This is a genomic window from Cryobacterium shii, assembly GCF_004402595.1.
GTDB lineage: Bacteria > Actinomycetota > Actinomycetes > Actinomycetales > Microbacteriaceae > Cryobacterium > Cryobacterium shii.
Map to the genome: position 1 here is coordinate 1 of NZ_SOFY01000049.1, position 56,859 is coordinate 56,859.

Below are 56,859 nucleotides of genomic sequence, written 5' to 3' on the forward strand. Positions count from 1 at the left end.
GTCGCGGGCGGTGGCCGCCCCGGCGGCCGCGCCGGTCGCCCCGGCGGCGGTCTGTGCCGCCCCGGCGGCGAGCGTCCGGCTCGAGGCCGGGAGCGGGTCGAGCTGGGTTTTCAGGCCGGTGGTGAGGGCGCGGCCGGTGGCGAGTCCGCCGTCGACCGGGTCGAGCTGGGCGAGCACGGCATCGATCTGCGCGGCGCTGAGGCCGTCATCCGTGAGTCGCGCTCGGATGGCGTCGCGGGCGTCGACCAGGGAGCCGGCCGCGCCGGCGAGCACCGAGTCCGCCTGGTCGGCGGCCGCGGCCAGCGCGGGGGAGCCGTCCGCCAGTTTCTCCGTGCCCGCGGCGACCGCGGTGCTGCCGTCGGCGACCTGGCCGGTTCCGGTGGCCAGCGAGTCGAGCCCGCTGGCGAGCCCGGCGGCTCCGTCGGAGACCTGGCCGGCGCCGGCGGCCACCTGACCCGTGCCGGTCGCGAGGCTGCCGATCCCGGTCGCGAGTGCGCTCGCCCCGTCGAAGACCTGGCCGGTGGCGGTGGCGAGCCGGCCCGTGCCCGTGGCGAGCGTGCCGGTTCCGGTGGCGAGCTGCGCGGCGCCATCGGCGAGGCTGGTGCTCCCGGTGCCGGCGGAGGCGATGCCATCCGTCACCCTGCCGGCCCCGTCAGCGGCCGTGCCCAGGCTCGAGCGCACGTCGGAGAGGCCGATCAGGAGCCGGTCGGCGGCCTCCTTGTTGACCTTGGCGACGATGGCCTCGCGGATGGTCTGCGCCGCCTGGCTGCCGATGGTGGAGGCGAGGTAACTGTTGGTGTCGTTCGTGGTCAGCCTGATGGTGGCCCGGGTGGGGGTCTCGCCGGCCGACGAGGCGATCGACTCGGAAAAGTTCCGGGGGATGGTGACGCTGAAGTCGTAGGTCGCGTCGGCGACGCCCGCTTTGCCGGCGGCGGCGGAGACCTGGTGCCACCCGAAGGTGCCGTCGTCGATCAGCTGGGTGGCCACCTCGTGGCCGTAATTGTGCTCCGCGCCGTCGACCTGGGCGCCCGTGTCGGAGACGATCAGGGCGACCGGCACGCGGTCGAGGCCGGCGTACGGGTCCTGGTTGGCCCACAGGTAGAGGCCGCCGTAGAGCACGGGCACGAGCAGGAGGGCGAGCAGGGCGATGCGCGACATCACGGTGGCGGTCAGCCGGGCGAGTTCGGCCCTGACCATGGCGAGGATCTTCATCGGGCGTCGGCTCCGGCGTGGGCGTGGGTGAGTGCGGGGTTCGCGGCGGGAGTGCCGGGCCCGCTCGGAACGATGGAGACGGCCTCGCCGGAGGTCGTCACGACCAGGTCGGGGTCGAGGGCCGCGATCGCGTGCGCGGACGCGTCCCCGGCGATGACGAGAACGGCATACCCGCGGGCGCTGAGCCCGTTCGTGACCGTCCACCAGCCCAGCGGGTCGCCGCCGTGCCGGTCGGGAGAGCAGATCACGAGGCCCTCGACCCCGTCGCGCAGCACGGCGAGTTCGGTCAGCAGACGGATGCGCGCATCCGGTTCCAGATCGGCCATGCTCGAGCGGGCCTCGTCGGCCAGACCGAACGCGGCCAGCATCCGGGCCACGGCACGGCGGTGGCCGATCCGCCCGGCGAACATGAGCTCCTCGGCCACGACCTCGGCCACCGTGATGTCCGCGGCCGGCTCGCAGACGCCGGGGGCGTCGACGAGGGCGACCAGGCTGCGGATCGCGCCGTAATCGGTGCGGTCGTCGACGGTGACCGTGCCGGAGTCCGGGCGCATCCGGCCGGAGGCGATCAGGCCCAGCACGGTCGGGCGGCGTTCCGTCTCGGCCCGGGCCAGTGTGACCGTTCCGGTGTGGAACTCGAGGGAGGTGAGGGGGAGGGCGGCCCGGTTCGGACCCTTCGAGACCTCGCTGAGGGTGACGCGCATGCTGGAGCCTTCGTGTTCGGGGGCAGGTTCCTCAGGCTAACTGACTAGTCAGTACAAAAGCAACCCGGGGGGAGAGGATCACCCCGTCGTCACAGGCTGTGACCGGTCTGCGCGAGCCGAGCACCGGAGCCATCGACTCTAGACTGTGGGTCTCGGGTGCCGTTCTCGCGCTCCTGCTGGTCGGCTCGATCGCGAAAGGAACTCCCATGGCACGTGCCACCGGAACGAAGCGCGCCATCCTGGACGCCACGCTGGAACTGGCCGCGACCAAGGGCATCAGCGGCACCACGATGGACGAGGTCGCCGAGCGGGCGGGGGTGGCCAAGGGCAGCCTGTACTACAACTTCAGCTCGAAGGACCGACTGTTCGAGGAACTGCTGCTGGAGGGGGTCGGTGCGCTCGCCGAGATCCTCCGGGCGGCCCGCGGTGACCTGCGGGGGCGGGCGGCCATCGAGGCGCTCGTCGGGGCCCTGCTCGACCGGATCGCATCCAACCCTGCGCTGGCGAAGCTGATGGCCTCGGAGATCTTCCGCACCGACCGCACCTGGCAGAAGTCGCTGTTCGCGCTGCGGCACGAGGCCCTCACGGTCTTCGCCGAGGCGATCGCCGAGGCGAAACCGGAGTCGAGAGACCACGGCACGTGCGGCCTGATGGCGTCGAGTGTGTTCGGCGCGGTGCTGATGGCCGGCCTCGAGTGGCTGGTCTTCGAGCCCGAACGCCCCCGCGACGAGGTGGCCGCCGCGATCCTCGACTCCCTCTCCGGTGGGCTCCTCGGCGGGGATCGGCCCGCACCGCGTTAGGATCGAGTGTGACCGGCGACAACTTGATTGAGCAGCCCGAGACCCTTCTTCCCGCGGAACCGGAGGTGATCGAGGCTCTGCGGCGAACCACCGGCGAGGAGCTGGCAAGCGTCGTGGCGCAGCATCCGAAGTCCTCCCTGGCCTGGGCCGTGCTCGCGGACGCCACCCACCTGGAAGGTCGCACGCTGGAGGCGTACGCCTACGCCCGCGTCGGCTACCACCGCGGCCTCGACGCGCTGCGCAAGGCCGGCTGGCACGGGCACGGCCCGGTGCGCTGGACGCACGAACCCAACCGCGGTGTGCTGCGCGCGCTCTACGCGCTGCGCCGCGCCGCCGGCGAAATCGGTGAGCAGGACGAGTTCGACCGCCTGACTATTTTCCTGAACGACTCCGATCCGACCGCGATCAGCCGCATCGACCAGCAGACCATCACGCCGGACGGCTACCGAGCCACCGACCCGGCCCCGCCCACCGAGGCGTTCTTTATCCGAGGAGAAAACTAAATGCCAGCGATCGTTCTGATCGGCGCCCAGTGGGGCGACGAGGGCAAGGGCAAGGCAACCGACCTCCTCGGCAGCCGCGTCGACTACGTGGTGAAGTTCAACGGCGGTAACAATGCCGGCCACACCGTCGTCATCGGCACCGAGAAGTACGCGCTGCACCTGCTGCCCTCCGGCATCCTGACCGCCGGTGTCACCCCGATCATCGCCAACGGCGTGGTCGTCGACATCGAGGTGCTCTTCGAGGAGCTCGACGCGCTGATCTCCCGCGGCGTCGACGTGTCCCGGCTCAAGGTGAGCGCCAACGCGCACATTATCACCCAGTACCACCGCACGGTCGACAAGGTCACCGAACGTTTCCTCGGCAAGCGCCAGATCGGCACCACCGGCCGCGGAATCGGTCCCACCTATGCCGACAAGATCAACCGCGTCGGCATCCGCGTGCAGGACCTGTTCGACGAGAACATCCTGCGCCAGAAGGTCGAGGGCGCCCTCGCCCAGAAGAACCACCTGCTGGTCAAGGTCTACAACCGCCGCGCGATCTCGGTCGACGAGATCGTGGAAGACCTGCTCAGCTACGCCGAGCGGCTGCGCCCGATGGTCGCCGACACAGCGCTGCTGCTGCACGAGGCCCTCACCGAGGGCAAGACCGTGCTGTTCGAGGGCGGCCAGGCCACGATGCTGGATGTCGACCACGGCACCTACCCGTTCGTCACCTCCTCGAACGCGACCTCCGGCGGCGCGGTCACCGGATCGGGCATCGGCCCGAACCGGATCGACCGGATCATCGCCGTCGTCAAGGCCTACACGACCCGCGTCGGCGCCGGCCCGTTCCCGACCGAGCTGTTCGACGAGTCCGGCGAGTTCCTGCGCGCCAACGGCTTCGAGTTCGGCACCACCACCGGTCGCCCGCGCCGCTGCGGCTGGTACGACGCCCCCGTCGCCCGCTACACCGCCCGCATCAACGGGGTGACCGACTTCGTCCTGACCAAGCTGGACGTGCTCACCGGTCTCGACGTCATCCCGGTCTGCGTCGCCTACAGCGTCGACGGCGTGCGTTTCGACGAGGTGCCCGTGTCGCAGTCGGACTTCCACCACGCGAAGCCCATCTTCGAGAACTTCCCCGGCTGGACCGAGGACATCACCGGCGCGCGCACCTTCGAAGACCTGCCGCGGAACGCGCAGGCCTACGTGCTCGCCCTCGAAGGGATGAGCGGCGCGCGCATCTCGGCGATCGGCGTCGGACCGGGTCGAGACGCGATCATCTCGCGGCACGATCTCGTCGACTGATGTAGTTCGTACTTGTCCCGAGCGCTTCCCGTTCCCTTCTGTGCTTTTCCGTTCGCTTCTGTGGCCGTTCCGGTCGAGAGTGCCCGCTCCGGCGGTCACTCTCGACCGGAACGGCCACTGTCGTTGCCAGGGGTGCTCTCCGCGGCCGGTGCGGCCAGTGCGGTTTCGGCCGCGCGGCGGGCCTGCGGTTTCGGGCGCGCGGCGGGCGGGTCGAGTGCCCGGGAAAGCCGCACCGACCGCAGCCCGGCCCCTGACGAATTCGACGGAGATTTTGCTGCCCGGAGCCGGGAAACGGCCCGAGGCATCCGTTTTCGTGAAAATCTCCGTCGAATTCGTTCGCGACGATCTGACTGCTGCCGTTCATTCGGCGGCAACCTGGCGCTGCCACAGTGTCGGAATGACTGCCGAACGACCTCAGAGCATCGCCATCGTGGGCCACTTCGTGCGGCTCGAACCCCTCACCCGAGCGCTGCTGCCGGAGCTGCGTGACGCGATCGCGCATCCGCTCGTCTTTGAGGGCGGATTCGGCGGCGGACCGGGTGGATTGCGGGCCGGCCTCGGCGAGTTCGCCGGCTGGGCGGATGCCTACGTGCAGTGGGCAGGGCTGCCCTACGCGGTGCGCCTGCTGGGTGGTGCGCACGACGGTGACCTCGTGGGCATGTCCACGCTCGGCGACCTGCACCTGGCGAACGAGTCGGCCCACCTGGGATGGACCGCCTATAATCCCCGGGTCTGGGGCACCGCCGTCAACGCGGAAACGAAGCTGCTGCTGCTCGGGCTGGCCTTCGACCACGGTTTCGGGCGGGTGAAGATCCAGGCTGATGTGATGAACGTGCGGTCCTGCGCGGCCGTCGCGGGCGTCGGCGCCACGTATGAGGGGATCGTTCGCCGTGAGCGGCGCCGGGCGGACGGCAGCTGGCGGGACACCGTGGTGTTCTCGATCCTCGACAGCGAGTGGCCCCGGGTGCGAGCCGGGCTGCGGGCGAGGCTCGACGGGTACGGTGCACAGCCGGTCGAGTATCGGCAGCGGCCATTCGAAACGAGCGACGCGGCCTGACGGCGCGGTGCCGGTGCGGGCCGCGAGCCCCGCGCCTGCGTGGGGGCGGGCTCCGGGCTCCGGGCTGCGTGCCCTGACGAATTCGACGGAGATTGTGCTGCCCGGAGCCGGAAACCGGCCGGCAGCATCCGTTTTCGTGAAAATCTCCGTCGAATTCGTTCGGTGCGGCAGAGGGATGGCGGGCGCGATCGGGTCGCTCCTGCCATTCCCCGGCGGGTTTCGGACGACGCGTTCCGCACCGGCACCCCGCGCCGGCCGGGCGCGATACAGTCGGCTGGTGAGAGACGCCCCCGCCGCCGCGAAGACCCTAGTCACCCTCCAGTTCCTGGGCATGGGTGTGGTCTGGGGATCCAGCTTCCTGTTCATGAAGATCGCCCTGGACGGCGTCACGTTCGGCCAGGTCGCCTGGTCCCGGCTGGTGCTGGGCGGGCTCACCCTCGGCCTGATCGTGCTGATCAGCCGGCCGCGGGTGGCCACCGGGCCGGTGCTGCCGCGCGAGAAGATCGTCTGGCTGCATTTTTTGGTGATCGCGATCACCGGATGCGTCGTGCCGCACCTTCTGTTCGCGTGGGCCGAGCAGTACGTGTCCTCGAGCCTGGCCAGCATCTACAACGCCGTCACCCCGATCATGACCGCGGTGATGGCGACGCTCGCGTTCCGGGTGGAGCGGCTCGCGCGAGCCCAGGTGGCGGGCATCCTCGTGGGGATCGCGGGGGTGGTCGTGATCATCGGGCCTTGGCGCTACGCGGCCCTGACCGGCGACCTCTGGGGCCAGCTGGCCTGCCTGGGCGCAGCGGTCTGCTACGGCTTCACCTTCGGGTACACCCGCCGGTTCCTCAGCGGGCGGCCGATCGCGGGCGCGACCTTCGCGTTCCTCAACATCGGGCTCGCCGGGGCGATCATGCTCGTGGCCACGCCGCTGGTGGCGTGGCATCCGGTGGCGCTGACCCTGCCGATCGTCGCCGGCCTGGTCGCCCTCGGGGCGCTCGGGACCGGAGTCGCCTACATCTGGAACATCAACGTGCTGCGCGCCTGGGGACCCACGAACGCGTCCACCGTGACCTACGTCACCCCGGTGGTCGGCGTGGTGCTCGGAGTGCTGGTACTCCGCGAGACGTTCTCCTGGCATGAACCGGTCGGCGCGGGGCTGGTGCTGCTCGGGATCCTGCTGACACAGCGGCGGCTGCGCCTGCCCCGGGCGCTGCCCCTGGCGCTGCGGGGGCGGCGGATGCGCGCCGAGGTCGACACTTCCGGTCCAGATCGACTGGCGCGCGAGGCTAATTCGACCTGAACTGTCGAACTCGGCGCGGACTGCGGGGGCGCGAGACGGCGCCGAACTCGACACTTCCGGTCGAGATCGTCCGGTGTACCGGACGACCGGAACGGGCGACCTCGGCGGGGGAGGCGAGCAGCGCACGAAACGGTATCGTCGAACCATGGCTGCACACGAGGAATTGCCCGCCGGCGCGGGTCAGGAAGCGATCGACGAGCTCGGCAGCATCCGTCAGAGCATCGACAACATTGACGCCGCGCTGATTCACCTGCTCGCGGAGCGCTTCAAGTTCACCCAGCAGGTGGGCCGGCTCAAGGCCACGCACGGCCTGCCGCCCGCCGACCCGGAGCGGGAGCTGTTGCAGATCCAACGGCTGCGAGGCCTGGCCGAGGAGGCCCGCCTCGACCCGGGGTTCGCCGAGAAGTTCCTGAACTTCATCATCGCCGAGGTCATCCACCACCACGAGAAGATCGCCGGCACCGAGTCGGCGAGCACCGGTGCGCCGCGCGCGGCCGGGTCCCCGGCGCAGGCGGGCACCCCCGCGACCCCGTCCGCCTCCGCATGAGCGCGCGGACGGAACGACTCCCCGGCCAGTCCGGCAAGACCTTCGTCATCACCGGCGCCAACGCGGGCTTGGGATACTTCGCCAGCGAGCAGCTCGCCGCGGCGGGCGCCCACGTCGTGCTCGCCTGCCGCAATCCGGCCAAAACGGATGCCGCCCTCGCGGCCATCCGCGGCCGGGTGCCGGGCGCATCCGTGTCGGCCGTGCCGCTCGATACCGCCGATCTCGCCTCGGTGCGCATCGCGTCGGCCGCGCTGCTCGAGTTGCCCCGCATCGACGGTCTCATCCTCAACGCCGGGATCGTGCACCCGCCGCGCACCCGCGAGGTGAGCCCCGACGGCCACGAACTCGTGTTCGCAACCAACTACCTGGGCCATGTCGCGCTCACGATGCAGGTGACGCCCGTGCTGCGGCGCACCCCGGGCAGCCGGGTCGTGGCGCTGGGATCGATGATCTCACGTCTGCTGGACTCCTCGCTCGACGACCTGGAACTGGAGCACGGCTATAACCGGTGGCGTGCCTACGCCCAGTCGAAGATCGCGATGCAGGTGTTCGGGTTCGAGCTGGACCGGCGGCTGCGCGCGGCCGGGGCGGGCGGCGCTGACGGGGTGCAGAGCCTCGTCGCGCACCCCGGTTACTCGATCTCGGGGCTGACGCCGGGCATCCGTGGGGTGAACGAACCCTCGCGGGTCAGCCGTTTCGCCGACATCCTGCAGGGCGTCGCCGCACAGGGCAAGGACGTCGGCGCGTGGCCGATCGTGCGTGCCGCCGTCGACCCGGCCGCCCGCGGCGGCGACTACTACGGCCCGCGCTATCTCACCCGGGGCGTCCCGAGCCTGCAGTCGCCGACGCGCACCTCGGTCAATCTCGCGGTCGCCGAGCGGCTCTGGTCGCGAACCGAGGCGATCCTCGGCGCCCCCTTCGCTCTCTAGCGGCCCCGCCTCCGGCCCCGCGTGCGCTCAAAACGCCGCCAAGCCAGGTGGGATAGCGGCGTTTTGAGCGCACGCACCGCCATAGGGGGCGTCAGGGGCGCCAACCGCGATCGAGAAGTGCGGTTCGGATCCGGGCGAGGATCGCTTGCGGGCGGTGGGATTTGTTGACACGGATGACCCGCCATCCTTCTTCCATGGGCTCGTCCAGGCGGTCGATGTCGCGGTGAAACTGTTTTTCGTCTTCGCGGTGCTGCCCTCCGTCGTACTCGATCAGGATCTTGTAGCGAACGTACGCAAGATCGCCCAGGGCCATGAAGGCGCCGTAGCGATTGAGGAGTGTCAGATTCACTTCCGGCTCCGGCAGGCCGGCCCGGACGATGAGGAGACGGAGCACTGTTTCCTTGGGAGAATCTGTGCGCGCACGCACCTGAGCCAGAGCCTCACGCAGGCGACGTGCACCGGGCAAGCCGGCCTGCCGTGCCACAGCCGACTGCAGCTCTGCCATCGTCGCCGGAGGCCGCTGGCGGCGCACGAGGGAGTCGCCCAGGATGATCAGTTCATCGAGGGTGAGAACGGTCGACAGTTGGACCCACGCGTCGACCTCTGACGCGACGGAGACATGTCCCACCGAGACGATGCGCACCCGGTCCAGGGGAATCAAATGCCCGCGCACACCCTTGCCGGTGCGGCGACTGGTCCGTACGCTCGTGCCGACGTCCACGAGTGACCTTTCGAGCAGCCGTGCGGGGAGCGGCAGCCCGTGGAGAAGCGCGGCCGTCGCGTGGCTGAAGAACTGATCTGCGGGCATCCGTACCGCGTAGTTGACGGCCTGGGTGCACACTGCGGCACGGATCCGGGCCCACCGGTCCGCGTCGCTGGTAGGAGCCGGAGCCTGGCTGGGGCCCGCGGGCGCGCGCACGCCGTGGAAGGGCCGCGCGAGGTCGCTGCGCCGCAGCCGCCCGGAATTGACCCCCAGCCGACGAGCGTCGGCTACGGAAAAAGGCCCGTCACCAAGCTCGGACGGCAACTCCGAAGGCGGTCTCATCGCACGATGATGCCACCCCGCCGTCGCCCGTCCTGCACTCTCTCCACAGGCATCCGTGGGTGCGCTGACCGGCAGCGCTTGCGTGCGCGCAAAGCGCCGCTTCCGCCCCGGCGATGGCGGTCAGTTGGCCGCACGCGGGGGACGGAGGAGAAGCGGAGGAGCGGAGGAGCGGAGGAGCGGAGGAGCGGAACCCTTACTGCGCGAAGCGGGAGGGGAGGGTGCTGCGGTGACGAGACTGCAGATCGGCCAGCGACACCGTGAACTGGCCCTGGATCTCCAGAGTCGACGAGGTCGAGTCGGTCACGCCGATGCGCAGCACGGGGTAGTTACGGCCCTCGCACAGGCCGAGGAACTTCACGTCGTCCTCGCGCGGAACCGACACGATCACGCGGCCGGCCGACTCCGAGAACAGGGCGACGGATGCGTCGATCCCGTCGCGCTCGCAGATGTCGCCGAGCCACACGCGGGCTCCGACCCCGAACCGGAGCACGGCTTCGGCCAGGGTCTGCGCGAGCCCGCCCGAGCTGAGGTCGTGCGCGCTGTCGATCAGGGCCTCGATCGAGGCCGCGTGCAGCAGCCCGGCGAGGGCGGCTTCGCCGGCCAGGTCGACCACGGGCGGGAGGCCGCCGAGGTGGTCGTGGATGACGCCGGCCCAGGCCGAGCCGTCGAGCTCCTCGCGGGTGACGCCGAGCAGGTAGATGTTGTGGCCGTCGTCCTGCCAGCCGCTGGGCACGCGGCGGGCGACGTCGTCGATCACGCCGAGCACGGCGACGACGGGGGTCGGGAAGATCGGCTGGTCGCCGGTCTGATTGTAGAAGGAGACGTTGCCGCCGGTGACCGGGATCTCGAGCGCCAGGCATCCGTCGGCCAGGCCGTCGACCGTCTTCGAGAACTGCCACATGACCTCGGGGTTCTCCGGCGAACCGAAGTTGAGGCAGTCGCTGATGCCGACCGGCACCGCGCCGGTGACGGCCACGTTGCGGTAGGCCTCGGCGAGGGCGAGCTGCGCGCCGCGGTACGGGTCGAGCTGGCAGTAGCGGCCGTTCGCGTCCGTGGCGATGACGAAGCCGAGGCCCGACTCCTCGTCGATGCGGATCATTCCCGCGTCGTCGGGGAACGAGAGGGCCGTGTTGCCCATCACGTAGCGGTCGTACTGGTCGGTGATCCAGCTCGGGTCGGCCAGGTTCGGCGAGCCGAGCAGGGCCAGGAACTGCTCGCGCAGCACCGCGGCATCCGTCGAACGGGGCAGCGCGCAGGCGGTGTCGGCCTGCAGCGCGTCGAGCCAGGTCGGGTAGGCGACCGGACGGTCGTAGACCGGGCCGTCGACGGCGACGGTGCGCGGATCGACGTTGACGATCTCTTCGCCGTGCCAGTCGATGATGAGGCGGCCGGAGTCGGTGACCTCGCCCAGCACGCTGGTCTCGACGTCCCATTTGGCGGTCACCGCGAGGAAGCCGGCGAGCTTCTCCGGGGTGACGACGGCCATCATCCGTTCCTGGCTCTCGCTCATCAGGATCTCTTCGGCCGTCAGGGTCGGGTCGCGCAGCAGCACCTTGTCGAGCTCGATGAACATGCCGCCGTCGCCGTTGGAGGCGAGCTCGCTGGTGGCGCAGGAGATGCCCGCGGCGCCCAGGTCCTGGATGCCCTCGACGAGCTTGTCGCGGTAGAGCTCGAGGCAGCACTCGATCAGCACCTTCTCCGCGAACGGGTCGCCGACCTGCACGGCGGGCCGCTTGGTGGGGCCGCCTTCGGAGAAGGTGTCCGAGGCGAGAATGGATGCCCCGCCGATGCCGTCGCCGCCGGTGCGGGCTCCGAAGAGCACCACCTGGTTGCCCGCGCCGGTGGCGTTGGCGAGGTGCAGGTCCTCGTGGCGCAGCACGCCCACGGAGAGCGCGTTGACGAGCGGGTTGCCCTGGTAGACCTTGTCGAACCAGGTCTCGCCGCCGATGTTGGGCAGGCCGAGGCAGTTGCCGTAGAAGGAGATGCCGGACACGACGCCGTGCACGACGCGGGCGGTGTCGGGGTCGTCGATGTCGCCGAAGCGGAGCGCGTCCATCACGGCGACCGGGCGCGCGCCCATCGAGATGATGTCGCGCACGATGCCGCCGACGCCGGTCGCGGCACCCTGGAACGGCTCGATGTAGGAGGGGTGGTTGTGCGATTCGATCTTGAACGTGACCGCCCAGCCCTCGCCGACATCCAGCACACCGGCGTTCTCGCCCATGCCGACCATGAGGTTCTTCTTCATGGCGGGGGAGACCTTCTCGCCGAACGAGCGCAGGTACTTCTTCGAGCTCTTGTAGGAGCAGTGCTCGCTCCACATCACCGAATACATGGCGAGCTCGCCGCTCGTGGGGCGGCGGCCGAGGATCTGGCGGATCTCCGCGTACTCGCCCGGGGTCAGCCCCAGCGCGTCGAACGGCTGCTCTTTCTCGGGCGTCGCAATCGCGTTCGCAACGGTGTCGGCAATGCCGCGGGAGGGTGTGGTGGTAACAGCGGTCACGAGGCGTTCTCCCAGGGATAGCGGATGCTTGACCCGTCGAGTCTACCCGCGCTCCGCGGCGCCGTGGCTGCGGTGTCCGCCGGGCGCCGGCTGCGCCCGGGCTGCGCCCTAGCTGCGGTCGGGCTGCGCGCCGGCTGCGCCCGGGGTGTGCCCTAGCTGCGCCCGGGGTGTGCCCTAGCTGCGCCCGGGGTGTGCCCTAGCTGCGGCCGCCGGGAGGGCCCAGCGTCAGCAGCACGGCCATGATCGCGGCAACAGCCACGACGAAACTGCTGATCAGCACGGCCGGACGGTTCAGCAGCCAGCGCAGCAGGGCACCCACCCAGGTGTGATCGCGCGGATCGTCCGTGGCGACGCGGCGCCAGTCGCCGTCGAGCCGGCCGGTGCGGTCCAGACGGATGTCGAACGGCACCGTCGCGTAGGGAACGATCGCCGTGATCACGGCGAGCACCATCAGCCGGATCGGCCAGCGCTGGTTCAGGCCCACCAGGACGGCGGTCAGGGCGTAGGTGATGAAGACGAAACCGTGCAGGGAGCCGAAGATCAGGAGCGGGGTGCCGCCGGCATCCGTCAGGTATTTGAGCACCATGCCGGTGATCAGGAGGGTCCAGGTCACGGCCTCGGCGATGGCGACGGTGCGGTAGAACAGGCGGGGAGACACGGGGAACACTCCTGGGGGGTGGGGAACGGGGTCGCCTCGATCTTCGCAGGATCGCGGGGCCCGGCGCATCCGCCGAAAGGATGACTCCGCAGATCGGCAAGCCAGGTCGTGTCGGCGTGGTCCGGCCCTATGCAGGCGAACGAACCCGGTGCACACTGCACCTTCATGAGCACATCGGGGAAGACACTGCAGATCGAGCTCGAAGACGTCGGGGGACGTCGTGGTGGGCAGGCGTGCTCACCATCCTGGCCTCACAGACGGGCAGCATGACCCTCCGCTCCGTCGGCCGGGTCGACGGCGAACGCCGGTACAAGAGCGACATGTTCTCGTCGACCCGCACGGTCGTGCCGACGCCGCCGGAAGAGGCCTTCGCACCCGGGACGACCAAAAGCCTGACGAAACTGCGGCGTGAGATCGAAGCGGATGGCTGGGTCGAGACCGGCCGCGGACCGCAGCCGTATGCGTTCACCTTCGTGCGGCCCGACGGCACGACAAGCGGACCGTGACCACGCGGGGCGCACGGGCCGGCCGCCCAGCCGGCTGTGCCAGTCTGGAGGAATGACGTACCTTCCCGCAGACACCCGTTACGACTCCATGCCCTACCGCCGCACGGGGCAGAGCGGCCTCAAACTGCCCGCGATCTCGCTCGGCCTCTGGCAGAACTTCGGCGGCACCGCGCCGCTGGAAACGCAGCGCGCCATCCTGCGCCGCGCCTTCGATCTGGGCGTCACCCACTTCGACCTGGCCAACAACTACGGCCCGCCCTACGGCAGCGCGGAGAGCAACTTCGGCGTGCACCTCGCGCGGGACTTCGCCCCGCACCGCGACGAACTCGTCATCTCCACCAAGGCCGGCTACGACATGTGGCCGGGGCCGTACGGCAACTTCGGCTCCCGCAAGTACCTGCTCTCAAGCCTCGACCAGTCCCTCGGCCGGATGGGCCTGGACCACGTCGACATCTTCTACTCCCACCGGGCCGACCCCGACACCCCGCTCGAGGAGACCATGGGCGCCTTGCACACGGCTGTCACGAGTGGCCGGGCCCTGTAAGCCGGCATCTCGTCGTACTCGCCCGAGCGCACCCGCCAGGCGGCCGCGATCCTCGCCGAGATGGGCACACCGCTGCTGATCCACCAGCCCTCCTACTCGATGTTCAACCGCTGGGTCGAAGACGGACTGCTCGATACCCTCGACGACCTCGGCGTCGGCTGCATCGCTTTCTCCCCGCTGGCGCAGGGGCTGCTCACCGACCGGTACCTGAACGGGGTGCCGGAGGGCTCCCGCGCCTCGCAGGCCGGTTCGACGAGCCGCGACATGGTGAACGATGCGACGGTGGGGCGCATCCGTGCCCTGACCGAGATCGCGGATGCCCGCGGCCAGTCGCTCGCCCAGCTCGCCCTGTCCTGGGTGCTGCGGCGCGAAACCGTCACCTCGGCGCTCGTCGGCGCCTCCTCGGTTGCGCAGCTGGAGACCAACATCGCCGCCATCGACAACCTCGCGTTCACCGCGGGAGAGGTCACCGCGATCGACGAACACGCCGTCGACATGGGCATCAACCTGTGGGAGCCGTCCAGCGCCGTCTGATCCCGGCGCGCGCCGTCTGATCTCGCGCCGAGTTCGACGGTTCCGGTCGAGTTAGCCGGGTCTGCCGGACGAACTCGACCGGAAGTGTCGAACTCGACGGATGCCGCGGGTGTAGAGGCGCCCGCGCGGACGCACAGGCGTGCGGACGCGCAGGACGCGACGGGCTCGCGGGGGCGGCAACCCCGCGGCGCAGCAGCGGGCAGCCGGGTAAGCCGCCGGGAGCCCCGGACGACTTGCGAGAGTTCCCGTTCCGGTCGAGAGTGACCCTCGGAACGGGCACTCTCGACCGGAACGGGAACTCTCGGGTTGACGGATGCAGCGGCCGCACGACGCGAGAGCCGGCGTCGAGTAACGGCGCCGAGCGGATGCTGCTAGGCGGTGACGAGCATCCGTTTGATCACGGAGCTGAAGAAGGTGAGCCCGTCCGTGCCGCTGCGCATGGCGTCATCGGTGTCGGGGCCGAAGCCGGGCTCGACGGCGTGCTCGGGGTGCGGCATCAGGCCGACGACGTTGCCGCGCTTGTTGCTGATGCCGGCGATGTCGTTGAGGGACCCGTTCGGGTTCATGCCGACGTAGCGCACGACGACGCGCTCTTCGCCCTCGAGGCGCTCCAGCGTGTCGGCTGAGGCGGTGAATCCGCCCTCGCCGTTCTTGAGCGGGATGGTGATCTCCTGGCCGGCCGCGAAGCCGCCGGTCCAGTCGGTGAAGGTGTTCTCGACCCGCAGCTGCTGGTCGCGGCAGATGAACAGGCCGTGGTCGTTGCGGATCAGCCCGCCCTCGAGCAGGTGCGCCTCGGCGAGCATCTGGAAGCCGTTGCAGATGCCGAGTACGGGCATCCCCTTGTTGGCGGCGTCGATGACCTCGGCCATGATCGGCGAGAGGCTGGCGATGGCGCCACAGCGCAGGTAGTCGCCGTAGCTGAAGCCGCCGGGCAGCACCAGCGCGTCGACGCCGTGCAGGTCGTGCTCGCCGTGCCAGAGGGCGACGGCCTCGGCGCCGGCGAGGCGGATCGCGCGCTGCGCGTCGCGGTCGTCGAGCGAGCCGGGGAAGGTGACGACGCCGATGCGCATCAGTGCGTCTCTCCGGCGGGCGCCTCCAGCACGTGGATGCCAACGACATCCTCGATCACGGAGTTGGAGAGCACTGTGTCGGCCAGTTCCCGCACCTCGGCGAGAACGGCGTCATCGACGTGACCCTCGACGGTGATCTCGAACCGCTTGCCCAGGCGGACACTGGTGAAGCGGGTCTTGCCGAGGCGACCGAGGGCGCCGGCGACGGCCTTCCCCTGCGGGTCGAGCAGCTCGGCCTTGGGCATGACTTCTACGACGATTGTTGGCATGGCTCACTCCGGAGACGTCGGGGGGGTGGATTCCACGATTCTACAGGCCGACCCCCGCGCCGCCGCGCGAGCCGCCGAGACCGCCGGCGACGCTGCCGCCGAACCCGTTCGCGGGTGTCGCGCCGAGCCCGCTCTGCCCCAGCAGCACGCCCCGCAGCACGTCGCGGATCGCCGCGATGCCCTCGAACGTCTCGACGAAGCTGGTGCTGAGGGGGGACAGCCCGATCCGGAGGCCGTCGGGGGAGCGGAAATCGGGGATCACGTCGTGCTCCCACAAGATGCGGGTGACCTGGCCCATGGCCGGGTGGGTCACCGTGACGTGGCCGCCGCGGTGGGTGTGCTCGCGGGGCGAGGCGAGGGTGACGCCCAGCGGGGCCAGCCAGGCGTCGACGAGGGTGACCGCGAACTCGGTCAGCGCCACTGACTTCGCCCGCACCTGCTCGATGCCGGCCTCCTCGATCATCGCGATCGTGTCCTGCATGGCCAGCATCCCGACGATGGGCGGGGTTCCGCTCATGAAACGACGGATGCCGGCGGCCGGCACATACCCGGGGCCCATCGTGAAGACATCCTTCGTTCCCATCCAGCCCTGGATCGGCTGCGTGAGCACGTCCTGCAGGTCTCGGCGAACATAGCCGAACGCCGGGGCGCCCGGGCCTCCGTTGAGGTACTTGTAGGAGCAGCCGACGGCCAGGTCGACGTCGCAGAGGTCGAGTTCGACCGCCACGGAGCCGACCGAGTGGCTGAGATCCCAGAGCACGAGCCCGCCCACGGCGTGCACCACCTCGGTGATCTGGCGCATGTCGGCGAGGAAACCCGAGCGGTAGGCGACATGGCTCAGCAGCACGAGGGCGGTCTGCGGGCCCACCGCCTGCCGCACCTGCTCGACCGTGACACCGCTGGCGGGATCGGAGTGGATCCAGTGCAGGGTGAGGCCGCGTTCGGCGGCGATGCCCTCGAGCAGGTAGCGGTCGGTCGGGAAGTTGTCGGTGTCGAGCACGATCTCGGTGCGCACCGGGTCGACGTCGATGCGGCGGTAGTCCACCGCGGCGCGAGCCAGCTTGTAGAGCAGCACGGTGGTGGAATCGCCCACGAAGACCTGGCCGGGGCCCGCGCCGAGCGCGGCGCGGCCGAGGTCGTCGCCGATCTTCAGGGGCAGGTCCATCCACTCCTCGTCCCAGCCGCGGATCAGTCGGGTGCCCCAGTCGTGGGTGAGGAAATCGGCGATGCGGGCCACGCTGGCCCGGGTCGGCCGGCCGAGGGAGTTGCCGTCGAGGTAGGCGAACGGGTTCGGGGACGCATCGGCCGTGGACCCTGTCTCGATCCCGACGAACTGCCGCCGGTAGTGGCCGAGGCCGTCGATGCGGTCCATCCGGCGGGCGAAGGCGAGGTGGGCGTCCTGGCCGCCGAGTCCGAGGGACGAGCTGTCGGTGCTGGGTGTCATCTGGATTCCTCGAGTTCGAGCGGATCGGTGCGCCGTGCTGGCAGTATCCCACCCGCGCGGGGTGGCCCGCCACGGGTGCCGCCCGGGTGGGCACTGAGCCTACAGGCCCGGGTGGGCTGCCCCGCCGACGGACCGTTCCGGTCGAGAGTGGCCGTTCCGCCGGTCACTCTCGACCGGAACGGGCTCGGTGACATCGGTGGCTTCGATGGGCTTCGGTGGCTTCGGCGGCTTCGGCGGCATCGGCGGCCCGCGCGGTGCACAGCCAGGCGCTGAAGGCGGCCGGGTCGTCGGGGCGCTCGCCGCGCAGCAGGGTGACGAGGCGGCCGGGGTCGGCCGGCGCCGGACCGTGTCGCTCGGGACCGGGCCGTCCCGGGGCGCGCAGCACGTTCCGAAAACGACCGAGGTGCTCGGCCGTCAGCGCGCGGATCACGTCGTCACCGGTCAGCCCCGCAGCCAGCAGCGCGTCGATCTCCCGGCGGTTGAGCCCCACCGGCAGCGGTCCGTTGCCGAGGTCCGTGCCGTAGAGCACCTGGCCGCCCGCCCGGTGGAACCGGCGCAGATTGTCGACGGCTCGGTCGAAGTCGTCGTCGGGTTCGCCGTACCCGTGGATGTCGAGGGTGCTGATCCACGTCATCCGGCCGGCCATGGCCGCGAGCAGGGCGTCGTCCAACCGCTCGGTGAACGGCGTGTGCGCCAGCGCGTCCACCCCGCCGCGGAAGGCCCGGAGGGCCTGCCCGGCCCCCTCGGCGTGGGCCGCGACCGGCATCTCGTGCTCGTGGGCGCGGGCGACGATGGCCGAGAGCAGACCGTCGGACAGCACCGGCCCGGCCGCCGAGTTGAGCGTGACCTTGATCACGGATGCCCCGAGCACGAGTTGGGCGTCGACGACGACCGCGGCATCCGTCGCCCGGGCCACCAAACGGATGCTGCCGGCTGGCGCCCAGGACCGCCCGCTCGGGTAGCCGCCCGGCGCGGCCAGAAACTGTCCCGCGAACACGGCCTCCGGCAGCCCCGCTCGCCCTTCCGCCGAGTTCGCCGCTTGCGGTCGAGTTCGACTGGCACGCGGGTCGAACTCGACCGGAACCGGCGAACTCGGCGAGCCCTGCGGCTCCTGCGGCTCCCCGGACTCGCGCGAACCCGGCGACTCCGGCCCGCTCGGGGTCCAGCCGCCCAAGTCGAGCACCCGCGCGATCCCGCCCGCGGTGAGCGGGGCCGGGTCGATCAGCGCCAGGTGCACGTGAGCGTCCAGGAAGCCGGGGAGCACGGTCGCGGCGGCCGGCCCGCGGGGCGCGGCCCGGGTCATCCGTGCCTCACGTTCCGAGCTCGGTGCGCACGGCGAAGAGCTCGGGGAAGAAGGTCAGCTCGAGCGCCTTCTGCAGGAAGGCGGCGCCGCTCGACCCGCCGGTGCCGGTTTTCATGCCGATGATGCGTTGCACGGTCTTGAGGTGGCGGAAGCGCCAGAGCTGGAAGTTGTCCTCGAGGTCGACGAGTTCTTCGCAGGCCTCGTAGGCGCCCCAGTGCTCGGTGGAGTTCTCGTAGATGCCGCGGAACGTCGTGACGAGTTCCGGATGCAGCACCCAGGCCTCGGTGACGTCCCGCTCCAGCACGGCGGCGGGGATGGAGAAGCCCTGGCGGTGCAGGTAGCGCAGGAACTCGTCGTAGATGCTCGGAGCCGCGAGCATCTCGGACAGGAGCGCGTGCGCATCCGGGTCGCTCTCGAACACGCTGAGCATGCGCCGGTTCTTGTTGCCGAGCGCGAACTCGACGGCCCGGTATTGGTAGGACTGGAAGCCGGAGGAGTTTCCCAGGAAGTGCCGGAACTCGGCGTACTCGCTCGGGGTGAGGGTGGCCAGCACCGACCACTGCTCGGTCAGGGTGCGCTGGATGTGCTTGACCCGGGCGATGCACTTGAGCGCCGGGGCGATCTGGTCCCGGCGCAGGAACGCGGTCGCGGCGCGCAGCTCGTGCAGCACCAGCTTGAGCCAGAGCTCGGTCGTCTGGTGCTGGATGATGAAGAGCAGCTCGTCGTGGTGCTCGGGGGTGCTGACCGGCTTCTGGGCGCCCAGCAGGGTGTCCAGGTCCAGATAGGAGCCGTAGCTCATCCGTTCCCGGAAATCGGTGACGATCTCGGGGTCGAACTCCCGGGTGTTCTTTTCGACCGGCATGGTGCTCCGTTCCGTTCGTGGGCTGACTGCATTCTGGGGGACTGCCCGGACAGGCGCAACATCTCGGCACCCGACCGAGGGTCGTGGAGGAATCCCTCCGCGACGCCAAGGTTCGGGTCCTAGAATCAACTCCATGACTTCGTCCGAATCGACCCCGCAGGACGGGGCCCAGCCGAGACGGCGAGATGCCCGACAGAACCGTGAACGTCTGATCGTCGAGGCTCGGGCGCTGATCGCCGTGAACGGCGTCGACGCGTCCCTGGAGGAAATCGCCCGCCGCGCCGACGTGGGCGTGGCCACGCTCTACCGCAACTTCCCGACCCGCGACGACCTGGTGCGGGCCCTGCACGATCTCGCTCTGGCCGAACTGGCCACCGTGCGTGACGAGATCGCCGCCGCCCCCACGGCCTGGGCCGGCATCGTCGTCTACACCGAGCGCGTCGCGGAATGGCTCGTCGCCGACCCGTCGCTCCCACCCATCCTCAGGCGGATGGAGACGATCGACCCGAGCGTCGGCAAGGGCACCGCGTTCCAGGGCGTCATCACCTCCCTGGTCGCGCAGGCGAAGAAGGACGGCGACCTTCGGCCGGACGTAGACGCCGTCGACCTGGCCGTGCTGGTCACAATGGTGGGCTCGCTGGGCCTGCTCGGCGGCGCCTACAGCGGCCAGTGGCGGCGGCAACTGTCCGTCGTCCTCGACGGACTGCGCTCGCCCGACCGCGACCGGCCCAGGCTGCCGGGGCGTCCGCTGCGGTCGCGCGAATTCCAGGCGGCCGTGCACGGCCTGTCCCGGCGGGCCACCCGCGCTGCGTCGCGCGGCAACGCGGCCGGACCGTCCGGACCGGCTGGATCCGCCGGACCGGCCGGGCCCGGGGCCTAGATGAAGGCCGCGACCGTCTACGACGTCGCCGCCCATGCGGGGGTGTCGATCGCGACGGTCTCACGGGTGCTCCGTCGTCCGGGTGATGTACGCGCATCCACCAGGGCCCGCGTGCTGGCATCGGTGCAGGAGCTGGGCTACGTGCCGAGTGCCAGCGCCCGCAGCCTGGCCGCGCGCCGCACCGGCGTGCTCGGACTGTTCTTCCCGAGCATCGACGACGAGGAGAACCAGGCCGAGGCCGTCTTCGAGCAGGACACCCAGGTGCAGCTGGTCGTGGACATCCCCGACACCGGAGAGGTGCGCCCGCCGAACCTCTACTTCGACGAGGTGCTGCGCGGGAGCGAACGTGAGGCCTGGCGGCACGGCTTCGCCCTGATGGTCGGCGTCGGCCGCGGTTCGAACCCGGCCGCAATGGTCAACGACATCGCCGGCCGGGTCGACGGGATGGCGGTGCTCGCGCGCAGCGTTCCGGACGAACTGCTCGACCACGTCTCCCGGCGCATCCCGGTGGTGCTGATCGCCGGGCCGCGTCGCGGCGACGATTACGACCACGTCAGCGTGAGCAACACCGAGGGCATGCGCGCCCTGACGGGGCACCTGCTCGATCGGCACGGGGTGAGGGACCCGGTGTACGTCGCAGGTCCGGCGGACTCGCCCGACGACGCCGAGCGGCACCTGGGCTTCCGGCAGGCCCTCGAGGCGGCCGGCATCGACCCGGCCGCGCTGCCGGTGCTGCGCGGCAACTTCTCCCGGGTGCAGGCGCGAGCCGTCGCCGAGGAACTCCTCGCGGCCGGGACGCTGCCGCGGGCCCTGGTCTGCGGCAACGACCAGATGGCCCTGGGCCTGCTGGACGTGTTCGGCCCGGCGGGCGTGCGAGTGCCCGTGGACGTGATCGTGACCGGGTTCGACGGGATCGACGCCGGCCGCCTCTCGACCCCGCGCCTGACCACGGTGCACCAGCCGATGGGGGACCTGGGCCGCGCCGCGGTGAGGGCCATGCTCAGCCGGCTCGAGCACCCGGACCAGCCGCCGATCACCTCCCGCCTCCCCGTCAAGGTGCTGCTGCGGGAAAGTTCAGAGGGCGCGTCCGCCTGAGCCGGGATCCCGGGTGAGCCCTGGCCCGCGCGCCTTCGCCCACCTCGCCCGCCCGCGTGCCCGAACCCCAGCCGCGGGCGTGAACCAATTCGACGGAGATTTTGCCGGAATCAGGCTGAAACAGCCCGATTCCGGGTTTTTGGAGCAGTATCTCCGTCGAATTGGTTAGGGGCCGGGGGAAGCGGGGCGGGGGCCGCCGGAGGGCGCGGGGATTCGGGCGTCCGGGCATCCGTTTGCGCGTCTCAACAGCACAATGGATATTTTTCTTGCGTCCAGCGAATGTAAGCGCATACAGTAGAGGCATCGCCTCAGGTATTCCCGTTCGGTAGCGATACCGGCCTCGCTGCCGTATAGGTCAACGACGACACAAAGGATTTCAAGAGCAATGAAGCAATTGAGAGGGCACATCCTACGAACGGCCTTCGCCGTGGTGGGCGTGACCGCACTGCTGGCTACCAGCGCGTGCAGCATGAACGTCAAAAATCAAGCGAGCGGCCCCAGCGACGGGTCCCTGCTCGTCGCGGCCGACAACGGCTCTCCCACGTTCGAGAAGAACTTCAACCCGTTCTCCACGAGCAAGCGCGTCGCCACCACCTATATGTACGAACCGCTGCGGGTCACCAACACGCTCGACGGCACCGCGACCCCGTTCCTCGCCACCGGCAACACCCTGCCGGACGCCAAGACCGTCGTCTACGACATCCGTACCGGTGTGAAGTGGTCCGACGGCACGGCCTTCACCCCGGCCGACGTGCTCTACACGTTCAACCTCGTCAAGGCGACTCCCGCCCTCGACACCTGGGGCGTCTGGCAGCACATCGAGAGCCTCGAGGTCGTCGGCGACACCGTCGTCTTCCACCTCAAGACGGAGGATGTTCCCGCCGCCTCCATCATCGACCAGCAGCTGATCGTTCCCGAGCACATCTGGAAAGACGTGAAGGACCCGGTCACCTGGAAGAACGAGAAGCCCGTCACCACCGGCCCGTTCGTGCTGGACACCTTCACCGCCAACCAGTACACGCTCAAGAAGAACGTGGACTACTGGCAGGCCGACAAGGTCGCCGTGGAGAAGCTCGTGCTCCCCGCCGCCAACAGCCAGCTCGACGTCGTCAAGAACGGCTACGACTGGGCCTACGCGTTCATCACGGATGTCGAGGGCACCTGGGTCAACGCCGACAAGCAGCACAACAAGTACTGGTTCCCCCCGGGCGGCACGATCACCCTGTCCCCGAACCTGACCAGGGCGCCGTACAACGACGTGAACTTCCGCCAGGGCCTGAGCCTGGCGCTCGACCGGGAGAAGATCGCCACGGATGCCGAACAGGGTTACGTGGATGCCGCCGGCCAGTCCGGACTCCTGCTCCCGAACCAGGAAGCGTGGCTGAACGCCGACCTTCCCAACGAAGGAGTCGTGGCGCAGGACAAGACGGCCGCACTGGCTGCCTTCGCGAAGGCCGGCTACACCCAGCAGGGCGACAAGATGGTCGACGCCAGCGGCACGCAGTTGAGCATCAACATCCTCACCGCCAACGGCTACACCGACTGGCTCCAGGGCCTGCAGACCGTGCAGTCCCAGCTCGGCGCGCTCGGCATCGACGTCAAGCTCAGCCAGCCGCAGCCGGCCGCCTACACCGAGGCGCTCAGCAAGGGTGACTTCGATATCGCCATGAACAGCTTCGGCGGCACCGGCAGCGTCTTCCAGGACATGAACACGCTCCTGAACAGCGAATTCGCCACCCCGATCGGCACCGGCACCACCGGCAACTACGGTCGCTTCAGCGACCCGAAGGTGGACGCCCTGCTGGCCCAGCTCAAGGCCTCGACCGACGAGACCGAACAGAAGGCCATCTCCGCCCAGCTGCAGACCGTGCTCTACGAGCAGCTGCCCGTGATCAGCATGTTCTACGGCGGCCTCTGGGGCCTCTCCAGCGACAAGAACTTCACCAACTGGCCCAGTGAGAAGAACGCCTACGCTCCGCCGAACACGTGGAACTCGACCCCGCTGCTCATCCTCACGAATCTGAAGAAGGCGAAGTAACCAACCATCGCCCCGCGAGCGCGGGTGGGTGCCCCTGGGGGGACTCGCCCGCGCTCCTCTCCCTGGTGCATTTCCCGGTTTGAAATGCCGACTCAGACTCGAAAGGAACGACCCGTGCGCTACACGCTGAGCAAGGTCGGCCTGCTGCTGCTCACCCTGTGGGCGGCCGTCACGCTGAACTTCCTCCTCCCGCGGCTCATGCCCGGCTCCCCGGCGGACGCCGCCATCGCCAAACTCGCCCAGAACGGCCCGGTCAGTCCCTCGACCCGCGCCGCCATCGAGGCCCAGCTGGGCGTGCCAACGGGCAGCGCCTGGGACCAGTACCTGCAATACCTGAACAATGTGGTGCACTTCGACTTCGGCGTCTCGTACACCTTCTTCCCGCAGAGCGTCGCGAGCCTCGTGGCAACCGCCTTGCCGTGGACGCTGGTGCTCGTCGGGTTCGTTACCATCGTCGCCTTCATCTTCGGCACCCTGCTCGGCGTCCTCGCCGCCTGGAAGCGTGGCAGCTGGCTCGACACCCTGCCCACCGTCGGCGGCACCTTCGCCAGCGCGTTCCCGTACTTCTGGACGGCCCTGCTGCTGCTCTTCTTCCTCGGCTATGTGGCGGGCTGGTTCCCGACCTCCGGGGCCTACAGCAGCTCGGCGACGCCCGACTTCTCGGTCGCGTTCCTGCTGGATGCGCTCTACCACTCGATCCTGCCGGCCACCACGATCCTGATCACCTCTCTCGGCGGCTGGATCCTGGGCATGCGCAGCACCATGATCAACACGCTCGGCGACGACTACGTCACCTTCGCGGAGGCGAACGGACTGCACCCGCGCACCGTCGCCATCCGTTATGCCGCCCGCAACGCCATCCTGCCCAACCTCACCTCGTTCGGGCTCGCGCTCGGCGGCGTCGTCGGCGGATCCCTGCTCGTGGAGCGCGTCTTCAACTATCCGGGGGTCGGCTACCTGCTCTACACGGCAGTGGTCAACCAGGACTTCCCCCTCATGCAGGCCCTGTTCCTGATCATCACGATCAGTGTGCTGCTGGCCAACTTCATAGTCGACATCCTGTACGGCATTCTCGACCCGAGGACGAGACGATGACCCCCACCAGAACGATCATCCCGCCCACGTCGATCGTGAAGACGATGTCGCCGGGCGACCACGCCGGCACGGCCAACCCGCTGCGCGTTCTCTGGCGGGCCTTCGCCACCATCTGGAGCGTGCCCAAGGCCCGGATCGGCGTGGCCATGCTCGGAGTCTTCGTGCTGGTCGCGATCTTCGCCCCGCTGCTGGCGCCCTACGCCGCGACCGACAACTCCTTCGGCCGCAGCGAGGACATGAGCGCCGCGCACTGGCTCGGCACCACCGCAGCCGGCCAGGATGTGCTGTCCCAGCTCATCTACGGTGCCCGCGTCTCCGTGTTCGTCGGCTTCGTCGCCGGCCTGCTGTCCACGATCATCGCGGTGTTGATCGGATTGAGCTGGGGCTACCTGAGGGGCTTCGCCGGTGAAGTGATCAACTTCATCGTCAACCTCTTCCTCGTCATCCCGGCCCTCCCGCTGATGATCGTCATCGCCGCCTACCTGCAAAACGGCGGCATCGGCATGATCGTGCTGGTCGTCGTGATCACCGGCTGGGCCTGGGGCGCCCGGGTGCTGCGCTCGCAGACCCAGTCCCTGCGCTCCCGCGACTTCGTCACGGCCGCCATCTTCAGCGGCGAGAGCCCGTCCCGGATCGTGTTCCGGGAGATCCTGCCCAACATGACCTCGCTCATCGTCGGCAGCTTCTTCGGGGCCTCGACCGCGGCGATCCTCGCCGAAGCGGGCCTGGAGTTCCTGGGCCTGGGCGACTCGACCACGGTCAGCTGGGGCACCATGCTCTTCTGGGCGCAGAACAGCAACGCCCTCCTGACCGGCCAGTGGGTGCTGCTCTTCGCCCCCGGCCTCTGCATCTCACTGCTGGCCACCTCCATGAGCCTGATCAACTTCGGCGTCGACGGGCTGAGCAATCCGCGCCTCCGAGAAGGAGCAAAACGATGAGTCTCGTCAGCGTGCAGGGCCTGTTCGTGGTCTACGAACCGCAGGGTGCCCTTCCGGTTCCCGCGGTGCGGAACGTCTCCTTCGACCTCGAGCAGGGCGACTTCGTCGGCCTGGTGGGCGAGTCCGGGTCGGGAAAATCGACCCTGGGCTTCGCCCTGACCGGCCTGTCCAAGCCGCCGGCGCGGGTCAGCGCCGGCAGCATCCTCTTCGACGGTGTCGACATCGCCGGCATGACACCGGCCCAGCTGCGCGTGCAGCGGCACGGCGGCTTCGCCATGGTGCTGCAGTCGGGGATGAACGCGCTGAACCCGGTGCGCAGCATCCGTGACCATTTCTTCGACATCTTCACCGCCCACGGCCACGTGTCCAAACGTGACCGCGAGGCTCGGGCGATCGAGCTGGTCGGCAAGGTCGAACTGCCCGCGAGCGTGCTCGACCGGTTCTCCGGCGAGCTGAGCGGCGGGATGCGCCAGCGCGTCTCGATCGCGCTGGCCCTCTCCCTGGAACCGCGCCTGATGGTCTTCGACGAGCCGACGACGGCCCTCGACGTGCTCGTGCAGCACGCCGTGATGGACACCATCCGGGAGCTGCAGAAGTCCGAGAAGTTCACGGCCGTGCTGATCAGCCACGACCTGGGCATGGTGCTCGAGGTGACCGAACGGGTGATGGTCATGCACGACGGGCTCGTCGTGGAGGACGCGCTCGCCGCCGAGATCCTGGCCGCGCCGCAGCATCCGTACACCCGGATGCTGCTCAGCCACTACGGCGATCCGCGTGCGGCCGTCGTGGAGGTGCCCGGGCTGGCGGCCCGCGGCGGGGACCGGGCAACGGATGTCGCGGTCGCCGCGGCCGGGAACGCCCCGGTCACCGTGACCGGCGACACGCTCGACACGCTCGAGCCGGTCGCCGCGCCCGCTGCGCCGCCGGCTTCGACCGTGCGCCGCCGGGAAGGCCGCGCCGCCCGCGAAGCCATCGTGGTGACCAATGTGTCGAAGATCTACCAGCGGCCCAGCCGCGGCGAAGAGCCCGTCTGCGCGGTCAACAACGTGTCGTTCACCCTCGAACCCGGGGCGTCGATGGCGCTGGTGGGGGCGAGCGGCAGCGGCAAGAGCACCATCGCCAAGCTGATCACCGGGGTGGAGCGTCCGACCAGCGGCAGCATCACCTTCGGCGACCTGCAGATCGACACGATCAAGCGGCGGCAGCTCAAGCGGCTGCACACCGAGGTGCAGATGGTGTTCCAGGACCCGTACGCGGCGCTCAACCCGCTGCACACGGTGGAGTACATCCTGACCCGGCCGATCCTGAACTTCTCCAGGCTGCGCGGTCGCGACGCCCGGGCCCGCGTGCTCGAACTGCTCGAGACCGTGGGGCTGACCCCGGTCGAGCAGTTCGCCGCCCGGCTGCCGCACCAGCTCTCCGGCGGGCAGCGCCAGCGCGTGGTGATCGCCCGGGCGCTGGCCAGCGACCCGCAGGTGATCATCGCCGACGAGCCGGTCTCGATGCTCGACGTGTCGCTGCGGGCCGGGGTGCTCGCGCTGCTCGACAGCCTGCGCGAGACCTGGGGCGTGAGTATGCTCTACATCACTCACGACCTGCTCAGCGCCCGCCTGGTCACCGACCAGATCATGGTGCTCAACAGCGGGGCGGTGGTCGAGGAGGGCCGCACGGCCGACGTGCTGCAGAACCCGCAGGACGAGTACACCATCCGGCTGCTCGAGGCCATCCCGCACCCGACCGTGGGCGGGCTGGTGCAGTCGTGAGCGTCTTCCTCGAATCGTCGGATTTCTCCGCCGCCTCGGACGCCTTCGGCGAGTACGGCCTCGCCGGGGTGGGCTGGGACGGGGTCGGCCCGTTCGGCGCGCTCCCGGTGCCGCTGACGGATGCCGTCGCGCACCTGGGCCTGGACCTCCCGGTCGGACGCCTGACCGGGTTGCGCTCCCGGCCGGTGGGGCCCAGCCGCGGAACGGTGCTGCTCGTGCCGGGTTTCACCGGTTCGAAGGAGGACTTCGGCGGTTTCCTGCCCCTGCTCGCCGCCCACGGCTGGGACGCCTGGAGCTACAGCCAGCGCGGCCAGGCGGACTCCGCGGCGCCGGTCGGCGAAGAGAACTACACCCTCGAACTCTTCGCCCGGGACGCGGTCGCCGTGGCCGCCCTGATCGGCCGCGACGGTCCGGTACACCTGCTCGGGCACAGCTTCGGCGGTGTCGTGGCCCGGGCCGCGGCCATCCGGTCGCCCCGGAGCTTCTCCGACCTCACGCTGCTCTGCTCGGGCCCGCACGGCTGGGCCGGCCGGCTGGACCGGGAGGAGACGATCATCCGTTCCCGCGGTTCTGCGGCCTTGTGGGACGAGGACAATCCGCACACGGTCGGCCGGGCCGACGCGGAGCTCACCGCCGACGAGGCCTTCCGCCGGTTGCGGATGGGGCGCACCAGCGACGACAGCCTGCTCGGCGCGGCGGAGATCCTCTCCGACCCGACCGACACCACGGCCGAGCTGCTCGGGACCGGGCTCGACGTGCTGGTCGCGCACGGCGCCGACGACCCCGCCTGGCCGCAGGAGTGGCAGCGCACCATGGCTTCCCGGCTCGATGGCACCTACGAGATCATTCCGGACGCGGCACACTCGCCGCAACGGGAGAACCCGGTCGCGACCGCGGCCGTGCTCGACCGTTTCTGGTCCCGCCGCGTCGGCTAGGGCCATCCTCGTCGGGCCGCGTGGCTCATCCGTTCATCGTTTTTCACCGCAAGTGCAACAAGGAGTTATCGTGCTGAACTTTCCCAACGGCTTCCTCTGGGGTGCCGCCACGGCCGCCCACCAGATCGAGGGCAACAACGTCAACAACGACTGGTGGGTGAAGGAGCACGCCGTCGGCACGCAGATCGTCGAGCCCAGCGGCGACGCCATGGACAGCTACCACCGGTTCGGCGAAGATATGAAGCTACTCGCCGACGCCGGCCTGAACTCCTACCGGTTCAGCATCGAATGGAGCCGGATCGAGCCGGAGCCCGGTTTCGTCTCCCGCGCCGAGATCGACCACTACCGACGGATGGTCGACACGGCCCTCGAGTGCGGGCTCAACCCGGTCGTCACCCTGATGCACTTCACCGTGCCGCAGTGGATGTTCGAGAAGGGCTTCTGGCGCAACCCCGACGCGCCAGAGCTGTTCGCCCGGTTCACCGAACTGACCCTGCCGATCGTGGCCGACGGCGTCGACTACGTCTGCACGATCAACGAGCCCAACATCGCGGCCATGCTCGCCGGCGGGGAGAGCGCCGCCAACCTGGTGGCCTTCGGCCTGCCGCGGCCCGACCTGCAGGTGGCCGACGCGCTGCTCGCGTCGCACAAGGCCTCCCGTGAGGTGCTCGCCTCGGTGCCCGGCCTGAAGTCCGGTTGGACCGTCGCGACCCAGGCGTTCCACTCCACCGGCGAGCCCGGAGCGGACGAGAAGCTGCGCGAATACGCCTACCCGAGCGACGACTGGTACCTGGAGAACGCGCGCGGCGACGACTTCATCGGCGTGCAGGCGTACACCCGCACGTTCGTGGGCCCGGACGGCCCCCTCCCGGTTCGGGACGACGTGGAGACCACGCTCACCGGCTGGGAGTTCTTCCCGCCGGCGCTCGAACTCGGCGTGCGCGCCGCCTGGGAGCTCAGCGGGCACGTGCCGGTCATGGTCACCGAGAACGGTATCGCCACCGCGGACGACACCCGCCGGATCGACTACACGGATGGCGCCCTCCGCGGCCTGCACGCCGCGATCGAGGACGGCATCGAGGTGCTGGGCTACCTGCACTGGAGCGCCCTGGACAACTACGAGTGGGCGAGCGGGTTCCGGCCCACGTTCGGGCTGATCGCGGTGGACCGCGAGACCTTCGTGCGCACGCCCAAGCCGAGCCTGGCCTGGCTCGGCGAGGTCGCCAGGCGCAACGGGCTCGTCTAGCCGCCCGGGCGCCGGCGCTGCTGCTGGCGCTGCTGGCGCTGCTGGCGCTGCTGGTGGCGCTGCTGGTGGCGCTGCTGCTGGCCCGGGCGCGGGAGCGGCTGCCGCCGAGCGGGCCGCCTCAGGATGCCGAGAGTCGTCATTTCGGCCGAATGTCGCCGCCCCAGCGGGTCACGTCGGCACAAACGGCGAGTCTCGGCGGCATTTCTGCGCCGAGTTCGTCCGTTCCGGTCGAGTTCGCCTGGTGCGCCGGTCGATCTCGACCGGACGTGGCGACCTCGGCGGGCGCGGCGCGGGCGCGGCGCGGGCGCGGCACTGTGGGGCGCGGCGCCGCGGGCTACTTCGTGCGCACCACGATCTGGTTGCCCCACGGGTCGTCGAAGCCGAGGGTCTGCCCGTCGTGACGGGTCTGCACTCCGAAGTGGGACATCCGTTCGTTCAGGGCGCCGATGTCGTCGGTGCCGGGAAGGATGATGTCGACCTCGCCGAGCCCGAGGGCCAGGCGGCGCCGGCCGGAGCCCGTGCTGTTCCAGGTGTTCATGGCCATGTGGTGGTGGTAGCCGCCGGCGGAGACGAACAGGGCCGAGCCGCCGAGGCTGGCCGTGGCCTCGAAGCCGAGCCGGTCCACGTAGAACTCGCGGGCCGTGGCGACATCGCCGACGGAGAGGTGCACGTGGCCGACGATCGCGGTGCCGGTCGACGGATGCGCCTGCCCGTCCCGGGTGAGGTGCTCGCCGATGAAGGCGTTGGGGTCGAGGTAGAGGGTGGCCATCTCGACCTGGCCGTGGGTCCAGCTCCACTCGGTGCGGTCGCGGTCCCAGTAGAGCTCGATCCCGTTGCCCTCGGGGTCGTTGAAGTAGAAGGCCTGGCTGACCAAGTGATCGGCGCTGCCGGTGAACGATCCCGGATGCGTCGTGCCCACCGAGTAGACGGCCGCGGCGAGCTGCGCCTGCGTCTCGAACAGGATCGCGGTGTGGAAGAGTCCGCTCGACCGCGGCTCGGCGGCGGCCAACTCCGGGGCGTGCTGCAGGATCACGATCGGCGTGCTCCCGCGGCCGAGCACGGCGATCGGGCCGTCGTGGCTCAGCAGCGTGAGGGTCGCCGCATCCCGGTAGTACGCGATCATGGCGTCGAGGTTTCCGACGCGCAGGGTCACCGCGCCCATCCCGGTCGACGCGGGCAGGAGGTCGTTCGCAGATCTCGTCACACCTGCGTTAACGGATGCCGCGCGCCCCGTATTCCGCCGGCGGGCGACGGGCGGCCCGCTCAGTCCTCGTGCAGCTGGATCAGGTTGCCGCAGGTGTCGTCGAAGAGAACGGAGGTGCCGGAGGCATCCGTGCTCGGTTCGCCGATGAAATGCACGCCGAGGGCGCGGAGTCGCTCGTACTCGGCGCGCACATCGGGGGAGCCGAACACGATGGCCGGCAGGCCGAGGCTGCGGATGCCCTGCGCGTACTTCTGGGACACCCTGTTGTCGCTGGGCTCGAGGAGGAGGCCGACGCCGTCGGGATCTTCCGGGGACTTCACGACATAGAGCTGGTGCTCCGGCATCGTCAGCAATTCCTGGAATCCGAGCACGGACGTGTAGAAGTCGAACGCAGCGGCGGGGTCGTTCACGTGGACACTGCACATCTTGATACGCATGCGCGGAGCGTATCATTTTGCGGCCCGGAGCCGCGAAACTGTGACGCGCCGCGTCGTCGAGGAGGCCTCCGCCGGGCTGCGTCCGGCGCGGGATTACGCCGCGGAGGCGGCGTGCGTCAGGCGTTCGAGCAGCTCGAGGTAGCGGGCCGCGGTCTGCTCGATGATCTCGGCCGGGAGCTCCGGCGGAGTGCCCGTCTGGTCCCAGTGGGCGGCGAGCCAGTCGCGAACGATCTGCTTGTCGAAGCTGGCCATCCGTTGCTCGGGCGTCGTGCCCGACTGCCAGAGGGAGGCGTCCCAGTAGCGGCTCGAGTCGCTGGTGAGCACCTCGTCGGCAAGCGTGATGACGCCGGTGACGCGGTCGGCGCCGAACTCGAACTTGGTGTCGGCGAGAATCACGCCGGCCTTCTCGGCGATGCCGGAGGCGCGGCCGAAGATCTCCAGCGACAGGCGACGCAGCTCGGCGGCGACGGATGCCCCGACCAGCTCCACCGTGCGTTCGAACGAGATGTTCTCGTCGTGCTCGCCCATCGGGGCCTTCCAGGCGGGAGTGTAGATGGGCTCCGGCAGGCGGTCGCCGTTCTGCAGGCCGGCGGGCAGCGGGATGCCGCACACCGTCCGGGCGGTCTGGTATTCCTTCCAGCCCGATCCGGTCAGGTACCCGCGCACGACGCATTCGATCGGGAACATGTCCAGCGTCTTGCAGAGCATGGCGCGCCCGGCGACGGCCGCCGGGATCAGGCTGGTGACCGCGCCGTTGACGGTGTGGTCCGGCAGGAGGTGGTTGGGGATGCCCGCGAGCTGGTCGAACCACCACAGGCTGAGGGTGGTGAGCAGTTCGCCCTTGCCGGGGATGCCGGGTTCCAGCACGTGGTCGAAAGCGCTGACGCGGTCGCTGGCGACCACGAGCACGCGCGCGGCGGTGGCGAGGTCGGCGGCGGCATCCGTGTTTTGGTCCTGGTCCTGGTCCTGGTCCTGGGGAACGTAGAGGTCGCGCACCTTGCCCGAGTAGGCGTGGCGCCAGCCCGGAAGGTCGAGCGGGACGGATGCGGTGGGCTGGTCGTGTGCGGTCACGGCTACATTCTCGCGCACCAGCGCTCGTTGGCGCGAACGATCGGCTCGTCGGACGGGCTGGTGCCGCTCGCCCGGGGGGCTTACTCAGGAGAATCGCGCTGCCGGCGTCATTCGCCCGCGTGTTTCCGGGCGGTTCGGGCCGGTTCTCGCCGAGCGTCCTGAGTTGGCCACAACCGAGTCGGCGCCCGGGGTGGCGAGCCTCTCCGCCGGGGGCTGCATAACTACTGCAATTCGCTGCCCGGCGCTTGGTCCGCCGCGCGATTCCGGGAATCCGTCGAGACGGAGCGCGAAATTGCCGGAGTTATGCACATCGCGGACAGGGAAGGCGGGCGACTCTGCCGAGTGCGCGGTCCAGTGCTCAGTCGGCGACGCGCGCGGCGATGTCGGTGCGGTACTGGGCTCCCTCGAGGGTGATCAGGGCGAGAGCCTCGTAGGCGCGGGCGCGGGCATCCGTGAAGCCGTCGCCGACCGCGACGACGCTGAGCACCCGCCCGCCGGTGGAGACGAGGGCGCCGTCGATCACGGCGGTCGCCGCGTGCGCGACCGTGACGCCGGACACGCCGGATACCGCGCCGAGCCCGCCCAGCGGACGCCCGGTGACGGGCGCATCCGGGTAGTTCTCGCTGGCGAGCACGACCGTGACGCAGGCGTTGGCCGAGAAGACCGGGCGGGCCAGGCCGCCGAGCCCCCCGGTGGATGCAGCGAGCAGCAGGCCGGACAGCGGCGTGACCAGGCGGGGCAGCACGACCTGGGTTTCCGGGTCGCCGAACCGGGCGTTGAATTCGATCACCCGGATGCCGTCGACGGTCAGAATGAGCCCGCAGTAGAGCAGCCCGATGAAGGGGGTGGCTTCGGCGGCCAGCTGGCGCACGGTGGGGAGAGCGATCGTCTCGATGACCTCGTCGATGAAGGCCTGTTCGCTGCCGAATTCGGCGTCGAGCCAGGGCAGCGGCGAGTAGGCGCCCATGCCGCCGGTGTTGGGGCCGAGGTCGCCGTCGCCGAGGCGCTTGTAGTCCTGGGCGGGGGATAGCGGCAGCACAGTGTGGCCGTCGCTGAGCAGGAAAAGGGAGACCTCCTGCCCGTCGAGGAATTCCTCGATCAGCACGCTGCCGTGCTGCAGCCAGAAGGTGGCGTGGGCGAGCGCGGCGTCGCGGTCTGAGGTGACGAGCACGCCTTTGCCGGCGGCGAGTCCGTCGGCCTTGACTACGTAGGGGGCGCCGAATTCGTCCAGTGCGGAGGTGGCCTCGGCGAGCGAGCCGGCACGCTCGGCGCGTCCGGTGGGTACGCCGGCGGTGTCCATGATGCGCTTGGCGAAGGTCTTGCTGCCTTCGAGGGCGGCCGCGGCCTGGCCGGGCCCGAAGACGGGGATTCCGCGGGTGCGCAGCGCATCGGCGACACCGGCGACCAGGGGGGCCTCCGGCCCGACCACGACCAGCTCGATGCCGTTCAGGTTCGCGTAGTTGGTGACCTGCTCGGGGTCGGCCGGGTCGAGCGGCACCACCGGCACATCCCGGGCGATCCCGGCGTTGCCGGGCGCGGCCACGATGTCATGGCGGGGCTCCTCGCGGAGCAGCGCGGTGATGATGGCGTGCTCGCGGGCACCGGAACCGAGGACCAGAATCTTCACCCCGTCAGGTTAGCGGATGCCGTCGCTCCCGCTACGTCCACGGCGCGCCTCCGCGGCGCGGGACTCGTGGCCCCGAGAGTGCCCGTTCCGGTCGAGAGTGGCCGGCGGAACGGGCGCGCTCGACCGGAACGGGCACACTCGAGCTCGCGGATGGCGTGGGCAGCTGGGATCGCGGGGGAGTGTCGTGCTGTCGCGGGGGAGTGTCGTGGAGTGTCGTGCGGTCTCGGGGGAGTTGCGCGGGATGCGCGATGGCCCGGGATGGCGCGCGGCTGTTGCGCGGAAGCTGCGCCGCTGCGCGCGTGGCGCGCCACCGGCGCAGCGGCGCAGCGCGGGGGGCGGGGGGCACTGAGCGGCTCGTGCACGCGGGGGCACCGAGCAGCGCGCGGGGGCACTGAGCGGCTCGTGCACGCGGCAGACTGGAGGCATGGCACGAGCGAGGATCGACGACGGGGCGGGACGCGCGGCGGTGCGCGCGTTCGCGGCGGAGCAGGCGGCGGCGAGCCGGGACATCCGTGCGCTCGCAGTGCGCTACACGCTGCAGCTGCTGGCCGAGCAGGCCGCCGGCAACACCCTCGAGGTGCGGGTGCCGCCCTTCGGCGCCGTGCAGTGCATCGCCGGGCCGCGTCACACCCGCGGCACACCGCCGAACGTCGTCGAGACGGATGCCGCCACCTGGCTCGCCCTCGTCACCGGCACCCTGGCCTGGCCCGACGGGCTCGCGACCGGGCGCATCCACGCGTCCGGGAGCCGGGCCGACCTCGCCGCGCACCTCCCGCTGCTCTAGTCCGCGCTGCCCCGTCCCGCCGGCAGACCCGCTCGAGTTCCGCTCGAGCCGCTCTCCCGCCCGCTCTCCCGCCCGCTCTCGTGACCATGACTGTGACGGGGTCGGGGAGCGCGGGGTGCGCGGGAGGCTGTCAGGCGAGGATCGCGGTGACCTCAGCGAGGGTGGGCATCGAACTCGTCGCGCCCGGCCGTGTGACCGCCACGGACGATGCGACCGTCGCCCAGCGCACCGCATCGATCATGGCCGTCGCGCTGATGGACCGCCCGCCGATGGCCGCACCACCGGCACCACCCGCACCAACGCCAGCACCTCGACCCGCATCGCCGCCACCGGCTCCCGCGCCGCGGTCCGCGCCCGCGGCCAGCTGGGCGACGAGCACACCCACGAACGTGTCGCCGGCCGCGGTCGTATCGACGGCGCGCACCGGACGGGCCGGGGCCAGGCCCAGCACGGAGCCGTCGAACGCGACCACGGAGCCCTCCGCGCCCAGGGTGACGATCGCCCAGGTGCCGCCGGCGCTGAGCAGCTCGGCCGCCCGCACCGGGTCGCTCTGGCCGGTGAGGGCGGCGGCCTCGAGCCGGCCCGGCACGATCAGGTCGACCAGGTCGAGGAACCCGTCCGGCAGTGTCACCACCGGCGCCGGGGTGAGCACCGTGAAGACTCCGGCTGCCCGCGCCGCCGCGAGTCCCTCCACCAGCGCCGAGACGGGCAGTTCGCACTGCATCATCAGGAACGCCGCGCGCTCGATCGCCTCGCGTTGGGTGCGGCTCAGCGCGGTCAGTGCGGCGTTGGCGCCGGGAACGACGACGATCGAGTTCTCGCCCGAGTCGACGACGGCAGTATGCGCCGTGCCGGTCGGCTCGACGGCTGATTCCAGCCCGTCGTCCGGGATCCCCTCGCGCGCCAGCAGCCGGCGGATCTGCTCTCCGTGTGCGTCCTCGCCGACCATCCCCAGGAAGTCCACCCCCGCGTCGAGCCGGGCTGCGGCGACCGCCTGGTTCAGTCCCGCGCCGCCGGGCTCAGAACTGAAACCGGTTCCGAAAAGCGTCTCACCCGGCCGCGGCAACCGCGGCTGCCGCACGACGAGGTTCACGTTGGCGCTACCGAGTACCGCGATCCTGTTCACCGCACCAGTCTCGCATCCGCCCGGCTGAGCGCAGGTGCCCACGCGTGCGCCCCACCTGCCGCTATCCGCCTCGGCAAGGCGACAACTTGGGCGCACGCGCGATAGATCGCGGGATCACGCGGCGGCCGCAGCCGCCCGGGGAACGCCCAGCCTCGGTCCCGCGCGCCCGTGCGAGAATAGGGAGGTGACTTCAGCCCAGCAACCCGAGCACCTGTCCGCGGAGTCCGGAGCCGGCGAGTCCGGAGCCGGCGAGTCCGAAGCCGTCGAGTCCGGAGCCGGCGAGTCCGGAGCCGGCGAGACCGTGGTCGACAAGGCCAGCGTCACCGTGCGCCGTTCGCCGCGCTACTTCAACTTCATGATCCTCGGGGCCGTGATCGGTGCGATCACCGCCTTCATCCTCACCCTCGCCTTCCCGGCGAACGCCGAATTCGGCGCGGCCCAGGTCTTCGGATTCCTGCTGCTCGCCGGCATCGCCCTTGGCGTCACCGTCGGCGCCGTCGCCGCGATCGTGATCGACCGTGTGATCGGCCGCCGTGCCCGCACGGTCGTCGTCGATAGACTGAACGCCCAAGGTTTGCGCGACGCCGGGGCACCGGATTCCGCATCCGGCTCCCGTCTTTCCGACCAGAACTGAGAACGCACGAATCTCAGAGCCCCGCACAACTCAGAGCACGCGATTCTCGGAGCCTAAGAACTCAGAGCACTGACAGTAAAAGAGGCATCCATTTTGGCTGGTGGCGACGGACTATTAAGTCACGATCTTCTTCCCGGTGAGAAGGGGCCGCAGGATGCCTGTGGCGTCTTCGGTGTCTGGGCGCCCGGCGAAGAGGTGGCCAAGCTCAGCTACTTCGGCCTGTACGCCCTGCAGCACCGCGGCCAGGAATCGGCCGGCATCGCCACCAGTGACGGCTCCAAGATCCTGATCTACAAGGACATGGGCCTGGTCTCCCAGGTCTTCAACGAGGCCGCGTTGAGCACCCTGATCGGCCATATCGCCGTCGGGCACACCCGCTACTCGACCACCGGCTCGTCGAGCTGGCAGAACGCGCAGCCGACCCTCGGTCGCACCTCGGGCGGCACGGTCGCCCTCGGCCACAACGGCAACCTCACCAACACGGCCGAACTCCTGCAGCTCGTGCACGAGCGCTACCCGAAGGTGGAGGGCGAGCTCGCCCGCGGCAACACCACCGACACCGCCGTGATCACCGCGCTGTTCACCGGCGACCTCGACCACACCCTGGAAGCCACGGCGCTCGAGGTGCTGCCCCGCCTCCGCGGCGCCTTCTGCCTCGTCTTCATGGACGAGACCACCCTCTACGCCGCCCGCGACCCGCAGGGCGTTCGCCCGCTGGTGCTGGGCCGCCTCGAGCGTGGCTGGGTCGTCGCCTCCGAAACCGCCGCCCTCGACATCGTCGGCGCCAGCTTCGTGCGCGAGGTCGAGCCGGGCGAGCTGATCACCATCGACGAGGACGGCCTGCGCACGCAGCGTTTCGCCGAGGCGAAGCCCGCCGGCTGCGTGTTCGAATACGTCTACCTGGCCCGCCCCGATACGACCATCGCCGGCCGTGGGGTGCACGAGGCGCGGGTCGAGATGGGTCGCCGCCTGGCCCAGGAATACCCGGTCGAGGCCGACCTGGTCATCCCGACCCCCGAATCCGGCACGCCGGCCGCGATCGGCTATGCGCAGGCCTCCGGCATCCCGTTCGGCCAGGGCCTGGTGAAGAACTCCTACGTGGGACGCACCTTCATCCAGCCGTCCGAGACCATCCGGCAGCGCGGCATCAAGCTCAAGCTCAACCCGCTCAAGGCCGTGATCAAGGGCAAGCGCCTGATCGTCGTCGACGACTCGATCGTGCGTGGCAACACCCAGCGCGCCCTGGTCAGCATGCTGCGGGAAGCCGGCGCCGCCGAGGTGCACGTGCGCATCTCGAGCCCGCCGATCACCTGGCCATGCTTCTACGGCATCGATTTCGCCTCCCGGGCCGAACTCATCGCGACCGGCCTCGGCGTCGACGAGGTGCGCCAGGCCATCGGCGCCGACTCGCTCGGTTACCTGTCACCCGAGGGCATGATCGCCGCCACCGAGCAGCCGCCCGAACGCCTGTGCACGGCCTGCTTCACCGGCGTCTACCCGATCCCGCTGCCCGACTCGGCGCACCTGGGCAAGAACCTGCTCGAACGACCCGCCGCAGCCTCGAATGGATGCGACCCGGGCCCCGACTCGGAATTCGAGCCTCTGCTCGACCCCGCTGAGCGCCTCGACCTCGACCCTCTTCACGAAGAAACCCTGGTCAAACAGGGCAAGTCCCCGATCGGCGATCCAGGAAGACAAGAATGAGCAACGCTTCATATGCGGCAGCCGGAGTAGACACCGCGGCCGGCGACCTGGCCGTCTCCCTGATGAAGGCCGCCGTCTCCAAGACGCACGGCCCCGAGGTGCTCGGCGGTTTCGGCGGTTTCGCCGGCCTCTACGACGTATCGTTCCTCACCTCCTACCGCCGCCCGCTGCTGGCCACGTCCACGGATGGCGTCGGCACCAAGGTCGCGATCGCCCAGGCCATCGACAAGCACGACACCATCGGCCAGGACCTGGTCGGGATGGTCGTCGACGACATTGTCGTGGTCGGGGCCCGCCCGCTCTTCATGACCGACTACATCGCCTGCGGCAAGGTCGTCCCCGAACGCATCGCGGACATCGTCGCCGGCATCGCCCGCGCCTGCGCCGACACCGGAACCGCCCTCGTCGGGGGCGAGACCGCCGAGCACCCCGGCCTGCTCGGCGTGGACGACTACGACGTCGCCGGCGCCGCCACCGGCGTGGTGGAGGCCGACCAGGTGCTCGGCGCCGAGAACGTGCGCCACGGCGACGTCGTCGTGGCGATGGCCTCCTCCGGGCTGCACTCCAACGGCTACTCGCTCGTGCGGCACATCCTCGCACAGCGCGGCATCGGCTACACCGACACCTCCGCCGAGCTCGGCGGCGTGGTCGGCGAGGTGCTGCTGGAGCCGACCCGCCTCTACACCGGACCGCTGCTCAGCGTGCTGGCCGACCCCGAACTGGCCGGCGTCGTGCACTCGCTCAGCCACGTCACCGGCGGCGGCATCGCGGCGAACCTCGCCCGCGTGCTCCCGCTCGGGGCCTGGGTCGAGGTCGACCGGTCCACCTGGTCCCCGTCCCCCGTCTTCCGGGTGCTCAGCGACATGGCGGGCGCCTCGCTGGAGAGCTCGGAGGGAACCTGGAACCTGGGTGTGGGCATGTTCGCCGTCGTCTCGGCGGATGCCGCGTCATCCGTGATCGCACGTCTCGCCGCCGACGGGATCCCGGCCTGGGTCGCCGGCCGCGTGTCGACCGCGCCGCACGACCTCGCGGGCTTCGAGCAGGGCGTCAAGGGCGTCAACGGCGGGGCCGTGCGCCTAGTCGGCGGTTACGCGAACTAGTCGGTCGCCGCGTGCGTTCAAATGGCCGCCATCGATGAAACGATGGCGGCCATTTGAGCGCACACGCGAACGGATGATGCCCGGCGGTGACGGAGGGGGCCGACAGGGAGGGGCGCGGGGCTAGGCGCGCTTCTGCTCGTCTTCGGTCGCGTAGTGATCGACGTATTGGTCGTCGTCGTCGCCAGAAGCATCGTCGGAGCCCTTACCGGGCTTGCCGGCTTCGTATTCCGGCCACTTCGCCAGGTCTTCGTCGAGGCGCGGGTCATCGACCGGATGCCCGGTGAGCTCGCGTTCGAGCGCGTTGTAGTTGGTGTCCGGGCTGAAATACTTCAGCTCGCGGGCGACCTTGGTGTGCTTTGCTTTTTGACGGCCGCGCCCCATGCGTGACCCCCTAACGATGCCAGGCCGGGTGAGGAGTGAATCTCCCGGGAGTTGCCGAACGGAATGGTGAAAACTAGCCGTCAGTTTAGCATGATGACCCGCAGGCCCCACTGACGCGCTTGACGCTGTGCACTGCTCTGAAACCGCGCACTCGCTAGTGTACGACCGCGCGCTGGGATCAGCCTGAGCGGGCGAGCAGATACCCGGCGCCGCAGGCGAGGAATCCGAGCAGCAGAGTGCCGACCAGGTTGACCGCGCCGGCCCGCCAGCGCCCCCTGAGCAGGAGTTCGACCGTCTCGACGCTCCAGGTGCTGAAGGTGGTCAGCCCGCCGCAGACGCCGGTCAGGAGGATCAGGCGCAGTTCCAGAGAGACGGCCGCGCGCTCGGCCAGTCCGAGCACGACGCCGCCGACCAGCGCGCCCACAACGTTCACGATCAGCACGCCCAGGGGGAGTCGTCCGGGGCCGGCCGGCAGGGCGCGGGACACCAGGAAACGGATGACCGCTGCCGCGCCGCCGCAGACGAGCACGCCGAGGACCAAGCCGACGCTCACGGGGTGACCCCGGCATCCGTGCCGCCGAGTGGAAGGCGCTCTGCCGCGGCCCGGCCGCCCAGCCGGAGTCCCAGCGCCGCTGCCGCGAATCCGAGCAGGAGCGTGGCCGCGAGATAGGCCCAGGCCAGCGGCGAGAAACCCGCGGAGACCAGCGCCACCAGCGAGACCATCACGGCGGAGAAGGTCGTGAACGAGCCGAGCACGCCGCCCCCGAGGGCCGCCTTGAGCCAGGACGGCACGGCCGGCCGGGTCCAGAGGCCGGCCACCAGCCAGCCGAGCAGGAACGCGCCGACGACATTGGCGAGGAGCGTGCCGGCCGGGAATTCGGCGTCAGCGTGCGGGAGGGCCAGGTCGATTCCGAGCCGGAGGCCGGTGCCGGCCATTCCGCCCAGGAAGACGGCCGACCCCAGCCGCAGCATGGCTACTTTCGCTTTCGCCGGCGGGCGGCCGACGGCCGCGACTTCGGCGGGGTGACGCCCACGACGGCCGACTGCCTGACCGGGATCTCCTTGGTGGCCGGGGCGAGCGGTCGCCGTGGGATCGGGCGGGGACGCACGGGCTCGCCGCGCCGGTCCTGCCCGGGCACGGGGCGTGAGCGCCGCCCGTAGATGAGCTCGGAGGAGTCGAGCAGCCAGGGCACGAGCGCGATGGTGACGCCGTGCACGAGCATCAGTTTCTGGCGCAGCCGCCGGGCCTTGTGGTTGTGCAGCAGGCTCTCCCACCAATGCCCCACGATGTAGATCGGCGTGTACACGGTGACGACCTCGGAGCCGTGGTCCTCGCGACGATCCTTGATGTAGCTGATCAACGGCCAGCTGATGTCCCGGTAGGGAGACTGCACGATGTGCAGCGGCACCTGGATGTTCTGCTTCACCCAGGCGCGCTTGAGCTCCTTGGTCTCCTCGTTGTCGATCGAGATGTGCACGGCCTCGATGCTCTCGTGCCGGGCGGCGATCGCGTAGTCGAGTGCCTTGAGCACGGGCTTCTGCATCTTGCCCACCAGCACGATCGCGTGGTCGCCCTGGGAGCCGAACGTCGTCTCCGAGTCGACTTCGATTTCCTTGGCGACGTCCCGGTAGTACCGGTTGACGCCGAGCATGAGGGTGAACAGCACCGGCATCAGCACGAACACGAGCCAGGCGCCGTGGGTGAACTTGGTGATGGTCACCACGATCAGCACCACCCCGGTCAGGAGGGCGCCGAAACCGTTGATGGACAGGCTGGCGACGATGGATGCCCGGTTCGGCGGGTTCGTCTTGAGCAGGGACAGCCAGTGCCGCACCATGCCGGTCTGCCCGAGCGTGAAGGAGACGAAGACGCCGATGATGTACAGCTGGATCAGCACGGTCAGGTTGGCCTGGTAGATGACCAGGATCACACAGGCGAAGAACGCGAGCAGCAGCACGCCGTTCGAGTAGATCAGGCGGTCACCGCGGGTGCTGAGCGACTTCGGCGCGTAGGAGTCCTTGGCGAGCACCGAGCCGAGCAGGGGGAAGCCGTTGAACGCCGTGTTGGCGGCCAGGAGGAGCACGGCCGCGGTCGCGGCCTGCAGCACGAAGAACATGATCGAGTTGTTGCCGAAGGTGGCCGCCGCGATCTGCGCGATCAGGCTGCGCTGCGGGGAGGTGGCGCATTCCTGCCAGCCGATCAAGTCGCAGGGGTTCTCCGCGTAGTGCACCTTGGAGAAGAGGGCCAGGGTCGTCAGCCCGACGAAGAGCGTGATGGCGATGCCACCCATGAGCACCAGCGTGCGCTGGGCGTTCTTTACCTTGGGATGCTTGAACGCGGGCACCCCGTTGGCGATCGCCTCGACGCCGGTGAGCGCGCTGCATCCGCTGGCGAAGGATCGCAGCAGCAGCAGGATGAACGCGGACTGGGCGAGGTTCTGGGCCTCCACCTCGTAGCCCGCGGATTCGGCCATCGGGGTGTCGCCCAGGGCGACCCGGGTGAGACCGACGACGACCATCAGGAGCACGCTCGCGATGAAGAGGTAGGTCGGGATGGCGAACGCCTTGCTGGATTCGTGCACACCCCGCAGGTTGACCGCCGCCAGCAGGATCACGAAGAAGACGGCGAACTCCACCCGGAAGGGAGCGAGTCCCGGGAGGGCGGAGATGATGTTATCCACGCCGCTGGCCACCGACACGACCACGGTCATGACGTAGTCCACCAGCAGGGCGGAGGCGACGACCAGGCCGGCCTTCTCGCCGAGGTTCTTGTGCGCGACCTCGTAGTCGCCGCCGCCGGACGGGTACGCCTTGATCAGCTGGCGGTAGGAGGCGGTGACCACCACGAGCAGCAGCACGACGACGGCCGCGACCCACGGTGCGAAGCTGAGAAAGGCCAGCCCGCCGAGGGTGAGGATCATCAGGAGCTCTTGCGGGGCGTAGGCCACGCTCGACAGCGGGTCGCTCGCGAAGATCGGCAGGGCGAGGTGCTTGGGCAGCAACTGGCCTTCGAGCTTCTCCGTCGAGAGAGGGTCGCCGATGATCCACCGTTTCGGTGATCGTGTTTCTGGTGCCGGGGGGCTTACCTCTGGAGTCACGAGGGTCGACACTACTCCCTTGCACACTTCTGACAAAACAGTGACAGAGTGCCGACCCTGCGGCGTGTCGCCTGCGCGGGGTCAGTGCGTGTGTGACGCCTCGATAACCCGCCACAGCGACCGGCGCAGAACATCGAGTTCATCCATGCTCATTCCGAGCCTGTCGATGATGCGCGGGGGGATCGTGCGGGCCTCCTCGCGCAGCAGGCGCCCGGCGTCGGTGAGGGATACGTCGAGCACGCGTTCGTCGTGTTCGTTGCGCTCCCGGGTGACCAAACCGGCGACCTCCAGCCGCTTCAGGAGCGGCGACAGGGTGGCCGGCTCGAGGCGGAGCTCCACGGCGAGGTCCTTCACCGAGCGGGGGCTGCGCCCCCAGAGCGCCAGCATGACCAGGTACTGCGGATGGGTGAGCCCATAGGGCTCGAGGATCGGGCGGTAGATCGAGATCACGCTGCGCGACGCGATCGCCAGCGCGAAGCAGACCTGGTCCTCGAGGCGGAGGAGGTCGGCGGCATCCGTCACTCGGGCAACCTTCCATCGGCTTTAGTTAGTACACTAATGATTATGACACGTACTAACAAGAAGCCGCGCGCCGAGCGCGGCCTGGCCGGCGTCATCGCCCGCCTCAACGGCCGGCTCCTGCCCTGGATCGGCCCGCCGCCCCTCGGGCCGTACGACACGGTCAGTGCAGAAGAGGTGCAGGCGACGCAGGCCCGATCGGTTTGCCCCATCTGCGGGGCCCTGATGTCCCTGCACGAGATCGACCGCTCGGGGGAGCGCACGCAGGTGCACCACCCCACCCCCGAGCAGGTCGCCGAGCGCTCCGCCTGACGGCGGGTTGCGCGGCGGCCCGCACGGGTTCAGCGGCAGAGGTGGTTCAGCGGGAGAGTGAGGCGAGGATGCCCTCGCGCACCTCGGCCAGGCGGCGGCGCAGCTCCGGCACGGTGTCGGTGGGCACCAGCGAGCGGGAGGCCTGCCCGCGCAGGTCCGCCCGCAGCTGCTGACGGAATTCGTTCAACACCATGTCGGCCTCGTGGATGGCGCGACTCGACTCGGCCCGCGGGTCCGCGCCCGGACCGGTGCTTCCGGAGCCGCTCGTGCCTGTGCCGCCGGCTCCCCGGACGGGACCCTCTCCCCTGGCCTGGCGTTTGGCGGAGGCCAGGTCGGCGCGCAGACTCTTCATCGCCGCGGTGACTCCCGAGCGCACCTCATCGGCCAGCCGCCGAACGGAGTCCGTGACCTCGGTCTCGATCGCGTCGAGTTCACCCTGGCGGGCGAGCAGTTCGGCGCGTCCGGCGTCGGTGATCTCGTAGACGGTCTTACGGCCGTCCGTCGACTTGGTGACCAGGCCTTCCTCTTCCAGCTTGGCCAGGCGCGGGTAGATCGTTCCGGCGCTGGGAATATAGGTTCCGCCGAACCGGTCGCTGAGCGCCTGGATCAGCTCATAGCCGTGCCGGGGCTGTTCGGCCAGCAGGCTGAGCAGGTAGAGGCGCAGGCTGCCGTGCGCGAAGACGGGGGTCATTCCCACACCTCCCCGGCCGTGTCGGCGGCGGACTCGCCCTGGGGGCCGCCGGCCTCGGCGCTCCGCCGCACCACGGAGATGTCACCGGAGACCGAGTTGGCGTACAGGTCGAGCCAGCTGCCGTCGAGCACGCCGGTGCTGGATTCGTAGCCCTTGCCGAAGGTGCCGCGGATCGTCTGGTCGTCGAGCTGCAGGGTGCCGGACACGGTATTGAGGTGGTACTTGGTCCCGACGTCCGCGCCGAGGCGCACGGTCAGGTTGCCGCTGACCGTGTTCGTGTTGATGGAATCCGGGGTGCCCTCGATGTCGAGGAAGACATCGCTGGTGACGCCGTCGAGGCTGAACCTGCGGATGTCGCCGCTGGCCGTGATCTCGCCGGAGACCGTGTGCGCGACGATGCTGCCGTCGTGGTTGCGCACCTGCATCTCGCCGTTCACGCCATTGAGCTCGAGGTCGCCGGTCACCCCGTCGACCACGATGTCGCCCGACACAGTGCTGACGCGGCCGCCGTTGCGGAGCCCGGAGATCAGGGCGTCGGCCGTGATCACGCCGAATTTCAGCGCGACGTCGCGGGGGACCATGATGCTGACGTCGGCCTTCGCGGTGCCGCGGAATGAGGCGAACACCTCGATGAAGTTGTCCCAGCGCAGCTGGGGGTGGTCGATCTCCAGGGTGTCGCCGTCGAGCGAGATCTTGAGATCCTTGCCGCTCACGCTGTGCACTTCAACCCGGGTCACCGGGTCGTCGTGGCCGATGACGTCGATCTTGCCGCCGATCATGCCCACCTTGAGATTGCGCACCAGCTCGATATCGATCACCTTGGTTTGTCCAGGGGTGACCAGCCATTTTTCCAGGGCCATTGAATTCTCCTTCGTGCCGCGGCATCCGTGTGAAGCGGATGCCCACAGGTTTGTCGCGATATATCGCGACGTGTTCGAATCAAGATATATCGCGTTTCTGTGAATGGCAAGTGTGGCGGTCAGGTTCGCGGTGCCCGGATGAGGCATTCTGGAGGCAGGCATGGGGGGAATGCAGTGGAAATTTTCATGGGGGATCGCATCGGAGCACGCAGGGGGAGGTTGCGCCGGCGCAGATCGATCAGGCCGGTGGCGCTGGTTGTCGCAGCCGTCGTGGTGTCGGGCGTCCTGTCGGGATGTTCACCGGACGCCGGCGGGGGCGGGCACCGGAAAGGCGGGGCATTCACGGTCGATGTCACCGAGCGCCTGGACGCGGCCGTGGCCGACGCGATCGGCCGGTCCGGGGCATCCGGGGCCGTGGTGGGCGTCTGGGCCGACGGAACCGGCGAATGGGAGGCCGCGCCGGGGACGACGACCATCGGCGGCACGGAGGCGATGAGCACGGAGATGCGGTTCCGGATCGGGACGAACACCACCGCGATGACCTGCACCGTGTTACTCCGGCTCGTGGAGGAGGGCACGGTCGCGCTCGACGACCCGGTCGCCACCTACCTGGGCCGCCTCGTCGGCGTCGGGGACATCACCCTCGGCCAGCTGTGTCAGAACACGTCCAGTCTGGCCGGCCAGGACACGGAACAGACGGCTCAGTTCGTGAACAACCCGACCCGCTCCTGGCCGGCGCTGGAGCTTGTGTCGAATGGACTGTCCGCGCCCCGGACGGGTGCGCCGGGTGGCACCTGGGTGCAGTCGAGCACCGGGATCGTTCTGCTCGGCATGGCGCTCGAGCAGGCCACCGGCAAGGATTGGCGCGCGCTCTACCGCCAGTACATCTTCAACCCGTTGAACCTGGATGACACCTCGTTCCCGGCTGCCGACGACCTGCAGATCCCCGGCGCGCATCCGCAGGGCTACGCGACGCAGCGCAGCACGGACGGCCAGCCGAACTGCGAGATCATGCTCGACGACACCGAGCTGTCCATCTCGATGACCGGTGTGGCCGGCGGCGTCGTCTCGACACTGGCGGACATGCGCACGTGGGCGGACGTGCTCGCCGTGGGCAGTGTGCTCGGCCCGGCATCCGTGGAGGTCCAGTGGTCCACCGTGGCGCAGGACGCCAACGCTCCCGCCTGGCGGCGCTACGGCCTGGGCGCCGAGCAGCTGGGCCCGCTGCGCGGGCGGGCGGGGGCGATCCCCGGATTCATCTCGGCGACCCTGTCCGATCCCGCCGGGGGTCTGACGGTGGTGGTCGCGCTGAACAACTCGACCGCCGGAGGCAACTTCGCCCTGGCGCTGGCCCGGCAGCTGGCCGCCATCGCCACCCCGGCCACGGCGGCCGGCACGGACCGGGAGCCGCTGACCCTGCCCTGGTCGGAGGACGCGGCCCGGGCCGACCTCGAGGCGGGGACGGTGTGCCCGGTTCCGGCGGCGGCCGCGGGGTAGCTCAGCTTCAGTCTCAGTCTCAGTCTCAGTCTCAGTCTCAGTCTCAGTCTCAGTCTCAGTCTCAGTAGACGAAGATCGGCAGCCAGTCCCGCGTGTGCGCGTGCACGATCACCAGGAAGACCACCAGGTCGAACAGCAGGTGCACGCACACGACGTAGGTCAGTGACTTGGTGAGCTTGAATGTGTAGCCCTGCAGCAGCGCGAACGGGAAGGTCATCAGCGGGCCCCAGCTCTGGTAGCCCAGCTCCCAGAGGAACGAGGTGAAGATGACGGCCTGCAGCAGGTTCGCCTGCCAGTCGGGGAAGTGCCGGCGCAGCAGGGCGAACGCCGTGCAGATGAAGAACAGTTCGTCCCAGATGCCCACGAAGCCCACGCCCACGAAAAGCCGGGCGATCTCGTCGGGAGCGGTGACCGTCGGCCAGTTGCGGTACGCCCCCGACCGAATGAAATAGGTCGGCAGGATGAGGTAGCCCAGCAGCACCACGAGCGGCAGGTACCAGCGCTCCAGGGCGGTCCAGCGCTGGCCGGTGCGGATCGGGAACCGGATGGCGTGGTCGCGGTAGAGGTAGCGCGAGGCCAGGTACGGCACGAGCACCGAGAGGGTGAGCACGCTGCCCATCAGGGCCATGTTCGGGTAGCTGATGTGGGCCTCGACCGAGATAGTGCTGATGATCAGCAGCCCGACCGCGATCAGAAGCAGGTCCCGGAACAGGGCCCGGTCGATCAGGAAGGCGAGCCCGACCGCGGCGGCGAGCACGGTGTAGCCGGAGACCGGGTCGCGCAGACCGAACAGCAGCACGGCCGAGGCCGAGAGCAGCGCCGCCGGCAGCAGTCCCCAGGAGGCGCGCGGGGCCATCCGTGGGGCCGAAGTCGTCGTTTCGGGTGCCGCGCCATCGTGCATGCCACATGGTACCGAACCGCTCTCGCAAACGGGTGGGCGGGGCGCACCCGGCCGCTAGGTTGGGGGTGTGAATCCAGAGCCAGGACCCGACCCGGTCGCCGTGATGCAGGCGCTCATCGCCATCGATTCGGTCAACCCCGACCTCGTGCCGGGCGCGGCCGGCGAACGTATGATCGCGGCCTGGTGCGCCGACTGGCTCACCGGCCACGGGTTCGAGGTGCACCGCCTCGAGCGGCACCCCGGGCGCCCCACGATCGTCGGGCTCAGACGCGGCACCGGCGGCGGGCGATCCCTGATGCTCAACGGCCACCTCGACACCGTCGGGGTCGGCGGCTACCTCGGCGACCCGTTCGCCGGCGAACGGCGGGACGGACGCGTGTTCGGGCGCGGCTCCTTCGATATGAAGGGCGGGGTCGCCGCCATCCTCGTCGCGGCGGCGCGCGCCACGAGCGGAGGGACCTCCGGGGTGTCCGCGCTCGCCGGGGACGTGCTCGTCACCCTCGTCGCCGACGAGGAGTTCGGCAGCCTCGGCACCGAGGAGGCGCTGGCCCGGTTCCGCGCCGACGCGGCGATCGTGGCCGAGCCCAGCGAACTGTGCCTCACGCTCGCGCACCGGGGCTTCGCCTGGTTCGAGGTTGAGCTCACCGGACTCGCCGCCCACGGCTCCCAGCCGGAGCGGGGCGTCGACGCCATCGCGCACGCCGGGCTGGTGCTCTCCGCCCTCGACGGGCTGCGGGCGGAGATCGAGGCGGCGCCGGCGCATCCGCTGCTCGGTCACGGCACCGTGCGGGTCTCGACCATCACCGGGGGCACGGATGCCGCAACCGTCGCCGCGGTCTGCACCCTCACGATCGAGCGGCGCACGCTGCCCGGGCAGACCCCCGACGCAGTCGAGGCCGAACTCCGGGGCCTCCTCGACCGGCTCGCGGCGGGCGTGCCCGACTTCGCCTACCGGCTCACCCGGCTGGTCGCCCGGGCCGCGTTCGAGGCCGACCCGGCCTGGGCGATCGTGCGCACGCTCAGCGCCCAGGCCGAGCGGGTGCTCGGCCACAGCCAGACGGTGCGCGGCGAGCCCTTCTGGACCGACGCGGGACTGATCCACGAGGCGGGCATCCCGTGCCTGGTCGTGGGCGTGGCCGGCGGCGGCGCGCACGCCGACACGGAGTGGGCGGATGAGGCATCCGTCTACCGGCTGACCGATATGCTGGCCGGCACGATCGCCGACTTCTGCGGCTGAGCGGCTGCGCCCGGTCCCCCTGCCCGTCCCCCTGCCCGTCCCCCTGCCCGTCCCCCTGCCCGTCCCCCTTCCCGTCCCCCTTCCTCCTCTCGCGGCTCTCGCGGCCGGTGGGGCGGGGCGTCAGTTGGCGGGGCTGTCGATCGAGGGTTCCGTGGGGGTCGTGTCGCCTTCGAGGGCCTCCTCGAGCCGGGGGTCCGCGGCGGCGGCCGGGAGGGTGATCGCGAAGAGCGGGATGGTCCAGTGGCAGAGCGGGCCGACGAGCACCGCGAAGAGAACCGTGCCGATGCCCACGTTGCCGCCGAGGGCCCAGCCGATGCCGAGCACGATGACCTCGATGCCGGTGCGCACGATCCAGATGCGCCAGCCGGTGCGTTTGTGCAGGCCGGTCATCAACCCGTCGCGCGGGCCGGGGCCGAAGTGTGCGCCGATGTAGAGGCCGGTTGCCACCGCGAGAGTCAGCAGGCCGGCCGCGAACAGGAGCACGCGTAGCCAGAGGTCGAGGTCCGCCGGGATCAGTCGCAGGCCGACATCCGCTGCCGGTCCGACCAGGAGCGCGTTCAGCACGGTGCCGACGCCGGGCTTCTGCCGGATCGGGATCCAGAGCAGCAGCACCACACCGCTGATCAGGATGGTGACGAGCCCAAAGCCGAGGTGGGTGCGGCTGTCGATGCCCTGCGTGAGCACGTCCCAGGGGGCGACGCCGATGCCGCCGCGCACGATCAGCGCGATCCCGATGCCGTACAGGAAGAGGCCGATGAGCAGCTGGGTGAGACGACGGGTCATGGAACACCATCCAATGGCACTATTGGCCTGTCGCCAAATTCCGCAACCCGACCGGCCAAATCATGCCATGCCGGCCGAGGGCGTCAGCGGGTGCTCGCCGCCGCCGGCCAGGGCACGGTGCTGATCAGCGAGGAGGACATCGTCGAATTCGTTAGGTGGCCCGAATCGTGTCTTTGGCGAGTTCATGCGGTTTCCGGCATATGCGGACCCCGGCCTGGTCAGCACACCCGTTCTCGACCAACTGATCATCACTCGCCGGCTGACCGAGGTGCCCGCCATCCTGCAGTAGCGCCGCAGTCAACTCCGCCCCGCGCGCACCAATTCGACGGAGATTTTGGCGATTTGGGGCCGTCATGCCCCAAAACAGGCTCCGGGGAGCAAAATCTCCGTCGAATTCGTTAGGGGCGTGGGCTGCGGAGTGTCCTCACCGCCGGGCTAGTCCTCGAGGACGAAAGTCACTTCGATGACGACGTCCCACGAGGTGATTTTGCCGTCGTCGACGACGACCTTCTGCTCCTTGACCCAGGCCCCGGAGATGCCGCGCAGGGTCCTGTGGGCCCGCTCGATCCCGGCCGAGACGGCATCCTCGAATGACTTCTCGGACCGGACGCTCAGTGTTGTCACGCGTGCCACAGACATGGTTGCTCCTCTATACATGGATTACTCGGGCTGATGGGGCTTCGTGCCGCTGAGGGTACGCCGATCCGCCGATCCGCGCCCGCACCAATTCGACGGAGATTTTGCCGAAATCGGGCTGTTTCGGTCCAAAACAGGCTCCGGGGAGCAAAATCTCCGTCGAATTGGTTAGAGGCACGAGCCTGGGGGCGGGCGCGGTGCCCAACCTTCCGGGCGAGGGCGGCCGGGAACGCTGAGTCGCTGCGCTAGAACGAGACGGGGGCGGGGGCCAGCGGTCGGGTGCGCACCAGCACCGTGCTGTCGTCGCTGCAACCCTCGATCGGGTTCGGCGTGGCCACACGCTCGGCCGCGTCCCACTCCGGCAGGGTCACGGCGAGGGCGGTGACCGGCACGATCGCGCAATCCGGGTGCGCGCCCGCCTGCGTGAGGTGCAGCAGGCTGTAAGCGGATGCGCCGGGCGCCACCGGCACAACGCTCACGGTGCTCTCTTCGACGCCGGACACCGCCCCGATCGTCTCACCGGAGTTGGAGTCGATCAGAGTAACCACCGGGTAGCCCTGGACCGAACACTCCACCGAGCCGGTGTTCGTCAGCCGCAGGTCCCAGTAGAAGCTGCTCATGCCGCTGTCATGGGGCCGGGCCTGCAGCGACAGCGCCAGGTGGTCGCGGGTACAGACGCCCGGTTCGGCGCGGGGTGGCGTGGTCGGCGTCGCGGTCGGCGCCGCTGAGGCGGTCGGAGTGGTCGTCGCCGTCGGGGTGGCCGCCGTGGTCGAACGCGGTGACTGGGAACCGCCGACCGGGCCGCGGGCGGGCGCCGCGCATCCGGCCAGCACCAGAACCACCGCAGCGCACTCGAGCCAGGTTGCCTGTACCCGCCCGAGACTCCGCATCCCCGTCATAGCCTCAGTGTGGCACCATCGGGCCAGCGGCGCCCGCCGGAGATGAGTGTGGCGAATGATGTGAGAAATCGTCCTCGCGGGTGTCCTAGACTAATCCTCAAAAGGGGGGTCCGATGACCGAGGGATCACCGGGTTTCCTGAACGGCCGTTACCGGTTGAAGGACCTGATCGGCCGTGGCGGCATGGCCTCGGTTTACCGCGCCACCGACGAGCGGTTGGGCCGGGACGTCGCGATCAAGATCTTCGATGCCGCCGCCGCGACCGAGATCGACATCGCACGGCAGCAAGCGGAGATCAACGTCCTGGCGAGCCTGAACCACCACAGCGTGACCACACTGTTCGACGTCGGCGTGCACCGCGCAGACGCCGGGCGGCCGCGGATCTACCTGGTGATGGAACTCGTGGCCGGGGCGGACCTCCGGCGCAGGCTCGACCAGGACCCGCTGTCCACCCGCCACATCGCGCAGGTCGGTTACGACCTCGCCGAGGGCCTGGACTACATCCACGGCCGCGGGGTCGTGCACCGTGACATCAAACCGGCCAATATTCTCCTGGCCGAATACAGCTCCGATTCGAGAACGCGGGCCAGGCTCACCGATTTCGGCATCGCCCTGTTCCCGGACGCCGCGCGGATGACCAACCAGGGCCTGACGACCGGCACGGCCGCCTACCTCAGCCCCGAACAGGCCCGCGGCGACCGGGTGGGCCCTCCCAGCGACATCTACGCCCTGGGACTCGTGCTCCTGGAATGCTTCACCGGCGAGACGGCGTTTCCCGGACAGCCCGTCCAGTCGGCCGTGGCCAGGCTCCTTCGGGATCCGGCCATGCCGGAGACCCTCGCTCCGGCGTGGCGCGATCTGCTCACGTCGATGCTGGCACGCGACCCCGAGCAGCGCCCGCCCGCCGCGGATGTCGTGCTCGCCCTGCGGCAGGCTGTCATCGCCGAAACCGGCCGGCACCGCGTCATGGAGACTCACCACCTGGACGCCGATGAACCCCAGCGGCTCGACGAGGTGGCCCGCCTCGAGATTCTCGACACCCCTCCGGACGGCACCTTCGACCGGATCGCAGCCCTCGCCGCGCGGGTGTTCTCCGTGCCGATCGCCATCGTCAGCATCGTTGACACCGACCGAATCTGGTTCAAGGCACATCACGGACTCGACCTCAAGGAGATCCCGCGCGACCCCGGGCTCTGTGCGTCGGCCATTCTCTCCAAAGGCCCGTGGTTGATAGAGGATGCCCGCCGCGATCCGCGCGCGCTGGCGAACCCGCTCGTGGCCGAGGGGTTCGGCCTGCAGTTCTACGCCGGCGTTCCGCTGACGACCCAGAACGGGTACAACCTGGGCACTCTGTGCGTGCTGGACCACGAGCCACGAACGGTGACAGCGGAGGAGATCGCCACCCTCGAAGACCTGGCCGCGCTCGTGATGAACGAGCTCGAACTCCGCCTCGAAAGCCGCCGCGCAGTCCACCACTAGTTCGAATGGGCACCTGATACAGTGCTGTCTGAATCCAAACGGGGGCACCGGCTGGCAAGCGGCCGAGACGTGTTTCCCCCATCTGAGAGGGGCGCAACACCGTGAAGGCATCAGCAGAACTCGGCTCCAACCTGCAATCCGTGCTCGTCGACCTGATCGAGCTGCACGTGCAGGGCAAGCAGGCGCACTGGAGCGTCGTCGGCAAGAACTTCCGCGACCTGCACCTGCAGCTCGATGAGATCATCGACGACGCCCGGCTGTTCTCCGACGAACTCGCCGAGCGGATGCGTGCACTCGACTCCCTGCCGGACGGACGCAGCGAGACGGTCACCGCGACCACCCACCTGGCCAAGTTCCCGGCCGGAGAGGTGGACACCGCCGAGACGGTCGGCCTGATCACCGACCGCCTGAACGCGACGGTCGACAACATCCGTGCCGTGCACGACGCGGTCGACGAGGAAGACCCGACCAGCGCCGACATCCTGCACGGTTTCATCGAGAAGCTGGAACAGTACGCCTGGATGGTCAGCGCCGAGAACCGCACCCCACGCAAGCCCACGGCCAAGGCGCCGACCAAGCCGGTCGGCAAGGCCTGAGGCACAAGCCTGAGCTTCAGTTCAACGCGCCGGCGAGCGGACTCGGCGCGGTCGGCACGACACAGGGGGTCGGTGTGACGCGGATCGAGAGCGCGAAACCGGTCTGGCTGACCCCGATCGGGAAGCGCACGGCGGAGGCCGGTCTGCGCGATGCCGCGACGGCGGCCTGTGCCGTGAACGGTGACGCCGCGCGGGCCCTGGACCTGGCCCGCGCGCTCGGCGGCAGTGTTCCCCGGCCGGGATCGGGGCAGACGCGCCGGCTGTTCGAGACGCTGGCCTCCCTCGCCGCGGCAGACCTCACGGCGGGGCGGGTCGTCGAGGCGCACCTGGACGCGCTCGCCATCCTGGACCAGGCCGGCGTCGACCCGGCCGGGCTCGTCGGCGGTGGCACCACGGAATCGAGCTGGGGCGTCTTCGCCGCCGAAGGCGCGGGGAGCCGGCTCGACGCGCGGCCGGCCGGCGCGGCCGGCGGCGGGTCGTGGCAGCTCGACGGCACGAAACCCTGGTGCTCGCTCGCCCGCTCGCTCAGCCACGCCCTCGTCACGGCACACACCTCGGCCACCACCCGGAGGCTGTTCGAAGTCGACCTGGCCGACCCCGGGATCACCGTCCACACGGAGGCGTGGGTGGGTCGAGGGCTCCCGGCCGTACCCAGCGGACCCGTCGAGTTCCGGGGCGTCCGGGCCCGGCCGGTCGGGGACGACGGCTGGTACCTCCGCCGACCGGGCTTCGCCTGGGGTGGGATCGGCGTCGCGGCCTGCTGGTGGGGCGGCGCCGTCGGCGTGGCCAGGCGGGTCTGGGAGTCCGTGCTCGAGCGGGAACCCGATCAGATCGCGCTCGCGCACCTGGGCGCCCTCGACCTCGCGCTGACGACAGCCGGGGTCTCCCTGACTGACGCGGCTGCCGCGATCGACGCCGGGGATGCCGCCGGGGAGCAGGGCGCCCTCCTCGCGGCGCGGGTGCGCGGCCAGGTCGCGCGCACGGTCGACGAGGTGATCACTCGAACCGGCCACGCGCTCGGCCCCGCACCGCTCGCCCTCGAGGCCCGGCACTCCGCTCGCGTCTCCGATCTGCAGCTGTACGTGCGCCAGCACCACGCCGAACGGGACGACGCGGCGCTCGGCCGCCGGCTGCGGGATGCCGGCGTATCCCCGTGGTGAGCTTCAGCCACACGGATGCCGGCACGCCCGAGAACCTGTGGGCGGCGGCGCATCGGGAGGCCGTCGCAGCGGGTGAAGCGGCATCCGTCGGCTCGGTGGCCCCCGGATCCGGACCACTGTCGCCGGCACCGCCGGTGCAGGCACTGTGCGTCGACGACTTGCTCCGGCTCGTCGTGATCGCTGCGCACCCCGACGACGAGACCCTCGGCGCCGGCGGGCTGATCGCGTGGGCCGGGCGGGCCGGAGTCCCGGTGACGGTCGTGGTGCTCACCAACGGTGAGGCCTCCCATCCCGGGTCCGGCACGCACGACCCCGCGCGGCTCGCGGCATTGCGCCGGGTCGAGGTGACGGCGGCCATCGCAGCGCTGGCACCCTCGGCGTTGGTGCGCCTGCTCGACCTCCCCGACGGAACCCTGGCCGGGCATCGTGACGAGGCGTCCCGAGCGATTTCCGCCGAGATCGGCTCGGACGGACCGGGAACCTGGCTGGTCGCCCCCTGGACGCTGGACGGACATCCGGACCACGCTGCGGCGGCAGAGGCCGCCTGCCACGCCGCTCGCGGCCGGGGCGTCAGTCTCTTCGCATACCCGATCTGGGCCTGGCACTGGTCCACGCCCGGGGACCCGGTCTGGTCGGACGGCGTGATTCGCACCCTGGAGCTGGCACCCGAAGACCGTCGGCGTAAGACCCGGGCGATGGCCCTGCATGTCAGCCAGGTGCAGCCGCTCTCCGGGCTGACCGGAGACGAACCGATCATCCAGGCGGCTTTTGCCGCGCACTTCGAACGCGGGTATGAGACCTTCATCGAGATCGAGATCGAGATGGAGATCGAGATGGAGATCGAGATGGAGATGGAGGTCGAGGTCGAGGTCGAGGTCGAACCGAGCCTGTCCGGTGCCTTCTTCGAGGAGTTCTACGCCGGGAAGCGTGACCCCTGGGGGTTCGAGACCCGGTGGTACGAGGAGCGCAAGCGATCCCTGACCCTGGCGGCCTTGCCTCGCAAACAATTCCGGGCGGCGCTGGAACTGGGCTGCTCGATCGGCGTCCTCACGGCCGGCCTGGCCGACCGGTGCGACACCGTCGCCGCGGTCGACGTCGCGGAGCAGCCGCTGCGGGAGGCCCGAGCCCGGCTGGCCGCACACCCCGGCGTCACCTTCGCCCGGCGCACCCTGCCCGCCGAGTGGCCGGAGGGCAGCTTCGACCTGATCGTGTTCTCCGAGGTCGGCTACTACTTCTCGGCGGTGGAGCTGCGCGAGGTGCTCCGGCGATGCCGCGGCAGCATGGCACCCGGTGGCGTGATCGTGGCCTGCCACTGGAGGCATCCGGTGCCCGAGTATCCGTTGAACGGCGACCAGGTGCACGCAGAACTCGGCAGGCTGGCCGGGTTCGAGCGCACGGTGGAGCATCGGGAACGCGACTTCCTGCTCGAGGTGTTCGAAGCCGCGCCGACGCGCTCGGTCGCGCAACGCGAAGGCCTGACACCGTGACGGTCGGCGGGGCGGTCGGCGAGGCGATCGACAGGGTCATCGTCGTGGTCCCGGCCCGTGATGAGGAGGAGCTCCTGCCACGGTGCCTGGCCGCGTTGACCGTGGCGGTCGGGGAGGTCGCCCGCGTGGCAGGCGAGGCGCCGCCCGTGATCGAGGTCGTGGTCGTGCTCGACCGGTGCAGCGACGGCACGGCCGAGGTCGCTGCTGACTGGCCTGCGTTCGCGAGCATCAGCACGGACGGTGGCGGCGTCGGCCTTGCCCGCCGGGCGGGGGCGCGGCACCTGCTCCCGACGTTGACCCACTTCTCCACCGCGACGTGGATCGCGACGACGGATGCCGACTCCGCCGTGCCGCCGAACTGGCTGACCGCGCAGCTCGCCTTCGCCCGCAACTCCGTCGATCTCGTGCTGGGAACCGTGGTGCCTGACGACCGGCTGTCCGACGGAGGCAGGGAACTGTGGGACGCCGCGCACCGGCTGGTAGAAGGGCACCCCCATGTGCACGGCGCGAACCTCGGGGTGCGTGCCGACCGGTACCTGCAGGCCGGCGAATTCGCCCTCGTCGACGGGAACGAGGATGTGCGGCTGGTTTCGGCGCTGCGCCGCCTCGGGGTGAGCGAGATTCGTACCGAACTGATCCCCGTGCTCACCTCCGGTCGGCTCGCCGGGCGCGCCCCGGCGGGATTCGCCGGCTATCTGCGTGACCAGGCGGCGGGGGCCCGGGTCGGTGTGCTGCCCGACGCGGCAGACGTTTCGCTCTAGAGTCCTCAAAACGGCGGTGCCCTCAAAACGGCGCGTCGTCCGGGGGATCTGCGGTCGGCGGCCCGGTCGGGAGCACGGTGGCGGGCTCGGTGACGAAGTCCCGACCCGTTGGGGACGTCCAGGTCAGGATGCCGCCCGGTTGCTGGGTGACGGTCCACCGGGTCTGGGTTTTCAGAGCGTGGTTGGGTTTGCACAGGTGTGCGAGGTTGTCGTGCGCGGTCTCGCCGAGCAGGGCCCAGTCGTGGCTGTGGTCGACTTCCGCACCCCTCGCCGCCCGATGGCAACCCGGAAAACGGCAGGTCTCGTCACGGAGGCGGAGGAATCGGCGCATGGCCTTGGGCGTCTTGTACCGGTCCCGGCCCACCGAGAGCACTACGCCCGTCTCCGGGTGGGTGAGCAGCCGGGTGAAACTCGGCGCCCGCGATGCCAGATCCCGCGCCGTCGCGGGGTCGATCGGTCCGTACCCTTCCAGGTAGCCGGGTTCCTCGCTGTGCCCGAGGAGCGTCATCACCGGGACGGTCACGTGCACGGTGGCTTTGACGCCGGTGCCGACGCCGGTCGGGGTGACTCCGTTGATCAGCAGGTCGCTGATCACGTCTGTGCGCACCTGCGTGAGCGTGCGCTTCTCGCCGAGGCCCTGCAGGCTCACGGCGAGGTCGTTGGCGCGGGCGAAGATCGCCTGCACCAGCTCCGCGCCCGTCGTCAGGTAGAGGGTCGCCATCCCGTCGGCCTCCGCCTGCACGCACGAGGACCGCTCCGCGATCGACCGCGCGTGCCTCGCCGTGATCGTCTCCGGGTGTAGCCGTTCCCGGAGCAGC

55 protein-coding genes and 1 pseudogene (1 of these 56 only partly in view) are annotated in these 56,859 nt (G+C 70.0%); 29 read left to right on the forward strand and 27 right to left on the reverse strand.

The window, feature by feature from the left end; genetic code table 11:
• Both E3O49_RS09045 and E3O49_RS09050 read right to left on the reverse strand, forming a co-directional pair.
• Window positions 1-1,212 (reverse strand): YhgE/Pip family protein (locus tag E3O49_RS09045; protein WP_194294716.1); only part of this gene is annotated, 1,212 nt, incomplete at its 3' end.
• Window positions 1,209-1,916, reverse strand: coding sequence for a hypothetical protein (locus tag E3O49_RS09050; protein WP_174776175.1), 708 nt, complete (start codon window positions 1,914-1,916; stop codon window positions 1,209-1,211). The genes E3O49_RS09050 and E3O49_RS09045, both read right to left, overlap by 4 nt.
• A gap of 206 nt (window positions 1,917-2,122) precedes the next feature.
• Between E3O49_RS09050 and E3O49_RS09055 the strand changes: the two genes are divergently transcribed.
• The 7 genes from E3O49_RS09055 (at window position 2,123) to E3O49_RS09085 (ending at window position 8,330) form a co-directional block, all read left to right on the forward strand.
• Window positions 2,123-2,716: a TetR/AcrR family transcriptional regulator gene (locus E3O49_RS09055; RefSeq protein WP_134403276.1), complete on the forward strand. Its 594-nt coding sequence runs from the start codon at window positions 2,123-2,125 to the stop codon at window positions 2,714-2,716.
• A gap of 8 nt (window positions 2,717-2,724) precedes the next feature.
• Window positions 2,725-3,219 (forward strand): DUF3151 domain-containing protein, encoded by a 495-nt coding sequence (locus E3O49_RS09060; protein WP_134365538.1) that lies wholly within the window; start codon window positions 2,725-2,727, stop codon window positions 3,217-3,219.
• The gene (locus tag E3O49_RS09065) at window positions 3,220-4,506 is read left to right on the forward strand and encodes an adenylosuccinate synthase (RefSeq protein ID WP_134365539.1); all 1,287 of its coding nucleotides are present in this window, start codon (window positions 3,220-3,222) and stop codon (window positions 4,504-4,506) included.
• A 397-nt stretch (window positions 4,507-4,903) separates the two neighbouring features.
• Entirely contained in the window at window positions 4,904-5,563 is a 660-nt protein-coding gene (locus E3O49_RS09070; RefSeq protein WP_134365540.1) for a GNAT family N-acetyltransferase, read from the forward strand.
• 277 nt (window positions 5,564-5,840) lie between these two features.
• A complete protein-coding gene (locus E3O49_RS09075; protein WP_338144985.1) occupies window positions 5,841-6,854 on the forward strand; it encodes a DMT family transporter in 1,014 nt (337 codons plus the stop codon).
• Between the two features lie 145 nt (window positions 6,855-6,999).
• Window positions 7,000-7,401 carry a chorismate mutase gene (locus E3O49_RS09080; RefSeq protein WP_134366778.1) on the forward strand — a complete coding sequence of 134 codons (402 nt, stop codon included), beginning with the start codon at window positions 7,000-7,002 and terminating at the stop codon, window positions 7,399-7,401.
• Window positions 7,398-8,330: an SDR family NAD(P)-dependent oxidoreductase gene (locus tag E3O49_RS09085; protein WP_134366777.1), complete on the forward strand. Its 933-nt coding sequence runs from the start codon at window positions 7,398-7,400 to the stop codon at window positions 8,328-8,330. The genes E3O49_RS09080 and E3O49_RS09085 overlap by 4 nt, the downstream gene beginning before the upstream one ends.
• Window positions 8,331-8,421: 91 nt before the next feature.
• Here E3O49_RS09085 and E3O49_RS09090 read toward each other — a convergent pair whose 3' ends face one another.
• The 3 genes from E3O49_RS09090 to E3O49_RS09100 form a co-directional block, all read right to left on the reverse strand.
• On the reverse strand, window positions 8,422-9,357 hold the full coding sequence (locus E3O49_RS09090) for a hypothetical protein (protein WP_241978704.1): 936 nt from the start codon (window positions 9,355-9,357) through the stop codon (window positions 8,422-8,424).
• A gap of 211 nt (window positions 9,358-9,568) precedes the next feature.
• Window positions 9,569-11,878: a phosphoribosylformylglycinamidine synthase subunit PurL gene (purL, locus tag E3O49_RS09095; protein WP_134366775.1), complete on the reverse strand. Its 2,310-nt coding sequence runs from the start codon at window positions 11,876-11,878 to the stop codon at window positions 9,569-9,571.
• A gap of 196 nt (window positions 11,879-12,074) precedes the next feature.
• Window positions 12,075-12,536 carry a DUF3817 domain-containing protein gene (locus E3O49_RS09100; RefSeq protein ID WP_241976217.1) on the reverse strand — a complete coding sequence of 154 codons (462 nt, stop codon included), beginning with the start codon at window positions 12,534-12,536 and terminating at the stop codon, window positions 12,075-12,077.
• Between the two features lie 233 nt (window positions 12,537-12,769).
• On the opposite strand from E3O49_RS09100, the gene E3O49_RS09105 reads away from it, so the two are divergent.
• Both E3O49_RS09105 and mgrA read left to right on the forward strand, forming a co-directional pair.
• Window positions 12,770-13,042, forward strand: coding sequence for a hypothetical protein (locus E3O49_RS09105; RefSeq protein ID WP_198416035.1), 273 nt, complete (start codon window positions 12,770-12,772; stop codon window positions 13,040-13,042).
• 52 nt (window positions 13,043-13,094) lie between these two features.
• A pseudogene (mgrA, locus tag E3O49_RS09110) lies at window positions 13,095-14,120 on the forward strand (L-glyceraldehyde 3-phosphate reductase).
• Between the two features lie 371 nt (window positions 14,121-14,491).
• Here mgrA and purQ read toward each other — a convergent pair.
• From purQ to kynA, 5 genes are all read right to left on the reverse strand, one after another.
• A complete protein-coding gene (purQ, locus tag E3O49_RS09115) occupies window positions 14,492-15,190 on the reverse strand; it encodes a phosphoribosylformylglycinamidine synthase subunit PurQ (RefSeq protein WP_134403273.1) in 699 nt (232 codons plus the stop codon).
• A complete protein-coding gene (gene purS / locus E3O49_RS09120) occupies window positions 15,190-15,459 on the reverse strand; it encodes a phosphoribosylformylglycinamidine synthase subunit PurS (protein ID WP_134366771.1) in 270 nt (89 codons plus the stop codon). The genes purQ and purS overlap by 1 nt, the downstream gene beginning before the upstream one ends.
• A gap of 40 nt (window positions 15,460-15,499) precedes the next feature.
• Window positions 15,500-16,903 (reverse strand): kynureninase, encoded by a 1,404-nt coding sequence (locus tag E3O49_RS09125; protein WP_134366770.1) that lies wholly within the window; start codon window positions 16,901-16,903, stop codon window positions 15,500-15,502.
• A gap of 163 nt (window positions 16,904-17,066) precedes the next feature.
• Window positions 17,067-18,206 (reverse strand): amidohydrolase family protein, encoded by a 1,140-nt coding sequence (locus E3O49_RS09130; RefSeq protein ID WP_134403272.1) that lies wholly within the window; start codon window positions 18,204-18,206, stop codon window positions 17,067-17,069.
• A 7-nt stretch (window positions 18,207-18,213) separates the two neighbouring features.
• Window positions 18,214-19,068, reverse strand: a complete 855-nt coding sequence (kynA, locus tag E3O49_RS09135; RefSeq protein ID WP_134366769.1) for a tryptophan 2,3-dioxygenase — start codon at window positions 19,066-19,068, stop codon at window positions 18,214-18,216.
• Window positions 19,069-19,201: 133 nt separating this feature from the next.
• Between kynA and E3O49_RS09140 the strand changes: the two genes are divergently transcribed.
• From E3O49_RS09140 to E3O49_RS09175, 8 genes are all read left to right on the forward strand, one after another.
• Window positions 19,202-19,948: a TetR/AcrR family transcriptional regulator gene (locus tag E3O49_RS09140; RefSeq protein WP_160141072.1), complete on the forward strand. Its 747-nt coding sequence runs from the start codon at window positions 19,202-19,204 to the stop codon at window positions 19,946-19,948.
• A complete protein-coding gene (locus E3O49_RS09145) occupies window positions 19,949-21,043 on the forward strand; it encodes a LacI family DNA-binding transcriptional regulator (protein WP_134403269.1) in 1,095 nt (364 codons plus the stop codon).
• Window positions 21,044-21,428: 385 nt separating this feature from the next.
• Window positions 21,429-23,081 carry an ABC transporter substrate-binding protein gene (locus E3O49_RS09150; protein WP_134366766.1) on the forward strand — a complete coding sequence of 551 codons (1,653 nt, stop codon included), beginning with the start codon at window positions 21,429-21,431 and terminating at the stop codon, window positions 23,079-23,081.
• Window positions 23,082-23,195: 114 nt separating this feature from the next.
• Window positions 23,196-24,176, forward strand: coding sequence for an ABC transporter permease (locus E3O49_RS09155; RefSeq protein WP_134366765.1), 981 nt, complete (start codon window positions 23,196-23,198; stop codon window positions 24,174-24,176).
• A complete protein-coding gene (locus tag E3O49_RS09160) occupies window positions 24,173-25,114 on the forward strand; it encodes an ABC transporter permease (protein WP_241976215.1) in 942 nt (313 codons plus the stop codon). The genes E3O49_RS09155 and E3O49_RS09160 overlap by 4 nt, the downstream gene beginning before the upstream one ends.
• The gene (locus tag E3O49_RS09165) at window positions 25,111-26,877 is read left to right on the forward strand and encodes an ABC transporter ATP-binding protein (RefSeq protein ID WP_134366764.1); all 1,767 of its coding nucleotides are present in this window, start codon (window positions 25,111-25,113) and stop codon (window positions 26,875-26,877) included. The genes E3O49_RS09160 and E3O49_RS09165 overlap by 4 nt, the downstream gene beginning before the upstream one ends.
• Window positions 26,874-27,812 carry an alpha/beta fold hydrolase gene (locus E3O49_RS09170; protein ID WP_134451409.1) on the forward strand — a complete coding sequence of 313 codons (939 nt, stop codon included), beginning with the start codon at window positions 26,874-26,876 and terminating at the stop codon, window positions 27,810-27,812. The genes E3O49_RS09165 and E3O49_RS09170 overlap by 4 nt, the downstream gene beginning before the upstream one ends.
• 70 nt (window positions 27,813-27,882) lie before the next feature.
• A complete protein-coding gene (locus E3O49_RS09175; RefSeq protein WP_134366762.1) occupies window positions 27,883-29,058 on the forward strand; it encodes a glycoside hydrolase family 1 protein in 1,176 nt (391 codons plus the stop codon).
• 334 nt (window positions 29,059-29,392) lie between these two features.
• On the opposite strand, the gene E3O49_RS09180 is transcribed toward E3O49_RS09175, so the two are convergent.
• The 4 genes from E3O49_RS09180 to purD all read right to left on the reverse strand — a co-directional run bounded on the left by E3O49_RS09180 (window position 29,393) and on the right by purD (window position 33,397).
• Window positions 29,393-30,220, reverse strand: coding sequence for a VOC family protein (locus E3O49_RS09180; RefSeq protein ID WP_134366779.1), 828 nt, complete (start codon window positions 30,218-30,220; stop codon window positions 29,393-29,395).
• Window positions 30,221-30,321: 101 nt separating this feature from the next.
• Window positions 30,322-30,699, reverse strand: a complete 378-nt coding sequence (locus E3O49_RS09185; RefSeq protein WP_134366761.1) for a VOC family protein — start codon at window positions 30,697-30,699, stop codon at window positions 30,322-30,324.
• 93 nt (window positions 30,700-30,792) lie between these two features.
• Window positions 30,793-31,770 (reverse strand): phosphoribosylaminoimidazolesuccinocarboxamide synthase, encoded by a 978-nt coding sequence (locus E3O49_RS09190; protein WP_134366760.1) that lies wholly within the window; start codon window positions 31,768-31,770, stop codon window positions 30,793-30,795.
• Between the two features lie 358 nt (window positions 31,771-32,128).
• Window positions 32,129-33,397 carry a phosphoribosylamine--glycine ligase gene (gene purD, locus E3O49_RS09195; protein WP_134366759.1) on the reverse strand — a complete coding sequence of 423 codons (1,269 nt, stop codon included), beginning with the start codon at window positions 33,395-33,397 and terminating at the stop codon, window positions 32,129-32,131.
• Window positions 33,398-33,821: 424 nt separating this feature from the next.
• Here purD and E3O49_RS09200 point away from each other — a divergent pair, with 424 nt between their 5' ends.
• Entirely contained in the window at window positions 33,822-34,181 is a 360-nt protein-coding gene (locus tag E3O49_RS09200; protein ID WP_134365003.1) for a sterol carrier family protein, read from the forward strand.
• 130 nt (window positions 34,182-34,311) lie between these two features.
• Here E3O49_RS09200 and E3O49_RS09205 read toward each other — a convergent pair whose 3' ends face one another.
• Window positions 34,312-35,307 carry a ribokinase gene (locus tag E3O49_RS09205; protein WP_134365004.1) on the reverse strand — a complete coding sequence of 332 codons (996 nt, stop codon included), beginning with the start codon at window positions 35,305-35,307 and terminating at the stop codon, window positions 34,312-34,314.
• A 184-nt stretch (window positions 35,308-35,491) separates the two neighbouring features.
• Here E3O49_RS09205 and E3O49_RS16765 point away from each other — a divergent pair, with 184 nt between their 5' ends.
• From E3O49_RS16765 to purM, 3 genes are all read left to right on the forward strand, one after another.
• Window positions 35,492-35,941: a hypothetical protein gene (locus E3O49_RS16765; RefSeq protein WP_179954740.1), complete on the forward strand. Its 450-nt coding sequence runs from the start codon at window positions 35,492-35,494 to the stop codon at window positions 35,939-35,941.
• Window positions 35,942-36,034: 93 nt separating this feature from the next.
• The gene (gene purF, locus E3O49_RS09220; protein WP_134365007.1) at window positions 36,035-37,645 is read left to right on the forward strand and encodes an amidophosphoribosyltransferase; all 1,611 of its coding nucleotides are present in this window, start codon (window positions 36,035-36,037) and stop codon (window positions 37,643-37,645) included.
• Complete coding sequence (gene purM, locus E3O49_RS09225) at window positions 37,642-38,745, forward strand: phosphoribosylformylglycinamidine cyclo-ligase (RefSeq protein ID WP_134451411.1); 1,104 nt, start codon at window positions 37,642-37,644, stop codon at window positions 38,743-38,745. The genes purF and purM overlap by 4 nt, the downstream gene beginning before the upstream one ends.
• Before the next feature lie 120 nt (window positions 38,746-38,865).
• On the opposite strand, the gene E3O49_RS09230 is transcribed toward purM, so the two are convergent.
• The 5 genes from E3O49_RS09230 to E3O49_RS09250 form a co-directional block, all read right to left on the reverse strand.
• Window positions 38,866-39,126 carry a DUF3073 domain-containing protein gene (locus tag E3O49_RS09230; protein WP_134365009.1) on the reverse strand — a complete coding sequence of 87 codons (261 nt, stop codon included), beginning with the start codon at window positions 39,124-39,126 and terminating at the stop codon, window positions 38,866-38,868.
• A gap of 178 nt (window positions 39,127-39,304) precedes the next feature.
• The gene (crcB, locus tag E3O49_RS09235; protein ID WP_134365010.1) at window positions 39,305-39,679 is read right to left on the reverse strand and encodes a fluoride efflux transporter CrcB; all 375 of its coding nucleotides are present in this window, start codon (window positions 39,677-39,679) and stop codon (window positions 39,305-39,307) included.
• Window positions 39,676-40,098: a fluoride efflux transporter FluC gene (locus E3O49_RS09240; protein ID WP_134365011.1), complete on the reverse strand. Its 423-nt coding sequence runs from the start codon at window positions 40,096-40,098 to the stop codon at window positions 39,676-39,678. Before E3O49_RS09240 ends, crcB begins: the two co-directional genes overlap by 4 nt.
• A 2-nt stretch (window positions 40,099-40,100) precedes the next feature.
• Complete coding sequence (locus tag E3O49_RS09245) at window positions 40,101-42,224, reverse strand: APC family permease (protein ID WP_134365012.1); 2,124 nt, start codon at window positions 42,222-42,224, stop codon at window positions 40,101-40,103.
• Window positions 42,225-42,305: 81 nt separating this feature from the next.
• Window positions 42,306-42,746 carry a MarR family winged helix-turn-helix transcriptional regulator gene (locus E3O49_RS09250; protein ID WP_134365013.1) on the reverse strand — a complete coding sequence of 147 codons (441 nt, stop codon included), beginning with the start codon at window positions 42,744-42,746 and terminating at the stop codon, window positions 42,306-42,308.
• Between the two features lie 42 nt (window positions 42,747-42,788).
• On the opposite strand from E3O49_RS09250, the gene E3O49_RS09255 reads away from it, so the two are divergent.
• Entirely contained in the window at window positions 42,789-43,055 is a 267-nt protein-coding gene (locus tag E3O49_RS09255) for a hypothetical protein (protein ID WP_166787122.1), read from the forward strand.
• A 46-nt stretch (window positions 43,056-43,101) separates the two neighbouring features.
• Here E3O49_RS09255 and E3O49_RS09260 read toward each other — a convergent pair whose 3' ends face one another.
• A complete protein-coding gene (locus E3O49_RS09260) occupies window positions 43,102-43,746 on the reverse strand; it encodes a PadR family transcriptional regulator (protein ID WP_134365015.1) in 645 nt (214 codons plus the stop codon).
• Complete coding sequence (locus tag E3O49_RS09265) at window positions 43,743-44,606, reverse strand: DUF4097 family beta strand repeat-containing protein (RefSeq protein ID WP_134365016.1); 864 nt, start codon at window positions 44,604-44,606, stop codon at window positions 43,743-43,745. Before E3O49_RS09265 ends, E3O49_RS09260 begins: the two co-directional genes overlap by 4 nt.
• Before the next feature lie 246 nt (window positions 44,607-44,852).
• On the opposite strand from E3O49_RS09265, the gene E3O49_RS09270 reads away from it, so the two are divergent.
• Window positions 44,853-46,103, forward strand: a complete 1,251-nt coding sequence (locus tag E3O49_RS09270) for a serine hydrolase domain-containing protein (RefSeq protein WP_160141073.1) — start codon at window positions 44,853-44,855, stop codon at window positions 46,101-46,103.
• Window positions 46,104-46,164: 61 nt separating this feature from the next.
• On the opposite strand, the gene E3O49_RS09275 is transcribed toward E3O49_RS09270, so the two are convergent.
• On the reverse strand, window positions 46,165-46,959 hold the full coding sequence (locus E3O49_RS09275) for a CPBP family intramembrane glutamic endopeptidase (RefSeq protein ID WP_241978682.1): 795 nt from the start codon (window positions 46,957-46,959) through the stop codon (window positions 46,165-46,167).
• Window positions 46,960-47,071: 112 nt separating this feature from the next.
• On the opposite strand from E3O49_RS09275, the gene E3O49_RS09280 reads away from it, so the two are divergent.
• Entirely contained in the window at window positions 47,072-48,241 is a 1,170-nt protein-coding gene (locus tag E3O49_RS09280) for a M20/M25/M40 family metallo-hydrolase (protein WP_241976122.1), read from the forward strand.
• Between the two features lie 120 nt (window positions 48,242-48,361).
• Here E3O49_RS09280 and yczE read toward each other — a convergent pair whose 3' ends face one another.
• From yczE to E3O49_RS09295, 3 genes are all read right to left on the reverse strand, one after another.
• Window positions 48,362-49,024, reverse strand: a complete 663-nt coding sequence (yczE, locus tag E3O49_RS09285) for a membrane protein YczE (protein WP_241981031.1) — start codon at window positions 49,022-49,024, stop codon at window positions 48,362-48,364.
• A gap of 435 nt (window positions 49,025-49,459) precedes the next feature.
• Entirely contained in the window at window positions 49,460-49,663 is a 204-nt protein-coding gene (locus tag E3O49_RS09290; RefSeq protein WP_134403098.1) for a dodecin family protein, read from the reverse strand.
• Between the two features lie 242 nt (window positions 49,664-49,905).
• Entirely contained in the window at window positions 49,906-50,559 is a 654-nt protein-coding gene (locus E3O49_RS09295) for a DUF4232 domain-containing protein (RefSeq protein ID WP_134365020.1), read from the reverse strand.
• A 113-nt stretch (window positions 50,560-50,672) separates the two neighbouring features.
• Here E3O49_RS09295 and E3O49_RS09300 point away from each other — a divergent pair, with 113 nt between their 5' ends.
• From E3O49_RS09300 to E3O49_RS09320, 5 genes are all read left to right on the forward strand, one after another.
• Window positions 50,673-52,037 (forward strand): protein kinase domain-containing protein, encoded by a 1,365-nt coding sequence (locus E3O49_RS09300; RefSeq protein WP_134365021.1) that lies wholly within the window; start codon window positions 50,673-50,675, stop codon window positions 52,035-52,037.
• 101 nt (window positions 52,038-52,138) lie between these two features.
• A complete protein-coding gene (locus E3O49_RS09305) occupies window positions 52,139-52,633 on the forward strand; it encodes a Dps family protein (RefSeq protein WP_134365022.1) in 495 nt (164 codons plus the stop codon).
• 74 nt (window positions 52,634-52,707) lie between these two features.
• Window positions 52,708-53,793: an acyl-CoA/acyl-ACP dehydrogenase gene (locus E3O49_RS09310; protein WP_134365023.1), complete on the forward strand. Its 1,086-nt coding sequence runs from the start codon at window positions 52,708-52,710 to the stop codon at window positions 53,791-53,793.
• A complete protein-coding gene (locus E3O49_RS09315) occupies window positions 53,790-55,280 on the forward strand; it encodes a bifunctional PIG-L family deacetylase/class I SAM-dependent methyltransferase (protein ID WP_244285279.1) in 1,491 nt (496 codons plus the stop codon). Before E3O49_RS09310 ends, E3O49_RS09315 begins: the two co-directional genes overlap by 4 nt.
• Window positions 55,277-56,041: a glycosyltransferase family 2 protein gene (locus E3O49_RS09320; RefSeq protein WP_134365025.1), complete on the forward strand. Its 765-nt coding sequence runs from the start codon at window positions 55,277-55,279 to the stop codon at window positions 56,039-56,041. The genes E3O49_RS09315 and E3O49_RS09320 overlap by 4 nt, the downstream gene beginning before the upstream one ends.
• A 22-nt stretch (window positions 56,042-56,063) precedes the next feature.
• Here E3O49_RS09320 and E3O49_RS09325 read toward each other — a convergent pair whose 3' ends face one another.
• Window positions 56,064-56,859: the 3' portion of an HNH endonuclease signature motif containing protein gene (locus tag E3O49_RS09325; RefSeq protein ID WP_134365026.1), read on the reverse strand. 461 nt of this gene lie beyond the right edge of the window; the window shows 796 of its 1,257 coding nt (coding positions 462-1,257); its start codon lies beyond the right edge, outside the window; the stop codon is at window positions 56,064-56,066.

Excerpts from the sequence above, each read along its gene's own strand:
- E3O49_RS09050 (WP_174776175.1), bottom strand. The coding sequence starts at position 1,916 with ATGCGCGTCACCCTCAGCGAGGTCTCGAAGGGTCCGAACCGGGCCGCC.
- E3O49_RS09055 (WP_134403276.1), top strand. The coding sequence starts at position 2,123 with ATGGCACGTGCCACCGGAACGAAGCGCGCCATCCTGGACGCCACGCTG.
- E3O49_RS09065 (WP_134365539.1), top strand. The coding sequence starts at position 3,220 with ATGCCAGCGATCGTTCTGATCGGCGCCCAGTGGGGCGACGAGGGCAAG.
- E3O49_RS09070 (WP_134365540.1), top strand. The coding sequence starts at position 4,904 with ATGACTGCCGAACGACCTCAGAGCATCGCCATCGTGGGCCACTTCGTG.
- E3O49_RS09080 (WP_134366778.1), top strand. The coding sequence starts at position 7,000 with ATGGCTGCACACGAGGAATTGCCCGCCGGCGCGGGTCAGGAAGCGATC.
- E3O49_RS09085 (WP_134366777.1), top strand. The coding sequence starts at position 7,398 with ATGAGCGCGCGGACGGAACGACTCCCCGGCCAGTCCGGCAAGACCTTC.
- purQ (WP_134403273.1), bottom strand. The coding sequence starts at position 15,190 with ATGCGCATCGGCGTCGTCACCTTCCCCGGCTCGCTCGACGACCGCGAC.
- purS (WP_134366771.1), bottom strand. The coding sequence starts at position 15,459 with ATGCCAACAATCGTCGTAGAAGTCATGCCCAAGGCCGAGCTGCTCGAC.
- E3O49_RS09125 (WP_134366770.1), bottom strand. The coding sequence starts at position 16,903 with ATGACACCCAGCACCGACAGCTCGTCCCTCGGACTCGGCGGCCAGGAC.
- E3O49_RS09130 (WP_134403272.1), bottom strand. The coding sequence starts at position 18,206 with ATGACCCGGGCCGCGCCCCGCGGGCCGGCCGCCGCGACCGTGCTCCCC.
- kynA (WP_134366769.1), bottom strand. The coding sequence starts at position 19,068 with ATGCCGGTCGAAAAGAACACCCGGGAGTTCGACCCCGAGATCGTCACC.
- E3O49_RS09140 (WP_160141072.1), top strand. The coding sequence starts at position 19,202 with ATGACTTCGTCCGAATCGACCCCGCAGGACGGGGCCCAGCCGAGACGG.
- E3O49_RS09145 (WP_134403269.1), top strand. The coding sequence starts at position 19,949 with ATGAAGGCCGCGACCGTCTACGACGTCGCCGCCCATGCGGGGGTGTCG.
- E3O49_RS09150 (WP_134366766.1), top strand. The coding sequence starts at position 21,429 with ATGAAGCAATTGAGAGGGCACATCCTACGAACGGCCTTCGCCGTGGTG.
- E3O49_RS09160 (WP_241976215.1), top strand. The coding sequence starts at position 24,173 with ATGACCCCCACCAGAACGATCATCCCGCCCACGTCGATCGTGAAGACG.
- E3O49_RS09165 (WP_134366764.1), top strand. The coding sequence starts at position 25,111 with ATGAGTCTCGTCAGCGTGCAGGGCCTGTTCGTGGTCTACGAACCGCAG.
- E3O49_RS09180 (WP_134366779.1), bottom strand. The coding sequence starts at position 30,220 with ATGGGCGCGGTGACCCTGCGCGTCGGAAACCTCGACGCCATGATCGCG.
- E3O49_RS09185 (WP_134366761.1), bottom strand. The coding sequence starts at position 30,699 with ATGCGTATCAAGATGTGCAGTGTCCACGTGAACGACCCCGCCGCTGCG.
- E3O49_RS09200 (WP_134365003.1), top strand. The coding sequence starts at position 33,822 with ATGGCACGAGCGAGGATCGACGACGGGGCGGGACGCGCGGCGGTGCGC.
- purM (WP_134451411.1), top strand. The coding sequence starts at position 37,642 with ATGAGCAACGCTTCATATGCGGCAGCCGGAGTAGACACCGCGGCCGGC.
- E3O49_RS09230 (WP_134365009.1), bottom strand. The coding sequence starts at position 39,126 with ATGGGGCGCGGCCGTCAAAAAGCAAAGCACACCAAGGTCGCCCGCGAG.
- E3O49_RS09240 (WP_134365011.1), bottom strand. The coding sequence starts at position 40,098 with ATGCTGCGGCTGGGGTCGGCCGTCTTCCTGGGCGGAATGGCCGGCACC.
- E3O49_RS09255 (WP_166787122.1), top strand. The coding sequence starts at position 42,789 with ATGACACGTACTAACAAGAAGCCGCGCGCCGAGCGCGGCCTGGCCGGC.
- E3O49_RS09260 (WP_134365015.1), bottom strand. The coding sequence starts at position 43,746 with ATGACCCCCGTCTTCGCGCACGGCAGCCTGCGCCTCTACCTGCTCAGC.
- E3O49_RS09265 (WP_134365016.1), bottom strand. The coding sequence starts at position 44,606 with ATGGCCCTGGAAAAATGGCTGGTCACCCCTGGACAAACCAAGGTGATC.
- E3O49_RS09275 (WP_241978682.1), bottom strand. The coding sequence starts at position 46,959 with ATGGCCCCGCGCGCCTCCTGGGGACTGCTGCCGGCGGCGCTGCTCTCG.
- yczE (WP_241981031.1), bottom strand. The coding sequence starts at position 49,024 with ATGACCCGTCGTCTCACCCAGCTGCTCATCGGCCTCTTCCTGTACGGC.
- E3O49_RS09290 (WP_134403098.1), bottom strand. The coding sequence starts at position 49,663 with ATGTCTGTGGCACGCGTGACAACACTGAGCGTCCGGTCCGAGAAGTCA.
- E3O49_RS09295 (WP_134365020.1), bottom strand. The coding sequence starts at position 50,559 with ATGACGGGGATGCGGAGTCTCGGGCGGGTACAGGCAACCTGGCTCGAG.
- E3O49_RS09300 (WP_134365021.1), top strand. The coding sequence starts at position 50,673 with ATGACCGAGGGATCACCGGGTTTCCTGAACGGCCGTTACCGGTTGAAG.